The organism is Candidatus Hinthialibacter antarcticus, from assembly GCA_030765645.1.
Taxonomy (GTDB): domain Bacteria; phylum Hinthialibacterota; class Hinthialibacteria; order Hinthialibacterales; family Hinthialibacteraceae; genus Hinthialibacter; species Hinthialibacter antarcticus.
Genome location: JAVCCE010000057.1, coordinates 115,344 through 173,014, shown reverse-complemented (window position 1 = coordinate 173,014; position 57,671 = coordinate 115,344). Strand labels below are relative to the sequence as shown.

At 53.4% G+C, this 57,671-nt stretch carries 49 protein-coding genes (2 of these 49 cut by a window edge); 17 read left to right on the top strand and 32 right to left on the bottom strand.

Annotated features, from left to right (window positions below):
* The 3 genes in view from P9L94_13650 to P9L94_13640 are tightly spaced (at most 8 nt apart) and all read right to left on the bottom strand, a layout consistent with a single transcriptional unit that may run on beyond the window.
* Positions 1–386: the 5' end (the start) of a glycosyltransferase family 4 protein gene (locus P9L94_13650; GenBank protein ID MDP8245123.1), read on the bottom strand. The gene continues 793 nt to the left of window position 1, outside the view; only the first 386 of its 1,179 coding nucleotides appear in the window; the start codon lies at positions 384–386; the stop codon falls past the left edge of the window.
* A complete protein-coding gene (locus P9L94_13645; GenBank protein MDP8245122.1) occupies positions 386–1,624 on the bottom strand; it encodes an O-antigen ligase family protein in 1,239 nt (412 codons plus the stop codon). Before P9L94_13645 ends, P9L94_13650 begins: the two co-directional genes overlap by 1 nt.
* An 8-nt stretch (positions 1,625–1,632) precedes the next feature.
* Positions 1,633–2,802: an iron-containing alcohol dehydrogenase gene (locus P9L94_13640; protein MDP8245121.1), complete on the bottom strand. Its 1,170-nt coding sequence runs from the start codon at positions 2,800–2,802 to the stop codon at positions 1,633–1,635.
* A 220-nt stretch (positions 2,803–3,022) separates the two neighbouring features.
* On the opposite strand from P9L94_13640, the gene larC reads away from it, so the two are divergent.
* From larC to P9L94_13625, 3 genes are read left to right on the top strand one after another with little or no spacing between them, the layout of a single operon-like run.
* Positions 3,023–4,210 (top strand): nickel pincer cofactor biosynthesis protein LarC, encoded by a 1,188-nt coding sequence (gene larC / locus P9L94_13635; protein ID MDP8245120.1) that lies wholly within the window; start codon positions 3,023–3,025, stop codon positions 4,208–4,210.
* A complete protein-coding gene (locus P9L94_13630) occupies positions 4,211–5,263 on the top strand; it encodes a lysylphosphatidylglycerol synthase transmembrane domain-containing protein (GenBank protein MDP8245119.1) in 1,053 nt (350 codons plus the stop codon).
* A 4-nt stretch (positions 5,264–5,267) separates the two neighbouring features.
* On the top strand, positions 5,268–5,726 hold the full coding sequence (locus P9L94_13625; GenBank protein MDP8245118.1) for a hypothetical protein: 459 nt from the start codon (positions 5,268–5,270) through the stop codon (positions 5,724–5,726).
* 373 nt (positions 5,727–6,099) lie between these two features.
* On the opposite strand, the gene P9L94_13620 is transcribed toward P9L94_13625, so the two are convergent.
* From P9L94_13620 to pheT, 7 genes are all read right to left on the bottom strand, one after another.
* The gene (locus P9L94_13620) at positions 6,100–7,188 is read right to left on the bottom strand and encodes a CNNM domain-containing protein (protein ID MDP8245117.1); all 1,089 of its coding nucleotides are present in this window, start codon (positions 7,186–7,188) and stop codon (positions 6,100–6,102) included.
* A gap of 186 nt (positions 7,189–7,374) precedes the next feature.
* Complete coding sequence (locus tag P9L94_13615; protein ID MDP8245116.1) at positions 7,375–8,976, bottom strand: glycosyltransferase family 39 protein; 1,602 nt, start codon at positions 8,974–8,976, stop codon at positions 7,375–7,377.
* The gene (locus tag P9L94_13610; GenBank protein MDP8245115.1) at positions 8,969–9,694 is read right to left on the bottom strand and encodes a class I SAM-dependent methyltransferase; all 726 of its coding nucleotides are present in this window, start codon (positions 9,692–9,694) and stop codon (positions 8,969–8,971) included. The genes P9L94_13615 and P9L94_13610 overlap by 8 nt, the downstream gene beginning before the upstream one ends.
* Positions 9,691–10,827, bottom strand: a complete 1,137-nt coding sequence (locus P9L94_13605; protein ID MDP8245114.1) for a glycosyltransferase — start codon at positions 10,825–10,827, stop codon at positions 9,691–9,693. Before P9L94_13605 ends, P9L94_13610 begins: the two co-directional genes overlap by 4 nt.
* A 20-nt stretch (positions 10,828–10,847) precedes the next feature.
* Complete coding sequence (locus P9L94_13600; GenBank protein ID MDP8245113.1) at positions 10,848–11,135, bottom strand: cell division protein ZapA; 288 nt, start codon at positions 11,133–11,135, stop codon at positions 10,848–10,850.
* Positions 11,136–11,159: 24 nt separating this feature from the next.
* Positions 11,160–11,396 (bottom strand): hypothetical protein, encoded by a 237-nt coding sequence (locus tag P9L94_13595; protein MDP8245112.1) that lies wholly within the window; start codon positions 11,394–11,396, stop codon positions 11,160–11,162.
* A gap of 35 nt (positions 11,397–11,431) precedes the next feature.
* Positions 11,432–13,849, bottom strand: coding sequence for a phenylalanine--tRNA ligase subunit beta (gene pheT, locus P9L94_13590; protein ID MDP8245111.1), 2,418 nt, complete (start codon positions 13,847–13,849; stop codon positions 11,432–11,434).
* Between the two features lie 676 nt (positions 13,850–14,525).
* Between pheT and recA the strand changes: the two genes are divergently transcribed.
* Positions 14,526–15,620: a recombinase RecA gene (recA, locus tag P9L94_13585; protein ID MDP8245110.1), complete on the top strand. Its 1,095-nt coding sequence runs from the start codon at positions 14,526–14,528 to the stop codon at positions 15,618–15,620.
* 299 nt (positions 15,621–15,919) lie between these two features.
* On the opposite strand, the gene P9L94_13580 is transcribed toward recA, so the two are convergent.
* Both P9L94_13580 and P9L94_13575 read right to left on the bottom strand, forming a co-directional pair.
* Positions 15,920–17,041: a glycosyltransferase family 4 protein gene (locus P9L94_13580; GenBank protein MDP8245109.1), complete on the bottom strand. Its 1,122-nt coding sequence runs from the start codon at positions 17,039–17,041 to the stop codon at positions 15,920–15,922.
* Between the two features lie 151 nt (positions 17,042–17,192).
* Positions 17,193–17,771 carry a hypothetical protein gene (locus P9L94_13575; GenBank protein ID MDP8245108.1) on the bottom strand — a complete coding sequence of 193 codons (579 nt, stop codon included), beginning with the start codon at positions 17,769–17,771 and terminating at the stop codon, positions 17,193–17,195.
* A gap of 94 nt (positions 17,772–17,865) precedes the next feature.
* Here P9L94_13575 and P9L94_13570 point away from each other — a divergent pair, with 94 nt between their 5' ends.
* Complete coding sequence (locus P9L94_13570; protein ID MDP8245107.1) at positions 17,866–19,488, top strand: DUF4038 domain-containing protein; 1,623 nt, start codon at positions 17,866–17,868, stop codon at positions 19,486–19,488.
* Positions 19,489–19,673: 185 nt separating this feature from the next.
* Positions 19,674–20,453, top strand: coding sequence for a hypothetical protein (locus P9L94_13565; protein ID MDP8245106.1), 780 nt, complete (start codon positions 19,674–19,676; stop codon positions 20,451–20,453).
* Between the two features lie 97 nt (positions 20,454–20,550).
* Here the strand turns inward: P9L94_13565 and P9L94_13560 are convergent, their stop codons facing one another.
* Both P9L94_13560 and P9L94_13555 read right to left on the bottom strand, forming a co-directional pair.
* On the bottom strand, positions 20,551–21,849 hold the full coding sequence (locus P9L94_13560) for a DUF1080 domain-containing protein (GenBank protein MDP8245105.1): 1,299 nt from the start codon (positions 21,847–21,849) through the stop codon (positions 20,551–20,553).
* A 52-nt stretch (positions 21,850–21,901) separates the two neighbouring features.
* Positions 21,902–24,949, bottom strand: a complete 3,048-nt coding sequence (locus P9L94_13555) for an SMC family ATPase (protein ID MDP8245104.1) — start codon at positions 24,947–24,949, stop codon at positions 21,902–21,904.
* Between the two features lie 82 nt (positions 24,950–25,031).
* Between P9L94_13555 and P9L94_13550 the strand changes: the two genes are divergently transcribed.
* Genes P9L94_13550 through P9L94_13535 form a run of 4 tightly spaced genes read left to right on the top strand, consistent with a single transcriptional unit; the run spans position 25,032 to position 27,904 of the window.
* Positions 25,032–25,769, top strand: coding sequence for a 2-phosphosulfolactate phosphatase (locus tag P9L94_13550; GenBank protein MDP8245103.1), 738 nt, complete (start codon positions 25,032–25,034; stop codon positions 25,767–25,769).
* A 31-nt stretch (positions 25,770–25,800) separates the two neighbouring features.
* Positions 25,801–26,253, top strand: coding sequence for a FliG C-terminal domain-containing protein (locus P9L94_13545; protein MDP8245102.1), 453 nt, complete (start codon positions 25,801–25,803; stop codon positions 26,251–26,253).
* Between the two features lie 37 nt (positions 26,254–26,290).
* Positions 26,291–27,349, top strand: a complete 1,059-nt coding sequence (locus P9L94_13540) for a hypothetical protein (protein ID MDP8245101.1) — start codon at positions 26,291–26,293, stop codon at positions 27,347–27,349.
* A 15-nt stretch (positions 27,350–27,364) separates the two neighbouring features.
* Complete coding sequence (locus tag P9L94_13535; protein ID MDP8245100.1) at positions 27,365–27,904, top strand: metal-dependent transcriptional regulator; 540 nt, start codon at positions 27,365–27,367, stop codon at positions 27,902–27,904.
* A 106-nt stretch (positions 27,905–28,010) separates the two neighbouring features.
* On the opposite strand, the gene sucC is transcribed toward P9L94_13535, so the two are convergent.
* A complete protein-coding gene (sucC, locus tag P9L94_13530; protein MDP8245099.1) occupies positions 28,011–29,174 on the bottom strand; it encodes an ADP-forming succinate--CoA ligase subunit beta in 1,164 nt (387 codons plus the stop codon).
* Positions 29,175–29,200: 26 nt separating this feature from the next.
* Positions 29,201–31,840: a M1 family aminopeptidase gene (locus P9L94_13525; GenBank protein MDP8245098.1), complete on the bottom strand. Its 2,640-nt coding sequence runs from the start codon at positions 31,838–31,840 to the stop codon at positions 29,201–29,203.
* Between the two features lie 137 nt (positions 31,841–31,977).
* Here P9L94_13525 and P9L94_13520 point away from each other — a divergent pair, with 137 nt between their 5' ends.
* Positions 31,978–33,093 (top strand): aldose 1-epimerase family protein, encoded by a 1,116-nt coding sequence (locus P9L94_13520; GenBank protein ID MDP8245097.1) that lies wholly within the window; start codon positions 31,978–31,980, stop codon positions 33,091–33,093.
* A 200-nt stretch (positions 33,094–33,293) separates the two neighbouring features.
* On the top strand, positions 33,294–33,944 hold the full coding sequence (locus P9L94_13515) for a hypothetical protein (GenBank protein ID MDP8245096.1): 651 nt from the start codon (positions 33,294–33,296) through the stop codon (positions 33,942–33,944).
* A 32-nt stretch (positions 33,945–33,976) separates the two neighbouring features.
* Here the strand turns inward: P9L94_13515 and P9L94_13510 are convergent, their stop codons facing one another.
* Positions 33,977–34,315: a hypothetical protein gene (locus tag P9L94_13510; GenBank protein MDP8245095.1), complete on the bottom strand. Its 339-nt coding sequence runs from the start codon at positions 34,313–34,315 to the stop codon at positions 33,977–33,979.
* A 46-nt stretch (positions 34,316–34,361) separates the two neighbouring features.
* On the opposite strand from P9L94_13510, the gene P9L94_13505 reads away from it, so the two are divergent.
* The gene (locus P9L94_13505) at positions 34,362–34,886 is read left to right on the top strand and encodes a methylated-DNA--[protein]-cysteine S-methyltransferase (GenBank protein ID MDP8245094.1); all 525 of its coding nucleotides are present in this window, start codon (positions 34,362–34,364) and stop codon (positions 34,884–34,886) included.
* A gap of 3 nt (positions 34,887–34,889) precedes the next feature.
* On the opposite strand, the gene P9L94_13500 is transcribed toward P9L94_13505, so the two are convergent.
* Together P9L94_13500 and P9L94_13495 are read right to left on the bottom strand one after the other, a co-directional pair.
* Positions 34,890–35,933: an SMP-30/gluconolactonase/LRE family protein gene (locus P9L94_13500; GenBank protein MDP8245093.1), complete on the bottom strand. Its 1,044-nt coding sequence runs from the start codon at positions 35,931–35,933 to the stop codon at positions 34,890–34,892.
* A 21-nt stretch (positions 35,934–35,954) separates the two neighbouring features.
* A complete protein-coding gene (locus P9L94_13495) occupies positions 35,955–36,140 on the bottom strand; it encodes a hypothetical protein (GenBank protein MDP8245092.1) in 186 nt (61 codons plus the stop codon).
* Positions 36,141–36,189: 49 nt separating this feature from the next.
* Here P9L94_13495 and P9L94_13490 point away from each other — a divergent pair, with 49 nt between their 5' ends.
* Both P9L94_13490 and P9L94_13485 read left to right on the top strand, forming a co-directional pair.
* Positions 36,190–39,948, top strand: coding sequence for a PSD1 and planctomycete cytochrome C domain-containing protein (locus P9L94_13490; GenBank protein ID MDP8245091.1), 3,759 nt, complete (start codon positions 36,190–36,192; stop codon positions 39,946–39,948).
* 90 nt (positions 39,949–40,038) lie between these two features.
* Positions 40,039–41,472, top strand: a complete 1,434-nt coding sequence (locus P9L94_13485) for a DUF1501 domain-containing protein (protein MDP8245090.1) — start codon at positions 40,039–40,041, stop codon at positions 41,470–41,472.
* Between the two features lie 233 nt (positions 41,473–41,705).
* Here P9L94_13485 and hcp read toward each other — a convergent pair whose 3' ends face one another.
* From hcp to P9L94_13455, 6 genes are all read right to left on the bottom strand, one after another.
* Positions 41,706–43,358: a hydroxylamine reductase gene (hcp, locus tag P9L94_13480; protein ID MDP8245089.1), complete on the bottom strand. Its 1,653-nt coding sequence runs from the start codon at positions 43,356–43,358 to the stop codon at positions 41,706–41,708.
* Between the two features lie 45 nt (positions 43,359–43,403).
* Positions 43,404–43,829 (bottom strand): Rrf2 family transcriptional regulator, encoded by a 426-nt coding sequence (locus P9L94_13475; GenBank protein MDP8245088.1) that lies wholly within the window; start codon positions 43,827–43,829, stop codon positions 43,404–43,406.
* A 149-nt stretch (positions 43,830–43,978) separates the two neighbouring features.
* A complete protein-coding gene (locus P9L94_13470) occupies positions 43,979–44,164 on the bottom strand; it encodes a hypothetical protein (GenBank protein ID MDP8245087.1) in 186 nt (61 codons plus the stop codon).
* 5 nt (positions 44,165–44,169) lie between these two features.
* A complete protein-coding gene (locus tag P9L94_13465) occupies positions 44,170–45,579 on the bottom strand; it encodes an ammonia-forming cytochrome c nitrite reductase subunit c552 (GenBank protein MDP8245086.1) in 1,410 nt (469 codons plus the stop codon).
* A 30-nt stretch (positions 45,580–45,609) separates the two neighbouring features.
* The gene (gene nrfH, locus P9L94_13460; protein ID MDP8245085.1) at positions 45,610–46,116 is read right to left on the bottom strand and encodes a cytochrome c nitrite reductase small subunit; all 507 of its coding nucleotides are present in this window, start codon (positions 46,114–46,116) and stop codon (positions 45,610–45,612) included.
* Positions 46,117–46,127: 11 nt separating this feature from the next.
* Complete coding sequence (locus P9L94_13455; GenBank protein MDP8245084.1) at positions 46,128–47,426, bottom strand: alginate export family protein; 1,299 nt, start codon at positions 47,424–47,426, stop codon at positions 46,128–46,130.
* Between the two features lie 209 nt (positions 47,427–47,635).
* Between P9L94_13455 and P9L94_13450 the strand changes: the two genes are divergently transcribed.
* Positions 47,636–48,079: an Rrf2 family transcriptional regulator gene (locus tag P9L94_13450; protein ID MDP8245083.1), complete on the top strand. Its 444-nt coding sequence runs from the start codon at positions 47,636–47,638 to the stop codon at positions 48,077–48,079.
* 177 nt (positions 48,080–48,256) lie between these two features.
* Here the strand turns inward: P9L94_13450 and P9L94_13445 are convergent, their stop codons facing one another.
* From P9L94_13445 to P9L94_13435, 3 genes are read right to left on the bottom strand one after another with little or no spacing between them, the layout of a single operon-like run.
* Complete coding sequence (locus P9L94_13445; protein MDP8245082.1) at positions 48,257–49,054, bottom strand: hypothetical protein; 798 nt, start codon at positions 49,052–49,054, stop codon at positions 48,257–48,259.
* A 20-nt stretch (positions 49,055–49,074) separates the two neighbouring features.
* The gene (locus P9L94_13440; GenBank protein MDP8245081.1) at positions 49,075–50,184 is read right to left on the bottom strand and encodes a hypothetical protein; all 1,110 of its coding nucleotides are present in this window, start codon (positions 50,182–50,184) and stop codon (positions 49,075–49,077) included.
* A 24-nt stretch (positions 50,185–50,208) separates the two neighbouring features.
* Positions 50,209–51,615 (bottom strand): hypothetical protein, encoded by a 1,407-nt coding sequence (locus P9L94_13435; protein ID MDP8245080.1) that lies wholly within the window; start codon positions 51,613–51,615, stop codon positions 50,209–50,211.
* Positions 51,616–52,030: 415 nt separating this feature from the next.
* Here P9L94_13435 and P9L94_13430 point away from each other — a divergent pair, with 415 nt between their 5' ends.
* Positions 52,031–53,731: a DEAD/DEAH box helicase gene (locus P9L94_13430; GenBank protein ID MDP8245079.1), complete on the top strand. Its 1,701-nt coding sequence runs from the start codon at positions 52,031–52,033 to the stop codon at positions 53,729–53,731.
* Here P9L94_13430 and P9L94_13425 read toward each other — a convergent pair.
* The 4 genes from P9L94_13425 to bshB1 all read right to left on the bottom strand — a co-directional run.
* A complete protein-coding gene (locus P9L94_13425; protein MDP8245078.1) occupies positions 53,728–55,656 on the bottom strand; it encodes a GDSL-type esterase/lipase family protein in 1,929 nt (642 codons plus the stop codon). The genes P9L94_13430 and P9L94_13425 overlap by 4 nt on opposite strands.
* 111 nt (positions 55,657–55,767) lie before the next feature.
* Positions 55,768–56,508, bottom strand: a complete 741-nt coding sequence (locus P9L94_13420; protein ID MDP8245077.1) for a DUF1080 domain-containing protein — start codon at positions 56,506–56,508, stop codon at positions 55,768–55,770.
* 29 nt (positions 56,509–56,537) lie between these two features.
* Positions 56,538–57,554: a class I SAM-dependent methyltransferase gene (locus tag P9L94_13415; protein MDP8245076.1), complete on the bottom strand. Its 1,017-nt coding sequence runs from the start codon at positions 57,552–57,554 to the stop codon at positions 56,538–56,540.
* An 89-nt stretch (positions 57,555–57,643) separates the two neighbouring features.
* Positions 57,644–57,671, bottom strand: the 3' end of a protein-coding gene (bshB1, locus tag P9L94_13410) for a bacillithiol biosynthesis deacetylase BshB1 (GenBank protein MDP8245075.1). 692 nt of this gene lie beyond the right edge of the window; the window shows 28 of its 720 coding nt (coding positions 693–720); the start codon falls outside the window, past its right edge — the gene reads right to left on this strand; it ends in the stop codon at positions 57,644–57,646.

The window sequence follows — 57,671 nt, the reverse complement described above, 5'->3', positions numbered from 1 at the left end:
TTGGGGTCGGAATGAAACGCGAGAACATTGCGTCGTCCCTGAATACGGCCCATCGCCAACGGCTCGGGGCGATGATAGATACACAGCGCGTCATTCATTTCAAAACGAACACTTCGCAGCGCCCAGGCGAAGCGAAACGAAAGCGGGACGCGCTTTCGCCGGTTGGCGTCGCCTTCATGAAATAAGCCGTAAAATGAAATCGGGCGCCCGTTCCAATCCAGCGCCAGCCATCGCTCGCAAGGCCGCGCGGATACATCTTCACTGACGCCGATAACGGAGACGTTCGCGTTTTGAGGCGCATGGGCCAGCATCAGCCGAACCAGCGTCTCGACGCCGCCCGCCTTTTCGCCCCAGGGGTCGAACGGATGGACGATAGCAATGTCCATCACTCAGCCTCGCGTGGTTCTGAAAACAGGGCAAAGATAGCCCAAAGAATATATTGATACGACGTTGCGGTAATCAAATTGTCGTTCAGGCCGCCAACCGCCCAGGCGGCGAACAGCGCAAGGGCAATCAAGGCGCCGCGCCGTTGCGGCGGCGCATTTGCGCGACGCAGCGCGTTCCATAACACCCGCCCCGTCCACACCAGAAACGCCAGCCACAGCACGAGACCGACGGCGCCGGTTTCAACTAAATAACGAACGTAATCATTGTGCGGATCATGCCCCACCCCGCCGCCGAGTACGTTAATGTTCGGATTCACCATGGGCGAGCTGGCAAGCCCATAGCCGAGAATTGGCTGCTGTTTCCATTCGCGATAGAGATAGCGCCAGTTGAGCAGACGCCATGTATGCGAGCCGGTCTCGCGTTGCGTACGTTCAATTTCATCAAGATCGTCCCATTGCGCCAATCCAGCCAGGCGGGCGCGTCCGGTGTCGGTCGCGAGTACGCCCGCAACCAGAATGCACCCCAGCGCGATCACGCCCAGGCGCGCGGCGCGGCCCTCAAACCACGCGACGACGGCCAGCCAGACGGCGAACATCACAAAGCCGGTTAAACTAAACGTCGCGAGCAGCAAAACCAGAGCAGCGAAAATGAAGCCGCTCCAGAACCACGGTTTGACGGCGCATCGCCATTGCCAATAGGCGACGGCAATGACGCAGATCAGATAAAACGAATAGGGGTTGGGGTGAACAAACGTCCCGTGGATACGGTGAAAGCCTTGAATGGACGCGCCGGACTGCGCGACCAATTGATAGGCCCCGAACAACGCAGGCAGCGCAAACGAAAACAAGATCGCGCGAATTCCCCATGCTGTTTTTGATTGACCGGAGAGCGAAATTGCCAGCACAATGACGGGAACCGTACTGGCGAGGCGCAACCACTCGCGAACGCCCGCCGCTCCACCGGGGCCGCCGGACACATAGGGCAAGAACACCCACGGTACCAACAGCAACAACCACCACACCGTAAAGCCTTGAAGCAGTTTGCTTCGCAAGACGGCGCGGCGCGAGTCTAACGACGCGACGGCAAACCACATTGCGCCCAGCGCGAGCATAACTAACCCCGTCAGCGCAGCGGGGTTCACCTTCCACACGCCGCCCAACGAGACGCCCGTAAACACGTCGAGTGCAGGGCGAACCATGAGCACGACCAGCATCGCCCATTCAACTATGCGTCGCATGACAATCTTCATCGCATTGATTTTAACAAGACTTCTGCGATTGATTCCGTCACCGGGCTGGGGTTGCCGCCCATGCTGTTGCCCATCGACTTACGCGCCAATACCGGGAGGTCAGCGTCCGATATTTTCCATTCAGCAAAATTGGTTGGGATACCGAACGCCTTGTTCATTTCTTCAATTTCCGCCAATGCACGGTCAACAATTTCGTTCGGCGGCAGGCCCTTTTCGGGAACAATGCGCTCAGCCACCGCCACCATCTTCGGGAAACAAGCGCAGCGGTTAAACCGAATCGCCAGCGGCAGCAGAATCGCGCAGATTTTGCCATGCGGCGCGTCATAGACAGCGCCCATGCCAGACGCAAACCCATGCGCGATCCCCAGCCCTGCATTCGCCAGACAAACGCCGCTCAGCGTACTGGCGAGCAGCATGTCTTCACGCGCAGCGAGGTCGCCGCCGTCTTTCACCACACGCCGAATCGCGCCAATGGCTTTTTCGAGGCCAAACAACGCCAGCGCGTCAGTGATCGGGTTCGAACGCCGGGTGAGGATGGATTCAACCAATTGAGTAATCGCATCCATGCCGCTATACGCGGTCGCCTGCGGCGGCAACGAGACCGTCAGTTCTGCATCAAGAATCGCAATTTTGGGGTATAGCGTCGGGCTGCGAAAGCTTTTTTTAAATTGCTCTTCTTTGCTGGATATCACCGCGTTGCGGGTCACTTCCGCGCCTGTCCCCGCCGTCGTCGGGACGGCGACTTGAGGCAGCGCATCATTGCCGGGAGTTCGCCCGTCGCCCACGCCTTCGAGGTAATCTTTCACGCTGCCGCTGTTGGTTGCCAGCCCGGCGACGGCTTTGCCCAGGTCAATGACTGATCCGCCGCCGATAGAGACCACCATGTCGCATTTCGCCTTGCGGGCGATATTGGCCGCCGCGTCGGTCATTGCCACCGACGGTTCGCCAGCGGGCTTAATATGAACTTCTGTTTGCACCGAATTGGCTTTCAGCGACTCGACGGCGCGTTCAACCAGCCCCTGCTGTTTGCCTGAGGCCGAACCGACTACAAACGCGCGTTTGCCCAGCCCCGAAGCGAGATCTCCGAGTTCACCAAAACGTCCCTGACCAACAATCAAACGGGTTGGCGTGAAAAATTGATAATTCAATAGATTGTCCTTATTCATTTCCCTCTCACTTTTATTCCCATGTGAACACAAGCCGGATAACGGTAAAGCGACCCGCGCCGACACTCTGCTTTGCACTGGACGGCGAGAAATCAGGCCGATAAGATCAACCGTTCCAGCGTATCAACATCGTATCATATTGACGTAGAATAGGTTTGCTGAATCGTCGTTAAAATTTCATATCCAGATTAACAAGCGGCGTACGCAAAAAGTAACGACTATGAAAACTCTTTATTTCGACGTATTCGCCGGCGTCAGCGGCGATATGTGCATCGGCGCCTTCATTGATGCGGGCTGCCCGGTTGATGAACTACGCGCCCTACTTTCACAATTAGAACTGCCCGGGTTCGATCTCCAGAGCGAGACGGTGCGTCGCGGGGCCTTGTCGGGAACCAAAGCGCACGTCATCGTCGAAGAAGAACATCACGTCCACCGCTCACTCGGCGACGTTCTGACTATTGTTGACAAAATAGCGTGGCCCGGCAATGTCCGCCAACGCATTGAAGACACTTTCACCGCATTGGCCAAAGCCGAAGGTAAAATCCACGATAAACCCTACGACCAGATCCATTTCCACGAAGTCGGCTCGTATGACGCCATTCTCGACATCAGCGGCGCCCTGTTGGCGCTGCATATCCTCGGCGTCGAAGCCTGCGCCTGCTCCAAGGTACATGTCGGCGAAGGGCTTCTGACGGGAACGCGGCACGGAACCATCCCGCTGCCGCCACCCGCGTCGGCGGATTTATTGCAGGGGTTTGAACTCTTTTCAACTGGACGCAACATCGAGATGGTGACGCCGACTGGCGCAGCGCTTTTGAAAACGCTGGCGGGCGGTTCGTCGCCCATGCCGGGCATGAAGATCGACGCCATCGGCTATGGCGCCGGCAGCCGCGACCCCAAAGACTTGCCGGGGCTGTTGCGCGTCTTCATCGGCGAGACCGCGCCCGGCGGCGCTGACCGCGTCGCTGTGATCGAAGCCAATATCGACGACATGAACCCCGAGTTTTTCGAGCCGTTGTTCGAGTCACTATTCAAACAAGGCGCGCTTGACGTCGCGTTGTCGCCTGTCCAAATGAAAAAGAACCGCCCCGGCGTGACGATTTCCGTCATTGCTCCAATTCCAAACAAAGAAGCAATCGCTCACGTTCTGCTGCGCGAAAGTTCTTCCATCGGCGTACGTATGCACGAGTGTGAGCGCCGCACGCTCGAGCGCAAAACTTGCGTGGTTGAAACGCAATGGGGGCCGGTCAAAGGCAAGGTATGTTGGGGGCATGGGGTGGAACCGCGCTTCAGCCCTGAATATGACAGCGCAAAACAAATCCACGATGAGCACGACATCCCCATGAGCCGGATCTATCAAGAAGCCGCCCGCGTTTATGGCGCCAAATCAACAAGCAAGGACGACTAAGTGAAATCTCGCTGGCTGCAGTTCCTCATCGCAATCATCATTGGAGGCGTTTGTCTCTTTTTGTTCGCGCGCAGCGTTCCCAACTGGGGCGAAGTGTGGAGCGCCATACTCAAAGCCAATTACGGCCTGCTGGCGATAGCGGTATTGTTAGGGCTATCCACCATCTATATCCGCGCCTGGCGTTGGCGCTCATTTTTGGGCGAGCCGAAAGTTTCTTCGTGGAAATTGTTTCTCATCGGCGGCGTCGGCTTCATGGCCAACGGCGTTTTGCCCGCGCGCATGGGCGAACTGATTCGCCCTTTTCTGGTCAGCCGCATGACGCCGCACAAATTCGCCGCCGCGCTGGCAACGATTGTGGTCGAGCGCGTTTTTGACTTATTGGTGATCTTGTCGCTGCTGGCGTATTCGCTCTGGATGTTCCCTCTCGAAAACACCGCTGCGGATGGAAGCGCCCCCGCATTCTCCGTCAATGATTTAGGGCAGGTCGGCGCCGGGGTATTAGTGATCTTGGCGACCGCCGTCGCCGTCATGAGTTACGCGCCGCACTGGACGATTGGAATTATCCGCTTCTTCGGCAAGTTTCTGCCGCACGGCCTGGTCGACAAACTCATTCAGATCGTCCACTCGTTTGAAAAAGGCTCCTCGACCTTTCGCCGCCCGCGTTCGTTTTTATATTGCACCGCAATCAGTTTGTTGTTATGGCTAGTGATCGCCTTTAGTGAATTATTGGTGATCTGGGCGTTCGGCATTACCCACGTTGATATGAACGGCGCCTTGCTATTTATGTCGGCGTTGTGTTTTGCGGTGATGTTTCCCCAGGCGCCGGGCTATCTCGGCCCCTACCAGATCGTCGCCGCGATGGTGTTGACGCATTCTTTCGGCGTTGAACCATCAACCGCCGGGGCGATCGCCATCACCATGTGGTTTACGCAAGTGCCGCCCGTCATCGCAATGGGCCTGCCCTGCATGGCGGCGCTGAACGTCTCGTTCCATGACCTGACCCACACCGGCGAGCAAATCCCCCAGACGGAACTCGACGCCCAGGCGGACTAATCCCATGCGCAGCGCTTACCTGCCTTTTGACCGCGATCTGGTCAATCCCGAAGGCCTGTTGCAGTGGATCAAAGAACTCGGCATCGAAGTCGAGTTTAGTGATTCAGACCAATACCCGCGCCGTCCGGTTATGTTTTCCGCCTACCAGATGGAGCCGCCGCGCATCCGCATTTACCGTTACTCGACCGTCGAGGAACAATTCAACCTCATCAGCCAGCAACAGGCGGGGTATTACGGCCCCTGGTATTGCCTGCATCTTGCCTTTCGGCTCTATTTTCATTTGGAAATTAATGGAATGTATGAGACGCCGCGTTCGTGGCGGCACAAGTTGTTCGGCGGAATGGAAAGCCTGGAAGAACGCGCCTACGCCTTCGCGCATGAACTATTGGGATGCCGCTATAACCCCGCCCGCTTTGATTACTACATCGACAAAGCCTTAGAACCCGGCGGGACGCTGAGCTAGTTAAAGCGGTTGCCACAAAAATATTAGTATTGATTTTCGGCGCAATCGACAAGAATTGGTAATCAGTAAAACCCTCATCCTACCCTTCTCCCAGAGGGAGAAGGGACTACGTATTCGCGCCGAATCGCAAACGATTTCTTCACTCACACATCCGGTCGGATGGCAACAGTAAGTTCGGGGGCGGCTCTGTGAGCGCCTGTGCAACAAGGGCGGTAAGCCCGCACCGAAGCGAAGAGAGACGTACCCAAACTTGCTGTCCTTAATTTACGTTTGGATTAACGGACTTTCGGGCGCAGCGCACTGCGCCCCTACTAAGATCAATGGATGCTTTATGCGCGTGTGGACACGCGCACTCCAGACCGCTTGCCCTGCTTTATGAATCGGTGGGTTTGGATTGGGATGCGCGAATGTCTTCAGAATTCTTAAAGCGCTTTTTCCAATCACGCCGCGCCAGCGCCTGCATATTTACGTTTTTGTCTGTCTCATCAACGATTTCAAGGCCCAACAATGTCTCAATGACGTCTTCCATAGAAACGACCCCGGTCATACTGCCGAATTCATCGACGACCAAGGCGATGTGTTCACGCTTCTGAACAAAATCGTTGAACAATTGAAATATGTTGTAGGTCTCCATCACGCATACGATATCACGTTTGAGCGTTTTCAGCGGCTTGCCTTCTTCGCCTTCGACCAGATGTTCCAGCACCTCGTCTTTCAAGATATATCCACTGATATGCTCTTTGTCGTCCGCTCGATACAGGGGAATGCGCGAAAAGATGAGTTCGTCTTGCTTATCATAAAATTCGCGAAACGGCATCTCTTCCGACGCAACAACGACCACCGTGCGCGGGGTCATTATCTGGCGGGTTTGATAGTGCTTCAGGTTGATGATGTTATGAATAAACTGGGTTTCGACTGGATTGAGTTCTCCCTCTTGCGAGCCGAGTTGCGCCATCGCAAGAAAGTCAGAGCGGGTGAACGCGCTGCGCCCTTTGCCTGAATAGAACAGCGCCGTAAACACCTGGCACATCCACACCAGCGGCGCCAACACCACCAACAACACCGCCAGCGAGTGCACCGTAAACGGGGCCAGCGCGCGCCAGTTGGTGGCGCCCATTGTCTTGGGAATAATCTCAGAAATAATCAGAATCGCTGCGGTCATTAGAACAGGCACGGCGACGCCCGTGATTAGTGGATTGCTTTCCGCCCAAATTTTTGTCGCTTCCTGGCCGACGCCGATGGCGCCGACAGTATGGGCAATGGTGTTGAGGCTTAAAATCGCCGCCAAGGGTTTATCGATGTTTTGTTTGAACTGCTGCAGTCGGGGGCCGATGGCGCCGCCTTCATTCAGTTTCACCTGCATATAGGAGGGAGTTATGCTCAAAAGCACGGCTTCCCACAGCGAACACAAGAACGAAAAAATAATTGATACGGCAAAAAAAACAAACAACAGTGAATACATGAATGGCCCCTTTAAGAATTCAACGACGGGAAGAAGAACCCGCACCCCGGCGATTGTTCCCGTACATCATTATATTTTTGGTTTGCAGTTTGTTCTATGGCGACTTATTGGGATTTTATCTTGTAAAATAACGCAGGCAGCCAGCGGTGCGAAACTCACCTTAGGAAAGAAATCAGGATTGTGCGATCACATCTTCCCATACAGCGCGAAGAGGCGGACGCCGTCGATCTCAATCGCGGCGAGAGGCTTGCGGCGAAAATACAGCGTCGCCTCCGCCTGGGTAAACATGCCCTGGCGCGATTGCAGCAGATGGAAATCATAGGGCGGGTCGGCCACGTGAACGATATCGTCGCGCAGCCAGCCCCGCTGCTTATAATAATCAATCACCTCGAAGGGCATCGAGAGCGGACGCATCGTTGCGCCCGGCGGCGCGGTTGCATTGATCGCCTCGAGCATGTCGCGGGTCAGCGAGTCGCACCAGTAGGTGCTTTCCATGCCCATTTCATTGGCGCCGCTGACGCCGCCCGCCAGTGAATTGTAATAGGCCAAATAGTGTGGGTGAATCTGGTAGGCCGTCATCGCAAACGGTCCCGCCAGCAGCGTCCAAAACACGCATTGCACAACAACGGCGGGCAGGCGCCGGGTCCAGTCGAACAGCCGTTGCGCACCCCACCCCGCCAGACACGCCGCGAAGGGAAAGCACGGCAAAAACAATCGGCAACCGTCGTATGCCTGCGCCAGCGGCAGGATCACCAGCGACAACGGCGTTAAAAAATGCAGCAGCAAAAACAACCTCACGCCGCTCGGGTCGTTCCAGGCGAAGCGCTTTTCGCTACGCGTCCATGAGAACAAACCGACAAACGCGCAAACCAAAATCGTCGCGGGCAGCGTCAGCAACAACATCACCAGCGGATAATGCCAGGGCGAGTCGCCGTGATAGATGGTTCCTAAATAAAACAGCGCGATGGGCCGCGCAGTCGATTTATCTGCATAATCAATAAAGCGTTCGATGATGCGCGGCAGGGTGTCATGCCACAGCCAAGGCTGCAAACCTACATAAAGAATCGGCGTCAACGCCGCCGCCCAGCCGATGGCTTGCACCAGCCGCACCAATGATTCGCGGCGGTCTTGGCGGTTCAAAAAAATATGCACAAGCGCCCACAGCAACAACGGGAACGGCAAAAAGACCGAATGCAACTTCGTCGTGAACGCAATCGCATAGGCAACGCCGAACAACCACGGCGGCCAACGGCGCTCGATCACGTTGAAGCCGATCACGCCCGCCCAAAACCACCACGCCATGATGGGGACGTCCAGGCTGAACAAGTGCAGATGCCCAAACACGCGCGGCATAAACAACAGCGAAAGCGCCCCCGCCAATGCGCCCGCGCGGGAAAGCATGGGGCGCAAGAACAAAAAGATCGACGCCGCTAACAAGCCGCCGATCAACGCCGACGGCGCCCGCAACGCGACCAGTTCATCCACCCAACCCATCAGCAACAGGCGCGAAACCGCAGCGATAGTACGCGGCAGCGATGGATGGTCGGAGGTCGTCGTCCAATAGGCGTCGATGGTTTCTTTTGAAAAAGGCGCGTCAAGCGAAAACAGGCCGTTGATCCATTCGCCCTGTTTTTGCGCGGCGGGAATATTGGGCGCGGCTTCGTCCCAGGTCACCCCCGGCGCACCCAACTGCGGCAACAGCAATGCCCACGCAACCACCGCAATCAGCGCGGCGATTTTCCAATCCGTACGGTCTTTTGCAGGAGATTGATCCGGCGCGTCAGTCATGCGGCGCCCCTGGCTTACGCGCAACCGCGACGTAATTCAACGCAAACAATTTGCGCGGCTCCAAATAGGCGTCAATATAAGATATCGCTCGTGAATACCACGCATTGAACGCGTACACGGTCCAATTCAAACCAGGGACAGGCTTCGCAACGGACTTGGCAATCACTGACGGGATATGCCCCAGAAATGAGAGCAATCCGCCTGCGGGTTGGATTGTAATTTCGACGAACCCCGCGCGTTCTAACAACACGCGCAATCCGTGTTTGGTATAGCGAAAGTAGTCATGCGGTTCGTTGTGAAGGTAGGCCAAGTGAGGTACGCTCAGCGCCAACGCGCCGCCCGGCTTCATGCAGCGAAAGAACTCATGCAGCGCCGCCTGGGGATCGTCAACGTGCTCCAACACCTGCGAACAAAACACGCCGTCGAACGCCTCATCGCGCAACGGCAATTGCATCACCGAACCGACCGCATCGAGGCGCGGGTTCGATTGAATATCGACCGCGACGTAGTCTTCAACGCTTTCTTTCAGGGCTGGCGCATACGCCGTCATGCCCGCGCCCGCATCAAGTATGCGCCCGCGCAGCACTTGCCGCGCCGCAGGCAGGAGCACCCGCGTCAGGCTAACGCGCGTGGGCGACAACGAAAAATAGGCGTCGCGCCCGGCGTGTTCACGAGCGATTTCGCGGTCGCGTTGTTTGACTTGGTCGTACAGGCTCATTTTTCTTTCTGTGAATCCAATACTTGGAGATAGAGGTCGCGATACATTTGCGCGGCGGCGTTCCATGAAAAATGCTGCGCCCGCTCGCGCGAACGGCGGCCCATCTGCTCCAACAGGTTGGGTGCGCTCAGCCAGTTTCGCAAGTGCTCCGCCAGGGCGCCGACCTCGCCGCATGGAACGATGGCGCCGTTGCCGTCGATGAGTTCACGGCTGCCGCCCACATCGGTCAACAGCAGGGGCAAACCGCAGGCCATCGCTTCTAACGCGGCGTTGGCCATACCTTCCGCATACGACGGCAATACAAACGCATGACACCTCGGCAATAGCGCCGCGATCTGTTCACGCGTTAATCCGCCATGAAATATTACGCGGTCGCTGACGCCAAGTTCATCCGCAAGCGTTTTCAAATTTGCTTCTTCCGGCCCATCGCCGACGAGATGGCTTTGAAAGGGAATTTTGTCTTGATGAAGAACCGCACACGCCCGCAGCAGCACGTCAAACCCTTTGCGTGGAATCATTCGTCCAACGCTAATGAGCGACAACGGCCCGTCCCACTCGCGCTCCACGGGATGAAAAGCATCCATGTCAATACCATTGGGGATGACGCTCGCGCTTAAATGCGGAAACGCATTCTCATACAAATGCTTCAACCCGTCGCTGTTGGCGACCACCGCCGCCGCGTTGGAATAAATGCGCTGCAGCAGCGGTTTCAACACAATGTAATCAAGCCCGAAGCGCTGGTTATATCCCGGCACGTCCGACCCACGCACCGAAACGATGTAGGGCGTATCGCCGCAAAGCCGATAGGCCAGCAACCCGGTTGGAAAGCCAAAAAAAGCGTGGATCAAATCATAGGAATGCTCGCGCAGGTGAGCGCGAACCAATTGATGAAAGCGCCAGAGAAAACGCAAGACCTCGCCCCGCCGCCAATAGCGCATATCCCGCTTGGGGAACGCATATAGCAATAGCCGCGCACGTTCGCTCAAATCGACCGTTTGCGTCTCGACCGAGGGAGCAATCAGCGTCAGTTCAACATCGTCCATCGCCGCCCACTCTTGAATCAGGTTGCGATGGGCGGAACCGCCGCCGCCGCCGATAGGGGGGAATTCGTAATTGAGCGCCAGAATGCGCATCACGGCTTCCTCAGTCGCCCTTATTTCGAAGAGTTGGAGACTTTGTCAAGAATGCGGTTCGCCCGGCTGACCGCTTCGTCCATCTCGCTGCCGTCGCGGGCGTTCTGCATCAATTCATCAGCGAGATTAATCGCAACCAACAGCACAACCTTTAGCGACGGCGCGGTCGGAGCCTGGGCGACCAGCTCATCAATTCTCTCTTTCACCAGAGCGCCCGCTTCACGCACCGCATCGGGGTCATCGCCCCCGCGCAGTTGGAGATGGGTCCCCATAATTTCGAGTTGGATGATGTCTGGGTGTTGCGACATGGCCGCCTCTTCCCGCCGCTGATGTTACCCTTCCAGCGCCTCGATTTTTTCGAGGATGGAGGTAACTCGCGTGCGAATTTCTTCTTTGCCGGCGTCGGTCGAAGACAATTTCTTTTGTATGTCTTCGTTTTCCATTTTCGCCAGTTCTAAATCTTCTTTTAAACTGTCGCGCTCTTTTTTCACGGTACGCAACTGCCCAATCAGGTTATCCACCCGTTGGTCTAACGCTTTCAATACATCTAACAAAGATTCTGTGCTCATTGATATACCTCAACCTTAACAAAAATCATTATATGCTAAGAACGCAACTGTACGTTTAGCTTTTTTTGCAACTCGTCCAAAATCGAACGGCAAACGCCGTCGACGGTTTCTTCTTTCAAGGTTTCGCTGGGCGAGCGGAAGGTCAAACGAAACGCCACGCTGGCGAAGCCTTCCGCCACCTGTTTGCCGCGATAGTGGTCAAACAACGCAACGCTCTCTAATAACGCGCCGCCCTGTTTCTGTACGACTTTTTCGACTGCTTGCGCGGTCACGCCGTCCGGCAAGAGAAACGCCAGGTCGCGTTCGACGGCGGGGTAAATCGAAAACGGTTTATACAACGCCAGCGGCTTGCGAAACGCCTGGCTCATCGGCGCCAGTTCAAACTCAAACACGCACACCCGACCGCTCAGGTCATCTTTTTCCGCCAGGCTGGGATGCAGTTCGCCAAAATAGCCGAAGGGCTGCTTGCCCGCCTGCACCCAGACGCCGCGATGGGGATGCAAACAATTGGGGCCGGGAATCAAACGATAGCGCGTCAACTTCGCCGTCTGCAAGAGGCCGTCAACCAGCCCTTTGAGATCGAAAAAGTCGAATTCGGTTTTATGGTTGCGCCAATCACCGATCAACGGGCCGACAATGGCCCCGGCGATGGTTTTCTTTTCGTGAACATGGCCTTCGTGCGGCGTGTAGGTGCGGGCAATTTCAAACAGGCCAAAATTGGTATTGCCGCGCGATACATTGCGCTTCACCGCTTGTAACAGCGACGGGACCATCGAGGTGCGCATGGTGCATTCGCTTGAATTGATCGCGTTCAGGATAGTGCAAGCGTCGTTTTCTAAACTGACGTCTGCGGGTGGAAACGGTTCCAAAAATGTTTCATTGGTAAAACTATAGGTCACCGCTTCGTCCAGCCCGGCGCCGTTGAGATATTCTTTTATCTTTTGAATTAACTGACGGTCGATCTCTTGCGGTTCCGGCGTCTTGAGCGGGACCAAAGGCAAGGTAGGCGCAAATTTGTTATAGCCGTGGCAACGCGCCACTTCTTCGACCAGATCGGCCTGCCGCTGGATGTCTTTGCGATAGGTCGGGATGCGCACCGTAATCTGTTCGGCGTCGCGGCTTTCTTTTTTTAGATTGAGGCTATCGAAGATGGATTCAATCTCAGTGGGGTCAATCGGCGTTCCCAGCAACTTGTCGCAATAGGCGAACTTCAACGACAGCGTACGCTCGCGCAACGGTTCGAGCAGTTCATCATTCTGCGTATCGGCGACCGTTATCTCTCCGGCGACCTTGCCGCCCGCTAGTTCGGCGATGAGATGAGCGCAACGCCACGCGGCGGGAACCACCATGTCAAAATCAACGCCGCGTTCAAAACGATAGGAGGCTTCCGACGACAGCCCCAGCGTCTTGCTGGTGCGGCGGATCGACGGGGGATGAAAATAGGCGCTTTCAATCAGAATGTCCGTCGATTGTTCCGTCACTTCGCTATCGAAGCCGCCCATCACGCCGGCAACGGCGGAAGGGGTCTCCGCATCGGCAATGACGAGCATCTCTTCGCTGAGTTTGCGTTCTGCTTCGTCTAACGTCTTGATGATTTCATTCGGCTTGGCGCGGCGAACAACGATTTTTTCGCCTTTGAGTTTTTTAAGATCAAACGCATGAAGCGGCTGGCCGAGTTCCAACAAAACCAGGTTGGTCGCATCTACCACCGCGTTAATGCTGCGCACGCCGCAGGCTTCCAGACGCGCTTTTAGCCATTCGGGCGAAGGGCCGATTTTTATGCCGCGCATTACGATTCCAGTATAGCGCGGGCAGAGGTCTTCATCTTCAAGCGTAATGCTGGGTCTATAGTCAGCGTCAACGTCCGCCGCGATGGGCGAGACATCAGGCATCTTCAACGATTTTCCACAGGCGGCGGCGACTTCGCGCGCCATGCCGACCGCGCTCAACACATCGGGCCGGTTGGGGGTGATGCCGAGATCATAGATAACGTCATTCATCCCCATATATTCGATCAGCGGCTGGCCTAACGGCGCGTCCGACGGCAGGATCAAGATTCCCGCGTGATCGTCGCCGAGGCCAAGTTCGCGCTTGGAGCACATCATGCCAGCGGATTTTTGTCCGCGAATTTTGCGCTTTTCAATCTTAAAATCGCCGGGCAGCACAGTCCCCACCCGCGCCAAGGCAACGCAATCGCCGGGCTTCATGTTTTTCGCGCCGCAGACGATATCGTGCGTCACAGAGCCGTCATCGACTTTGCACAGCGTCAGTTTGTCGGCGTCGGGATGCGGCGCCGTCTCGAGCAGTTTGGCCACCACAACGTCGCGAATCGCAGCGCCGGGCGATGTCATCTCTTCGACTTCAAAGCCGCGAAGCGTCAATACGTCAGCGAGTTCATCGGGCGTCGGTAGGCCTTCGACCAGTTCAGCAAGCCAGGAATAGGGCAGTTTCATGATGTGTGAATACGTAAATCCTTACAGGGGAATCACTAAGATAGTGCGAATCGTATCCAGCGCTACGGCATGGGTCAAGGTGAAGCAGAACCGCATCGCGTGAGATTGTCGTATTTTTCGGTTCATCCGGTAAATGGGTACCTACATTGATGGATGTATTGATGGATGACCGTGATTTTGGTTCCCAAAACGTATTCCGGCCTGTCAAAAACTGACAAACCAAATCAGGCATGGGTGCAACTCTGGGAGCGCCTGTGCATAAGGGCCTGAAAGCCCGCACTGAAACGAACAGAGTTATACCCATGCCACATATTGATGGATGTATTGATGGATGACCGTGATTTTGATTCCCAAAACGTATTTCGGCCTGTCAAAAACTGACAAACCAAATCAGGCATGGGTGCAACTCTGGGAGCGCCTGTGCATAAGGGCTCGAAAGCCCGCACTGAAGCGAGCAGAGTTGCACCCATGCCTGATACAGCGAAATCTCAATTCAATTTATTAAAATAAAGTATCCAAAATTTATGGAAGAACCTATTTTTCATTGACCTCGATATTACATCAACTATAATTTCAATACGATTTTTTTGAAAATTGTTCTTGATTCTATGAACCGCCTGTCGTATTATACAAATGTTCATTAAATAAATTTCATCCACGCGAAGGAGACGCAGCCGTGTCTGTAGACGCCAAAGACCGCCAAAAAGCGATAGACCTAGCCATTAACCAGATTGAGAAACAATTCGGGCGCGGTTCGATTATGAAAATGGGCGATGCGCCCCGCCAAGCGGTCAGCGTCATCCCCACTGGCTCGCTCACGCTCGACGACGCGTTAGGCGTTGGCGGCGTTCCCCGGGGCCGCGTCATTGAAATATACGGGCCGGAATCGTCCGGCAAGACGACGCTGGCGCAGCACATCGTCGCTGAATGCCAGAAACTGGGCGGCACCGCCGCGTTTATTGACGCCGAACACGCGATCGACATTGAATATTCCGCCAAACTCGGCGTTGACGTCGACAACCTGCTGGTTTCACAGCCTGACACCGGCGAACAGGCGCTCGACATCGTTGAAATGCTGGTTCGCAGCGGCGCAGTCGATATTATCGTGGTTGACTCGGTGGCGGCCTTGGTGCCGCGCGCGGAAATCGACGGCGAAATGGGCGACACCCAGGTCGGCCTGCAAGCGCGGCTGATGTCGAAAGCGCTGCGCAAACTGACCGCGATTCTTAACAAATCACACTGCTGCGCGATTTTTATTAACCAGATTCGCGAAAAAATCGGCGTCATGTTCGGCAACCCCGAAACCACCAGCGGCGGACGCGCACTTAAATTTTATTCTTCTATCCGCCTTGATATTCGCCGTACCGGCACCATCAAAGAAAAAGGCGTAGCCGTCGCCAACCGCGTAAAAGTGAAGGTTGTCAAGAATAAAATCGCGCCGCCGTTCCGTGAAGCCGAGTTCGACCTGACCTTCGGCGAAGGCATATCGCGCACCGGCGAATTGCTCGACATCGGCGTTGAACATGACATTGTCGACAAAAGCGGCGCCTGGTATATGTATAAAGAAGAAAAACTGGGCCAAGGCCGCGAAAACGCAAAAAATACGCTCAAAGAAAATCCCGAAATATTTGACGAAATTCATTCCCGAATTCGTATCGCCCTCGGCATCGACAAAGACCCAAACGCTGAAGTCCCCCCTGTTGATGCTCCTGAAACCGTGGATGCGACGAGCGATGACGCAAAACCCGCGAAAGAAGAAAAAAAGAAATAAACGTAGCGACTGTTTTAAAATTCATGGTCAGTGTCATTGCGGGTGATAGTAGGTTTCCCTCTTGGTGGAGTAGGTATTTTGACTGGCTTTAAAGAATTATCCAACTTATATCCGGTGGGCTGCTTCGCTTCGCTCGCGAGCCCACCCTACCCTTCTGCGTAGTCCCTTCTCCCTCTGGGAGAAGGCGGAGGATGAGGGTTATAAAAAATCGGTGGGTTAAGTATTAAAGAACCCACCCTACAAAAAATATGGGAGGGCGAGGCTCCCGCCGAGCCTTCGGGTGCAGTACGCTGCAACCCTCACTTAGTCACGGGTTCTTTTGCGCACATCACCAGTAACTTGAGGTAGCGCTGATAGATGTCTTTTGCATCTAAGTGTTGGGCCGCGTACGCGCCTGCCGCATGGCTAAAACGCGCCCAATGTTTAGGCATGGTCAGAAGCGATTCGGTTTCTTGCGCCAAATGCACTTCCGATCCTTGCGCAAAAATCCCCAGTTGGTGCTGTCCAATCGCGCCGTCCGGGTCAACATGCAGGCTCGCAAGCGGCACGCCCGCCGTCAGCGCTTGCGCCGACGCATACGGCCAGCCCTCGAAGCGCGATGTGTTCACAAGCAATTTCGCGTTTGAAATAAAACGCCCCAATTCAGAATACGGCACCGAATTTTGAAACGCCAAATTGGGCAGATGGCGCGTCTTTTCTACCAGCGATTCCAGATACTCTTGCTTGCGCGGTCGACCAAACAATGTAAATGAAATGTTCGGCAACGTCGCCGCAAGACGCATAAAATACTCAGGCTGCTTCCAATCCACCAACTCGCCCACCCAGATCACGCCGCCGCTGCGCATCTCCGGCGCCGGCAGCGCAACCGCGACAGGCGGAAGCGCATAGGCTTTGATTTTTTCCGCCCGCAGCAACATGCGCGCCTGCTCTTTGGTTTGACAGGTCACCGCCCGCGCAAGATGAAGCGCCTGGCGAAATCTTGCGCCGTCTTCTCCCGCGCCGTGCACGTACGTCCCGTCGCAATCCCGAGGGTGGGCCGCGAAAAATACAAACGCGCGTTTGCGTTTTTTGCAAAATCGGGCAATCGACAACGCCAACGGCGACGCTCCACTTAAGCAATACACTTGCGCGTCGATTTCTTCTATCTGGCGTTCAAAGGCGCCTTTTCGACGCCACCACTTCTTCCAGCCTTGTTCTTCGCCTTGCCTCATGCGATAGACCAACGCGCCCGAAAAATATTCTACGTCGTCTTGCTGGTGGTCGCCCACGATCACGCTCAAATCAATTCGCGCATCATTGCCTAGCCGCCGCGCAAGTTCAAACAACGCAATGTCCGCGTCGCTATAAGCCCCACGGACGAGCGGATTAAAAAGCGGGTAGACCTCAGAAGAAATCAAACAAATTTTATAGGGAGCATCCATAAGCGAGAGCGTATCTCGAAACTGTTGTTCCTCAAATCAGCATCGAATACAACAGCATGAAATCGGATTCAACATGACGTGTTTATTTGTACATATTCGACCAATCGAGCACAAAACTCCCCCCCCCCATAAAAAAGAGGGCTTTGTATTTTTATTTGCCGATGGCTTTTTGAAAACAAAAATCAAACAACAACTGCCATTCGATTTGTTGAATTTTTTGGCACACTCGCTCGGCGCCCGTCCCTCGACGGTAGGCTGAGTCGCACGCATCGACAAAAGCGAACGCATCCCACTCCGCACCTTGAACCAGATACGCCAATTCACTGACTTCCGGTTGTTGGCTCAACAATGAGGTGGCTTGCTGCAACAAGGGCGCGAATGCCTCGTGCCGCCCGACCTTTCGGAACCAATACTTCGAGTTGGAGGCATCCGGTTCGCGGCGATGCATGATGCCATGCCAATAGCTGCCGTCGGTTGTTGGGATCGACTGACTGATGGTGTGCGACTCGTCCAAATAATCGTGGTAGAGCCACAAGCCAGACAAACAACATTGCGCCGCCATCAGATCATGGACCGCCTTGCCATCAAAAATCACCTCGGCGCTTAGCGAAGATAACATCGGCCCCGCCGCCGCGTTCGGCCGCCCCGGCCCGAGTTCATTCAATCGACCTTCACCAATGGCCTCGGCGACCCGCGTTCCATATTGTTTTGGATCAAAGACAAACTCCATCGTTCCCTCCATCAAAAATCTACAGCATTCGGCTCGACAAGGTTGCACGTATTTCGGTACTATACCATTTAGATTGGTTTGAGGGAGAATTGCGATGATTTCAACCACACGATTCACAGCGATACTAATAACAGCGCTGACCGTATTTTCACTCGCGGCGGCAAATGCAGACGTTCACCAATGGGGACGCTTTGAAACCAACTTTTCAGCAGAAAAAACCGTCAGCAACCCCATTCAAGAGATTCGCCTCGAAGTGGATTTCACCGCGCCAGACGGCTCCATTCAAACCCGGCTCGGTTTTTGGGATGGAGAAAAAACCTGGAAGGTACGTTTTTCGCCAACACAAACCGGCGAATGGAAGTATTCGACGCGATGCGTAAAAGGCAGCGACAAAGGATTAAACAATCAAAGCGGCAAATTCACCTGCACCGCCTACTCCGGCGAAAACCCGCTCTACCAGCACGGCGAACTCCAGTTGTCTAAAAATCGCCGCTACATTCAATACGCCGATGAGACCCCCTATTTCTTTCTGGCGGACACGGTCTGGAACGGCCCGTTATTTTCGGACATCGCGGGTTGGGTCAAATTTTTAACATTACGCCAGCAGCAAAATTTCAACGCCATTCAATTCGTCACCACGCAATGGCGCGCCGCCGAAGGCGACGCCAACGGAAACCCGGCGTTTAGCGGCGTTGAAAAAATATCCATCAACGAAAAATTCTACCAGCGCATGGATGATTACTTTGACGCCATCAACCAACACGGCATGGTTGCCGTCCCGGTATTGTTGTGGGCAATCAACGGCAAGCAGAATCCCGGCAACTTTCTACCCGAAGACCAGCGCATTCTCTTAGCGGAATATCAGGTTGCGCGTTACGGCGCACACCAGACGATATGGTTTTTGGCGGGCGACGGCGAATACCGCAAAGAAAAAGCCGGACCCTGGCGCCGCATTGGCCGCGCCGTGTTCGGCGACAACCACCACCGCCTCGCCACCATGCACCCAGCCGGTTCGCATTGGGTCGCGGACGAGTTTCGCAACGAAAAGTGGTTTTCGTTTTTAGGCTACCAGAGTGGACACGGCGACAGCGATGGCAACTACAAATGGACGTTCGCAGGGCCAGCATCTAAAGAATGGAAGAACCAACCGCCGCGACCCATCATCAACATCGAACCGAATTACGAAGGCATCTTGGCGTATCAATCCAAAAAGCCCCACCCTGCGCTGCATGTTCGCCGCGCCTCGTATTGGAGCCTGCTTTGTGCGCCGCCCGCTGGCATTACGTATGGCGCTCACGGGATATGGGGTTGGCATTTTGAGCGCGGCCCCGCCATCGGGCACAACGGCAACGGCGACGGCGACCCGTGGCACATCGCCATGAACTTGCCCGGCGCCAATCACATGGCGCATCTGTATGATTTTTTCACATCAATCAATTGGTGGGAACTGCACCCCGATCAATCGCTGGTCGCCAATCAACAACAAGCCGCCAAAGATTTCATCGTTGCGGCGCGAAGCAAACAGGGCGACTTGGCGGTTCTCTATGCCCCCGGCGGCGGCGCAATTCGGGTAAACGCAGCCTCGCTCAAACTCCCCATGCAGGCAAAATGGTTTAATCCCCGCAGCGGAAGTTGGACCGACGAAGGGCCTGTCAAAGAAAAAGTCCAACATTTCACTGCACCCAACAACGAAGACTGGATTCTATATCTTCAATAAATAAAGCGACATAGAACGAACGCGGGGCTGTTATTGTCTAAACGGCCCCGCATCAAATTTCTCTGCGGCCCATCTCCCCCGTTTACCAATCCAAGAATAAATTTCATTTTCACTCAATAAACGTTTTTTGTCGCGCGTTTGTATAGGAACAGCCTTATTATTTTGAATGCTCGAGGAGAATACGAATGAAGACAGCACTCAGTTCCTTATTCATCGCAGTGCTCATCGCTGTGGGCGCAGTTGAATACGCCGCAGCGCAACCCGGCCCCGGCGGCATGAGAGGCCCAGGAGGGCCTGGCATGTTTGGCGACCAGGGCGGCGTAATTAGCGACGCTCTTGTGTTAAAAGCCGACCGCGCCGAAAAAATTACCGCAGTGTTTGAAGCCCAACGCGAAACCATGCGCGAACGTTTTACCAGCGGCGACCGGCCTGATTTTCAAAACATGAGCCAAGAAGAGCGCATGGAGTTTTTCCAAAAAATGCGCGCGGATTCGTTGGCGGATACCGTCGAACGTCTTTCGAAAGTTCTCAGCAAAGACGAAGTCGAATTTGTGAAACCGCTGATTGAAATGCGCGGCGCCCGCCCTGACGCGCAAATTCGCGCCCTGCGTATGATCGACATCAGCGATGCGACCCGCGAAAAATTGCAAACGCTCGCTCTAATCTATTTCAACACAGTCGCATCCGTCCAGCCCGAATTCGCGCCTGGCCCCCCGCAAGGCGGTCAAGGACGTGGACGCGGACAACGCGGCGGTTTTTCAGATGAAGACCGCAAAACCATCGAAACCGCGCGCGAGTCGATGATCGCTGATGCGACCAAGACGCTCACCGATGAAGAAATCAAAGCGTGGGAGAAAAAAACATCTGAAGTCGAAAAAGAAATGGAAAGTCAACGCCAGCAACGTGGACAAGGTCGCCAAGGCCGTGGACAAGGCGGAGCCGGCGGTCAAGGCAGAGGCCAATAAATACGAACGCGCCAAGTCGCCGTCAGATCAATTCACTGATATCAAAAGAGGCCGCGAATATTCGCGGCCTCTTGTTGTTTCGATGAAAACAAACGGTTTAGAGTTCTTTGATGCGAATGTTCTTCCACTGCACCCATGCAGGCGTTTCGCCATTGAAACTATGGACTTGCAATCCAATAAACCCTTCTTTGGTCATCGAATCGTTTACGTGTTCCAGCGGGACGCCATTGATCCAGGTTTGAATCAAATCGCCCTTGCACACAACGCGGTAATGGTTCCACTCGCCGTCGTGAAACGCGTCCATCGCTTTCTTACGATCGGTGTTCTCATTGATAAATTTGCTGCGGCGGGCTTCGTCATACACATAACCCGGCAGGCCGTTCACCGCAATTTCAACCTGATAGCCGTGTACGCGCCCGTTTTGATAATCGCTCTTGCTTTCGCTGCGAACCTGGACGCCGGAATTCAAGCGCGTATCGACTTTGACTTCAAATTCCAACGCAAAGTCGCCGTAGTTGCGCGTCGTGCATAAGAACGAATTGGGGCTGCCTTCCACCGTCCAACCGATGATGGTTTGATCCTTCACGCTATATTTCGCCGTCCCGTTGACTTGCTTCCAACCGTCGAGCGTCTTACCGTCGAACAGCGAAACCCAGCCGTTATCTGAAGCGCCGTGGTCAGCCCAAGCGATAGCGTTTGAGATCAACCGCCGGTAACTTTCATTTTGAAACGCATGTTTATCGTGACCCAGTTGAATGTACGCAGCCCGCCCCGGCGCGTGGTCAATGGCCCAGGCCAGTTGCGGCGTACTGGTCGGCTCATCGGTTGTCAACAAAACATGCGAGTCAGGATGCACATACACATCTTTGTAGGTTTCATCAAAAATAGTGAAGTCGCTAAGCCCTTGCGTGATGGGGTGGTTTTTGTCGGCGATTTTCACGGGGACATGCACTTCATGCTTATACGCAGAGGGGGCCAGCGTTTTGCCGTGCCGTTTGATTGGCTGCAAAACATACATGCCGCCGATCAAATCAACGAACCCCGTCCACTCGGGGTACGACGCCGCGCAGTGGTGGGTCGCGACGATTCCCTTGCCCGCGCGCAGAAATTCCAAGTAGCCTTCTTTTTGCGCATCTGTAATTTTGGGCCACATATCGTACAAGACCGCCACGTCATATTTCATCGCCTCGCCGGAAGCAAACATCTCGTTGGCGCCGGGCTGGGCGACGTGGCGATAGACGATGTCCGGCGTGAGGCTGAACACTTCAAAAAATTCTTTTTCGTCAAACTCATGTCCGCCGGTAATCAATAACACTTTGACGGGTTCCGCTTGTGTGGACAACACAAAACAGCAAACCATTAGACTCAATATTGATAAAACGATATTCCGAACCATGCGTCTTCCTCCCAAAATAGATGATGAGAATTTAGTCTACTATATTCTGACCCTAAAATGTATGGATAACTTGATAGCGCGAGCCGACCCCCGGCTCCTTCATCACTTCGATGCGCACCATGAATTTTTCCTTTAATTCTTCCAGGTGAGTGACGACCAGGATTTTCTCGAACTCGTCTTGAATTTCATCAATCGCCTGGACGATCTGGCTCAGGCCGTCTTCATCCTGCGTACCGAAGCCTTCGTCGATCACCAGCAATTGCAGACGGCTGCCTGCGCGGCGGCACAACAACTGCGAGAGCGCGATGCGCAGCGCCAGGTCGGTGCGAAACGCTTCGCCGCCGCTGAACATTTCATAGTCGCGAGTGCCGAGTTCGTCGCTGATTTTGATATCGAGCGTCTCCGCCACGCCGCCCGATTTGCGCTCGCGTTGCGACTCCAATTTCACCGAGCAGGCGCCATTGGTCAGTCGGTGAAGAAGCCGGTTGGCGTCGTTTTCGAGCTCCGGCAGGGCGCGTTCGACAATCAGCGCCGGGATGCCGTCGCGACTGAAGGCGCCGCGCAGAATGTCATACAACTTCACGTCGCGCTGCAAATCCGCCCGTTTGGATTTCGCGTCTTTGCGTTCTTGTTTGCGTTGTTCCAACCGTTGCCGTTTTTCCTGGACCGCGCCCAGATTGCGCTGCAACCCGTTCCGCCCGGTTTCTTGATTGCGGATTTCCTGCTGGATGTCTTCCAGGCGCTTTTCATCTTGCGCAAGCGTTTTTAATTGCGGCGCAACCGCTTGCATGTCGTCTTCTAGCGCCCGCAAACGCACGTGCAATTCTTGTGATTCTGCATTGCGCTTCTCGACGTCGCGCTCAAGTTCTGGTAGGCGTTCTTTCGCGGCTTGCAAACGGTTCCAATCGGTCAGCGCATTGCGCAATTGTTGTTGTTCTTCGTGCAATGTTTTTCGCGCCGACAGCGCTTCTTGCAGCGGCGCCATTTCTTCCATCGTTTGTCGCAGCGCCTGGCGGGCTTCGGCGGCGAACGCCTCCGCGTTTAGTACGCCTTCGGCCTCCTCGATGGATTTCAAAACCACTTCCATACGCGCCGTCCGCTGCTGGCTCCGCCGGGTCTCTTCTTGCAAGCGGTTCCATTGCAGATAATCATCTTGTCGCGCTTGAATTTGCGTTTGAATTTCCGCGTGCGCCGCTGCATCATACCCCAGTCGCTGCATCTCCTGTTGGATGCGATCAACGCGGGTGCGGGCGTCGAGCGCAAACTGCGCATCGCGAACCGAAGCCTCAATCTCATTGGCTTCTTTGAGCAATGCCTGCTTTTCGTCCCACTCTTGTTGCAAGCGCGTTTGTTGGTCGGCCCGCATCTTCAATTGCGAAAGTCGGGTTTCGGCCTGCTCGCGTTTGGCCTTGGCGTCTTTATAGGCGTTGCGCAAATCGAGCACGTTCTTTTTATCGCGCCCAATTTGTTTTTTAAATTTCTGGATATTCGATTGCGCTTGCTTGATCTCTTGTTGCAGATGCGATTCGAGATCGTGCTGCGAGTGGGCGTCCAGCGATTGACGGCACAAGGGGCACTCCTGAGTTTCTCCCTTGCCCAGCAGATCGAGTTTCTCATTCGTTTCGTGAATTTGCGCCTCCAAGCGTTCGGTCTCTTTTTCGGCGGCGTCAACCGAAGAACTTGCGCGGCGGCCTTGTTCGACCACGTCCTCTTCCTGCGCCTTATATTGCGTCACATCCTCTTCGGTTTGAGGGAGCTGCGCCGCAGCGGCTTTCGCTCCCTCCAACTGTTTGGCCAGGGCGCTGAGATCATTCACCCGCCCCCGCAACTCAGCCAAGCGATTGTTGAGGCGTTGTTTTTCTTGTTCCACTTCGGATTCGCATTTTTGTTTTTCCGCCGCCAGCGCGTCAAACGGCGGGCGTTGCGCACTGCACTGCTGGTCTCGTTGTTGCAATGCCTGATAGGCTTGATAGTTCCGTTCTATTTCTTCTTTACGGCCCAACAAGCGCCCGGCTTCACGCACCGCCTCTTCGATCTGCGTCTGTTCGCTTTTGGATGAAGCCAGCGCTTCGCGCAGCCGTGCGCGTTCTTGTTCGACAGCGCGTTCCTGCTCCCGGCGGGACGCTTCCATTTTCTGCAACTGCCCATCAAGTTCAAGCAGTCGGTTCAATTCATTCGCAACTTGTTCGCCGCGTTCTTTTCGCCGTTGAATATCCACTTCGTTCGAGACCAAGTCCGTCAGCGTTTTTTGTTCTTGCTGCAAGCGCTTCATCTGAGCATCCGCGTCCACAATCCGTTTCTGAATCTCTTTAAACGCGGCTTCGGTTTGCTGGAGTTGTTGCTGTTTGATTTTGAGTTGGGTCAACCGGTCTTGTTCGGCGCGTTCTTGTTTGCGCAACGCTTCGAGTTTCGCTTCGAGCGCTTTCAACGCTTCGCCGAGTTCCGTCTCTTGGGATTTCACTTCGTCCTCGTCCGCGAGTTCATCTTCAATGGCGGCGACCGACTCATCCAGCGCCTTTAACTGCGCTTTTGTCTGGCTCAAGCGTTGCTTGGTTTCTTCCAGCAGTCGGTCGTAATAGGCCAGCCCTAGAATGTTACCCAAAATTTCCTTGCGTTCCTGCGGCGACTGCCGGGTAAACGCGTCGGCTTTGCCCTGTTGTAAAAACGATGAATTGACAAAGGTGCGGTAGTCGAGGCGCAAGGTTTCGATGATGCGCTTTTGGGTTTCTTTTTTGCTGGAACCCGTCAACAAACTAAACGCCTCTTCGCTCTTGTCGCGTACGCGAAATTCTAAGCGCCCCGAGCGTTTGTTGCGGCGGTGTTCGCGATAGACCTGATAAATGCGCTCGCTGAGTTCAAAAGTATATTCCACCGACATCTCATCGGCGCTCAACCGCAACAGGTCGCCGTCGGGCGTTCGGCTATAGTTCGCCTTACGCGCCTCGCCCCACAGCGCCCAGGTGATAGCGTCGAGCAACGCCGACTTACCGTGGCCGTTGCGCCCGGTCAGACAGGCCATGCTAAAACTGGTGAAGTCAAGCGGCTCAACGTCTTCGCCGTACGATAAAAAATTTCGCAGGGCCAATGTTCGTGGAATCATACGCGCCTTTGCATCTGGTGATTTCGTCTGGCTTGAAGGTATACTGCAAATACCCGTTTGCTCAAGAGAAGGAGACGCACCCTTGAAGATTGACCTCCTGTTCACCTGGCATGAACTACAACCCCGGTCGCTGGAAAACAGCATCGTCGTGGTCGCCGACGTCTTGCGCGCCACCACCGTTATGATGCGCGCCCTGCAAAACGGCGCCCGCGCGATCATGCCTCAAGATAGTGAACAATCGGCGCAAGATATGTACACCCTATTGCAGGAGCAAGGCCTGCCCGTTTTGCTCTGCGGCGAAAAAGAAGGCGTCAAGCGAGAAGGCTATCACCTGGGCAACTCGCCCTCGGAATTTACGCCCGCAGCCGTCAACGACAAAATCATGGTGCAATTGACCACCAATGGAACCAAAGCGCTCTCGGCGGCGCGTACCGCGCAAAAAACTTTCATCGCAGCCTTTAGCAATATGACCGCCGCCGCCAACCGCCTGCGCCTTTACAAAGACGACGCCGAAGAATGCCTGTTCGTCGTTTCAGGCCGCGAAGGGCGCTATTGCCTCGAAGACGCCGTCTGCCTGGGCGGCATCATCGCCCTGTTGATTGAGCCGCCCGGCGTGTTCACCGAAGTCTCCGACGCGGCCCGTTCCTCCGTTGACCTGTTTCATCTCTATCAAGACGACCTGCTCAACATGCTGCACACCTGTTACCATGGCCGCTATTTGCAGGAAATCGGCCTGGGCGACGACCTGGAAGAATGCGCGCAAGTCAACACCACGCCGATCACGCCGGAGATGAAAGGCAATCGCATTTCTATCGCGTAAGGCAATTGAGTTTGAAGAGAGGAACGCCAACATGAGCGACCAGACCGCGCGAATCAAAGAAATGTTGTCGGCGCTTTCAAAACAAAAAAACAAGTCGAAGAAAGGCTTGCAAACCCTCATCGGCATGTTAGGCCAGATGGACCGCCAGACCGAACAAACCATCATGCGCACACTCGACCAGCAGTATCCCGACTTGGCGCAATCGCTGCGCGAACAATATTTCACCTTTGAAGATTTGGTCTCAATGGAAGACGCTGTTTTAAAACGCGCTTTCGAAGAAGTCCACCGCTCGACGCTGGCGGCGTCGCTCAAAGGCCAACCGCAGCCGGTTCGCGACAAAGTGTTAATCAACCTTTCGCCGCGCGCCGCCGCCATGCTCGAAGACGACATGGACGCCATGGGGCCGCAGCCGCGACACATCGTCGAAGAAGCGCAACGCGAAGTGACCGAGGCGCTCAAACGCTGGAGAAACGTCATACTATAAGCCGACTACGACACGCGACCGGAGGCAATGCGTCAACATGGAAACCGTTCTGCAAACCATCGCCAAACAGGCCAACCTCGACCGCATTCTCTTCACGCCTGCGTTGAAAAAAATCTATTTCGACATGGCGGTCGGCTCCGGCGGCGCCACCCAGTTCAAACACGCCGATACCATCCGTAACGGCCTCACATTCGCCGCCGACAAAGCCCGCGACAAAAAACACGTCCTGCTGTTTTGCGCCGTGCATGAGCTGGTTCATAGTTACGACATGCTGCTAAAAACCGCTCATGAGCTCACCCCGGTCGTCGTGCTCGCCGTCAATGAAAACGCCCCCGGCTCCCTACGCGACGCCGGATCCTTTTTGCCCTATAGCAACAACGGCTGGCTGCAATTTCACACGCACACGCTGCAAGAACTCTATGACCACTTGGCGCTGGCCTACCATCTCATCCACGATCAAAAAGAACACCCGCCTTTTTTGATCTTTCATAGCGCCGTGAATCATGACGATTTGGGTGAATTCGCCCCGCGTGAAGACATTGACATGGGCAATCCGCTCACCGGGCTGCAAACCAGCGCCAAGACCGATGAAGACCCCTTCGCCGCCGCGATGGCCGCCGTCGAAAATAAAACCAAAGAAAAGATCACTCTACGCGGCTTGCTTCAGAAAACAATCGGCAATCTCCGCGAGGGGTATACCGAGTTTGGTTATGACCTGCCCGGCTCTGGCTTTCCCATCGTCGGCGAAATCACCAAAGGGAATTGGGCTGTGATTACTTGCCTTCCGCCCGCCGGGGCGCCCGACGATTACGTCCGTCCGTTGTGCCGCCGCCCCTTTATACCGGATGGATTGGCTGAATATTTGAAAAAGAAAAAAGTGATCGCCGTCGTCGAACCGCTGGCCGCGCCGGGATGCACCGTCCCTCCGTTTTTTGCGGAACTCGCGGCGTCGCTTGGCGCCCAGATGAAAGCGCGTTTTCTTTCCATTCAAGCGCCGCCGAATTGTGGCATACTATATAACAGCGATCAGCGCAAAATTGAGGGTCTCATAGAAGAAGCGGCTTCAGACGCTGAAACCGTCTATCACACCCTGTAAAACAAGGAGGGCGTCATGTCGACGCCTGGAATTCCCGCTTCCCCTGAAGTCACACACAGCATGGGCCATTATCTGATGGCGGTGCGCGATCAGTTAAAAGAGATGGGCTATGCGCGGGTGACGGATATCGCCTCGCGCCTGAATATCTCGCGCAGCAGCGTTTCGGTCGCGCTGGCTTCGCTTCGCGATAAAGGCTACCTCTCAGAAGACAACAATCACTTCTTCAAACTGACCCATGAAGGCAAAAACCTTGCCGCGCAAATCTATGCGAACCACCTCTTGCTCGAAACCTTTTTTGAAAAAATCCTGGGCGTTTCCGAAGACACCGCGCTGGTCGATTCCTGCCAGATTGAGCACCTGTTAAGCGCCGAAACCAGCCGCAAGTTATACTGCCTGGTCCACTACTTTCTCGACAACCAAAACCAGATCAAAACCTTGCACGACAATATCGAAAGTTACCGCCTTAGCTGCCCGCATCGAGAAGAATGCGACCTCTGCAAAAACGAACAGAGTTGCCCCTTCATGGAAATTGAGAGCTACGCAAAAGACGAGTAATTAGATGGGTGGCGTCCGCCTCTCTATGAGCGCCTGTTATACAAAAAAACGCCGCAGCGATGATTCAACCGCTGCGGCGTTCATTTATTTTAATGGGAAATTACCGTTAGCCTTTTAACGCCTCGACGACTTTGTCCGCCACTTCGGCGAGTCCATCAGCGACCAGAAAATTAAAGTCCGATTCTTCGAGCATCTTGCGCGCTTCTTCGGAGTTGGTGCCGCGCAAGCGAATCACTACCGGGACATTCACCTCGACTTGCTTCATCGCTTCAATCACGCCGCCCGCGACCCGGTCGCAACGCACGATGCCGCCGAAGATGTTAATCAACACCGCTTTGACGTTTTGGTCAGACATCAAAATACGAAACGCCGCCGCGACGCGCTCGACGCTGGCGGTGCCGCCCACATCGAGAAAATTCGCGGGCATAGAGCCAGCCAGTTTGACAAGGTCCATGGTCGCCATCGCCAGACCGGCGCCGTTGACCATACAGCCCACTTCGCCGTCGAGTTTGATGTAATTCAAGTCGTGTTTGGAGGCTTCAACTTCGAGCGGGTCTTCTTCGCTCACGTCGCGCAGTTCGACAAAATCGGGGTGACGATACAACGCGTTGTCGTCAAAGTTGACTTTGGCGTCCAGCGCGATAATGCGCCCGTCTTCGGTCACGACCAGCGGATTAATTTCTGCGAGAGAGGCGTCGGTCGCCTCGAAGGCTTTGTAGAGTTTCATCAAAAACGCTGCGCACGACAGCGCTTCTTTGCCGTTGAGGCCGATGCCAAAAGCCAACGCCCGCGCTTGATATCCCGTCAACCCGACCGACGGATCAATAAACGCTTTCAGGATTTTCTCGGGCGACTTTTCGGCGACTTCTTCGATCTCGACGCCGCCCTCATTTGACGCCATCACGACAACCGATTCCGACGCGCGGTCAATCACCACGCCGATGTACAGTTCCTGTTTGATCGGCAGGCCTTCTTCGACCAGCACCTTCAACACTTCCTTGCCTTCCGGCCCGGTTTGGTGGGTGACCAGGTTCATGCCGAGAATCTCGCCCGCCAGTTTTTTGGCTTCGTCGGGCGACTTGGCGAGTTTGACGCCGCCGCCTTTGCCGCGGCCCCCTGCGTGAATCTGCGCTTTGACGACGACAACATCACTGCCGAGTTCTTTGGCGAAGCCTACAATCTGAGAAGGATTGTCTGCCACAAAACCGCGCGGAACAGGCACGTTGAACTTGCGCAGTATTTCTTTGGCTTGATATTCATGAATCTTCATTGCATGGCTCCTAACCTTGAGTCCGATTATTTGTCTTCGTCGTCGCTGGTTTCAGAAAGTTGCTTAACCGTCTCTTCAAGTTCATTGATTCGTTTTTCAAAGTCTTTTTGTTCGTCGCCCACTGTATCAAGCCGTTCCGCATTTTTGGCTGACAAGTCGCTCGACTGGTCTTTGCGAATCGTCTTAATCGCGTTGCGGGCGCGTTCACGCAACCCTTCGTTGCGCCCGCCGACAGTTGGGCCTGCGTCGGCGTATTCCTGCAAGTAGGGGACCGCGTCTTCATGGCGTAAGTTTTGCAGCCCGGTGATGGCCGCGCCCTGGATGCGATGCGAGGTGGATTGCAGTTGTTTCACCAGGAAATCCAACGCATCCTCTTCATGCGATTCTAATTCGCGCGCCCAGGTTCCCAAGTTTGTCATGGCATGAATGCGCAGGTCGCGATGATACGGGTCATTGGCGTATTTATAAAGCGTAGCGTATAACTTTTTGTCTTTGAAATCGACCAGCGCACCAATCACAGCCCGGCGAATATATTCACGGAACGATTCGCGGTCTAACTTTGAGCGTAAAACGGGTACGGCTTTTTCGGCCTTGATGCGAGACAATGAACGCGCCGCCGCCGCAACAACGCGGACGCTGGCGTCATTTTTAAACACGCCGATCAACGCGTCCGCAACCTGTTCGTTTTTATAAAACCCGCCAAGCGTCGTAACAACATTGCGGCGAACGTGGGGATCATCTACTGCGATGAATTCTAACAGCGCCTCGCGGGCGGCGTCGGTCTTAATCGAACCCAGCGCGCCGACGGCGTTTTCTCGAACCCGGCGGAAGTTGTTTTCATCTTTCACCGCCGCCGCCAACGCATCGACGATCCGGTCGGCGGTTTCATCTTTTAACGCATCAATAGCGCGAATCTTCACGATGACGGAGGAGCCGTCTTTCAGATCGCGCAACAACATGTCAGTTGATTTTTTGTGTTCCAACTCCATCAACACCATCAGTTGCGGATCAATCACCACCGATTGCGGCGCCTTGTCGCAATCGACGAACACGCTTTCATCTTTTTTCGTAATCTCGACGGTCTTAACGAACGAACCGTCGTCGGTCACGATCTCGACGTCCAGCGGGAAAGTAAACGCCAAGCGGCCTTCTTCCATCTCCTGAGTTTGCTGAACGCGCACTTTGACCTGCTTGCGCTCCGGCATCCACTCATGCGTCACTTTGACCTTAGGATGGCCAGGGCTGTACACCCATTGCTCAAAGAAGCGGTCCATCGGACGTCCGGTCACTTTTTCGACGGCTTCCATCAGGTCATCGGTATCAACCAAGCCGGGGCCGGTTTCTAAATACGTCTTCAATGTTTTGCGAAACAGTTCTTCTCCCAATTGACGATGCAGCATCGACAAAACAAATCCGCCCTTAGGGTATGAATGGGCGTCGAACATCTCGCGCGGGTTGGGGTATTTATTGGTGACAATGGCGCGCTGATAACTGCGCGAAGCGCCAATGTAGCCATTCATGTCATCGAGAATTTTGACGAGATAATAATCCTGCCCGGATTCATGGCGGCGCCAGAGACATTCGAGATAGGTCGCGAAACTTTCGTTCAACCACAGGTGGTCCCACTTTTCGCAGGTAAGCCAATCGCCGAACCACTGATGAATCATTTCATGTGAAATCAGATCGTCATATTCAACGTCAAGCCGCGCTTCTTCATCTATGGTCAGCCACTCAAACATGGTGGTCGCAGTGGTGTGTTCCATGCCGCCCGCGTTGAAATAACGCACCATCGACTGCGCGTATTTTTCATACGGATACGGAAAATCCAGCCAATTACTGAAAAACTCCAACATGGCGGGCGTCTTGCTCAGGCTAGGAATCGCGTCGTCTGCGCGTCCGGCTTCGACGTAATATTCAACCGGGATACCGCGCCAGTCTTCATCGCGCACAATATCAAAATCGCCGACAACCAATGAGACCAAATAGGTGGTATGCGGCGTTTCCTGCTTCCAATGGTCGGTACGCCAACCGCCTTGTTCTTTGGAACCGACGAGCAAACCATTCGAAAGCGTGACGAACTTCTTCGGGACCGTCGCGATCAGTTCGGTTTGGATGCGGTCATTGGGATAATCAAAATTGGGGAACCACATCGCCGCGCCGAACGGTTCATTCAACGTATAGAGTTGATCGGGATGTTTCGGCGGGATGGAGTCGGGCGCCGAAAAATACATGCCTTCTTGCGGCCAGGCTCTATAGCCAATCGAAATCGAAAGTTGGCGGCCCATCGGCAAGGCTTTTGGAAATTCAATATAAATCTGATTGTCCAGATATTGCCAATCAAATTCCAATCCATCAAATGAAACGCTTTGAATCTCCATATCGACCGCATCAAAGCGCATGGCGGTTACTTCGTCATGGATGGGGCGAAAGAAATAGACCACGTTGCCCTTCACCGCTTTGTCATCCATCTCAATGGTGACATCCAAAATCATGCGTTCAAAATCAACGGTGCGGTCTTGACGGTAGTGGCGCGGGTATTCGCCGTCGACCAGTTTCGGCGGGAACAATCCATGCGCACAGGTAAAGTCTTCTTCAGCCATTGAAGGAAATGAAAACGCCAGACAGATTGTAACAAATACAGAGAACATAGAAATATGTTTCATCATGATTGCCTTTCGCAGGGGATTGAGTTTCTCATTATAAACCGACGCATTCACGAAACTAGACCATGCAGGCGCCTCTTGCGCTTCTCAATTGGGCCGGTTTTTGTAACAATACCCCAACCATAGCGGGAGGGAACAACATGCCGAATTTATATGGAAAAAGTTGGACGCGCAAACAGATCCAAAAATACGCGGGCGCCTCGTGGCAAACCGGCGCCGTCCGCAAGTTACGTTTCGCCGAAGGGCCGGAAGACGGCACCGAAGTATTTCAATTCGACGCGGGCAACGGCTTGCAGTTTAACGTGTTGCCCCATCGCGCACTCGATATCGCCGGAGCGTCGTTCTGCGGGGCGTCGTTGTGTTATCACTCTCACACCGGCGAAGCCCACCCGGCCTACTACGACCCACAGGGGATCGGGTTTCTCAAAACATTCAACGCGGGCCTGCTCACCACTTGCGGGTTAAGTTGGGCGGGTGCGCCATGCGAAGACGAAGGCCAACCGCTCGGCCTGCATGGCCGCATATCGCATATCCCCGCGCGGCAGCTAAAGTACGGCGAAGAATGGGTCGGCAATACCAAGCGCCTGTTTGTCTCCGGCGAAGTGCGCGAGAGCCACCTCTTCGGCCCCAATCTGGTGCTGAGCCGCACCATCTCTACCGAAGTCGGCTCGCATACCATCCGCATCGAAGACAAAGTGCGCAATGAAAACTTTGAGAAATCGCCGCACATGATGCTCTACCACATCAACCTCGGCTTTCCGGTGTTGAGTGAAAATTCCGAACTGGCGATCAACTCAAACGTATGGGCGCGCGATCCGTTTTCGGCGTCCGGCTTAGACGACCATCGTCGCTTTACGACGCCCGCGCCCAACATTGCCGAACAGGTTTTTTATCACGACGTAAAGGCCGATTCAAAAGGCTTCGCCAGCGCCGCGCTGCTCAACCCGTCCTTCAACCAGGGGCAAGGCTTGGGCGTGCAGGTGCGCTATCGCAAAAAAGAACTGTTCCGCTTCGCCCAATGGAAAAACCAACGCGCTGGGATGTTCGTCTGCGGGCTGGAACCATGCAACTGCCGCGTTCAAGGCCGCGATCTTGAACGCCAGGAAGGCACACTCGAATTTTTGAAACCCGGCGAAGAACGAAGCTATTTGGTCGAAATTCGCGTCTTACCTGATAACAACGCGATCGAAGAAGTCCGTTCAACGATTGTCGCGAAACGCCCTACGCCGAAAAAGCGGGTGCGCCGAAAAAAGTAACCCTCCAGGTTTGAGGTAGTTACATGTTCCTTATTGAAAATATCAGACTTTAATGCAACACTATTTTACACAAAACCAAACAAATAGCGCCAATTCGCAAATATTTATTGCATTTCTGTAAAATATATGTTATAGTATGAACATCGAATGAGCACCCTGCGAATTACATGCGAATGCTTTAAATAAGCGAGTTGGCGCCAATGAATGCAAAACCGGGGAAATTCGTAGAGTTTTTAAAATCACAGCGAAGACACGTCCGCTGCGTGATGTGCGGTCATGGCCTCACCTCTGAATACGAACCGCAAATTGACGCTTTCCCCATCTTTCACACGGCAAAAACCGGACGCCCGTTTTGCGAGGTCGATTTTTATTCGACGCTCATTCGCATTTACTTGCATATTCACCATCAGGGCAATAGCGTATCCATTAGCGCCTTGATCCATGATATGGACTGGGTCGAACCGATTCAGATGAAAAAAGAATTAGTCACTTGGTGTTTAGGGCGAGGATATCTGGCAATGGATTCGCTCAAGCGAATCGAGGTGCCGCCGCCCGTTTCCGAAGCCTGCCTGGAAATGTTCGAGATGCGGCAACTACAAAGTTTTGACGGGCGCGCACACGCTGTCGAGATATTGTCCGCTGCGTTGAAATGTACGAAATCAGAATTACAACCCGTCGCGCAGGAAGACATGCCGCTCAAATATGACACCCCTGACCACGGCAGCATTTCAGAACTTCCGTTAGAAGTGGAAGAAGAACCCGGAATGCACACCACCGAACAAACTGGCGCCAGCGATTACAACAAGCGCACCAGCAGCGTTCAGCAATCAATTGAACAATTTCGCGGTTAGATCTACTTTCAGAGAACAGGCAATGGCCTAGTTCAACCTTCAATCTCTTCTTCACAATCATCGTCGCCCTCGCCGTCATCGCCGCGCTCTAACATGCCGTATACTTTCTTACGGCACGGCGCACAAAGGTCGAGTTCAAACGCAAAGTGAACTTCGTCGCTTAACTCTTTCTCGCTTCTCTGTTCAGCGAGTTCGATTAAGCGCTCCATCTCTTGCTGAACGTCTTTTTTGCGTCCGCTGGCGGATTCATCAAACACGCCTCCATCGTAGGCGCAAAACAACTCGCCTTTCATCACGAACCGCGGGCGGCCAATTTCAATTAAACAACCGCATAGGTCGCAAACAAACTTGATTCCACGCTGATTATCCATCACCATCCCCCTAAGACATTATCACCCACGACAAAGGGGAAAGACAATGGGAGCGAACACGCAAACCGCCGCATGTGTTATTCAAATCGACAGCCCGTTAGGGCCGGTTACCATTGCGGCAAACCAAAAAAGCCTGTTGAGCGTGTGCCTTGGAGAAGACGGCGCAGCAAAAACCCACGAGCGCCTCGAACATTGGAACATCCCCATCACGGATAAAGCGACCCCCGCCGCCAAGAAAACCGAGCGCGAACTCAAGCAATATTTCGCTGGAAAGAACAAACGCTTCACCGTCCCGGTTGAGTTTCATGGCCCGGCGTTTCATCAGGAAGTATGGACGGCGTTGAAAGAGGTGCCCTTCGGCGAAGTGCTTTCGTATGGGGAGTTGGCCGAACTCGCGGGGCGCCCCTTCGCCGCGCGCGCCGTCGGACAGGCGATGGCGAACAACAACATCCCGATTGTGGTTCCCTGCCATCGCGTGATCGGCTCATCGGGCAAACTACACGGCTTCACCGGCGGCCTGCACATCAAAGAACACCTGCTCAAACACGAAGGGGTGGAAGTAAAACGATAACGATCAATACCCCATTCCAGTTGTTGACAGGCGAATGCGCAGCAGCGCTTCATCCGCCGTGATGTAGAGCGTCTTACCGTCGTCGCCGAAGGCGCAGTTCGCCGTGGCGCGTTCGGTTTTGATCGTACCAAGATATTTGCCCTTGGAGTCAATCACCAACACGCCGCCCGGCCCGGTCGCGAATACATTGCCTTTCGCATCCACTTTCATCCCGTCGCCGCCGCCTTTGCGGCCGATCCAACGCGCATCAAAAAACACCCGCCCATTTCCTGTCGATCCGTCATCGTCAACATCAAACGCCATCCAGACAGGATTACCTCCATCAGAATTCGCGACATACAGCGTTTTGTAATCAGGCGAAAATGCGATCCCGTTTGGACGTGACATCTCATCGGTCACGATATGCAAACCGCCTTTTGCGTCCAGCCGATAGACGCCTTGAAAGTCCAACTCTTTTAACGGGTCGTCCATATTTTTTTCTAACCCATAGGGCGGATCGGTAAAATAGAGGTCGCCGTTTTTATGGTAGACTGCGTCATTGGGACTATTCAACTTTTTGCCTTTGTAAGCCCCCGCCAAGGTAACAAACGACGCCTTGGGCGATTTGACAGGCGCGTCCATCCGCGCCATGCGGCGGTCGCCATGCTGGCACATCACCAAGCGCCCCAGCGAATCGAGCAGCAATCCATTCGAGCCGGGCTCGCCGCCGCGCGGGGTTGATCCGGTATAACCCGACGGCGTTAAGTAGACGGACAACCCGTCTTTCTCGCTCCAACGATAGATGCGGTTCGGCGGGATATCGCAGAAGAGCAGGTACTTACCGTCACGCACCCACAACGGGCCTTCAGACCAATCAAACCCCTTGGCGACCATCTCCAGGCTGGAGGTCTTCGGGACAAGCGCGTCCATTTCTTTCTCGGCGTATTCAACCGACCCAACCATGGGATACGGTTTATCAATGCCCTTCGGCTCCTGAGCAGCCGCATTTTGAAAAACGCTTAGTAAGCAGAAGAGACCGAAAATGCAATTCTTCATGGATAGATTCATCAAACACGCTCCTGAATGCTTCTATTCAATTTGAAGATGTAAGTCCAAGGATGGAGAAACAAAAATGGATCCACGCAATCCTTTCATATATACAGATAAGAAGTCAAGCAGAATTCGCGAGGCTGCATCAGCCTGACGCATTGATTTCTTCAATAAAAATTGCGAGAATGAAAGTTCCACAATGCTTCCGCATAATGAATCATCCATCTGAGGTTTTCCACAACATTTTTTTTGCTTTGTATGAATGGGACAGATTTTGGGAACACGTTACCGTCAAATATTTGTTGGCGCGTATGCGCTATTTGCTCTATGCAGCGTTGCGCCTCTCGCTTTCTCGAATGATGATGGCGTCGAGTTTTTCGAAAAGCGGGTTCGCCCGGTATTGGCGAAGAACTGCTATCTCTGTCACGGCAGCCAATTGCAGCAAGCCAAACTCTCGCTCAACTCACCCGCTGCGATTCTGGCGGGCGGCGACAGCGGCCCCGCCGTTGTCGCGGGCGATCCGACACGCAGCCCGTTAGTTCGCGCGATCCGTCATGAAGACGGCTTTGCCAACATGCCCCCCAGCGGCAAGTTGACGGACGAACAAATCGCCGACATCGTTGCATGGGTCGAAAACGGCGCTGTGATGCCGGACGCAAGCCAAGCGGTGCAATCCACTCAACCGGGAATCGATTTTGAAGCCGGGCGCCAACACTGGGCGTTTCAGCCTCTGCAAACCATTGAGCCGCCCAGCCTCGAAAACGAATGGGCCAAGACGCCAATAGACGCTTTTCTATTATCTAAAATGCAAGATCATGGGTTAACACCCGCTGCGCCTGCTGAAAAACAGACCTTACTGCGCCGCGTCACTTATGACCTGACCGGGCTGCCGCCCACGTCCGACGAACTCGAAGCCTTTTTGTCTGACGATTCGCCGCGCGCTTTTGAAACCGTCGTCGACCGCTTGCTCGGTTCGCCGCATTATGGCGAACGCTGGGGACGCCATTGGCTCGATCTGGTGCGCTACGCCGAAACCGACGGTCACGAATTCGACAAAGACAAACCCAACGCATGGCGTTATCGCGACTACGTCATCCGCGCGTTTAATGATGACGTTCCCTACGAGCGTTTTGTGAAAGAACACATCGCTGGCGACCAAATGGACGACCCGCGCATTGATCCGAAAACCGGATACGCCGAGTCGCCTGTCGCCACCGGTTTCTACTGGATGGGCGACGTGGTCAACAGCCCGGTTGATCCATTCAAAGCCCACGCCGACCGCCTCGAAAATCAGGTGGATGTATTCGGCAAATCGTTTCTGGGGCTAACCCTTGCTTGTGCGCGTTGCCACGACCACAAATTCGACCCTGTCTCGGATGAAGACTACTACGCAATCGCGGGCATCTTCCAAAGTTCACGCGTCCGCTCGTCTGTCATCGACTCGCCGAAAACCCAAACGCAACACGCCGAAATTATTGACAAGATCAAAACCATCGACCGCGCCATTGCCGAAACAACGGTCAAATCGGTCTTCGCAAAAACCAAAGACGCGTTGCTCGCGGCGCGCTCTATTCATCAAAACAAACAAAGCAAGCCTGACATTTTGTTTGACGATTTTGAAAGCGGTTCTTATGACAATTGGCGCATCGAAGGCGAAGCCTTCCATGATTCGCCGCCTCACGCCCGCGACATTTATCGCGAACGCCCCGTCGAAAACTGGCGTGGGCGTTTTATAGCCGACTCGCTTCACAATAGTTCCGATGAATATACCGGATCGCTTCAATCGAACTCGTTTTCCATTCAACGAAACTACATAGAGTTTCTCATCGGCGGCGGCGATCACAAAAACAAAACCTGCGTCAATCTGGTGATCGATGGCGAAACCGTACTCACCGCAACGGGTCGCAACTCTGACCGCTTCTCAGAAGTGCAATGGGACGTCCGTCCCTATTGGAACCAAGAAGCGCGTTTAGAAATCGTCGACCACGCGAAAGGCGCATGGGGCCACATCATCGTCGACCACATTCGCTTGACCGACGCAGGCGAGCCGTCGTTTGAGCAAGTCGCCGATGTCGCGAGCGACAACGGAATGTCTCCGATGCAACTGCAAGGCTGGCTGCGGGCCGTCGCACAGTCGAAAGACGGTCCGGCGGCGCTGCTCTATCCCTGGGCGCAGTTGATGAATGAAAACGAGCGTTTTAGAGAGCGTCTTGATGATGTCAGCAGCGGCCTCGTTCAAAAAGAAAACAACATTCGTCGGATCAATTACGACGTTGTGTATGAAGATTTCTTACGACAATCCCAACAAGAATGGATCGCCACCGGCGACGCCTTCAACGACGCGCTGCAATGGAACCCCAGCAGCCCCTATCAAATGTTGAAAGGCGACCGTCTCGCCCGCCAGCCGGGCGCGGGGTTTATTCATAGCGGCCTCATTTCACCGCAATTCGTCGGCGCAATGATTTCACCGATTTTCATTACCGAAAAACGCTTCGTCCATGTTCGCATGGCGGGCAATGGCTATACCAACGTGGTCTCGGACGAGTTCCGCGCCCGCAATCAGAAGGCGTCGAGTTACGATGAATTTCGCTGGTACACTCACGATCTGATGATGTATGAAAACAAGCGCAATTACATTGAAATCGTCGATCATGACCCGGAAGGCTACGTCGTCGTTGATCAAATTTTGTTCTCTGACGAGCGCAAGCCGCCCAGCGGACCGCTGCCGACTCAAACCGATGCGCCGCATCCGGCGATCATTCAATTGCTCGAACAAACGCCGGACAATATACAACAACTCGCAGCCGCCTATCAGAACATATTCACCGATGCGTTAGTCAAATGGAACCTGGGAGTCAACGAACCGGCGCAAGCGAACTTGGTTGACCTCATGCTCAGTTGGCAAGGCCCTTGTAGCGATTGGCAGGCGACGCAAACCACGCTGGGCGTTCCCGACCAACAGCGGCTTCAATCCTTAATGCAAATTCGCGAAGAATATGAAAAGCAAATTAACGAAACCGCGTTTGCGCTCACCATGACCGATGACGACCCGCGTGACATGCGGCTGCATATTCGCGGCAATCACCTCACCCTGAGCGATCCTGTACCGCGCGGATTCCTGACCGTCCTTGCGGGAGAAAACCAACCGCCAATTCGCAACGGCAGCGGGCGCAAACAACTCGCGCAACGCATGTTTCAGACCGCGCCCCCCCTGCTGGCGCGGGTAATGGTCAACCGTATCTGGCAGCACCATTTCGTCAATGCGCTGGTGCGAACGCCCGACAACTTCGGCCTCAACGGCGCACGACCGACTCACCCCAAGTTGCTTGATTTTCTTGCGGCCCAATTCATCCAAAACAGATGGTCGGTCAAAGCCATGCACCGCTTGATGCTCTTGACAAACGCCTATCAAATGTCAAATTTGGCTTCGCCCTCTGCGTTGGACGCCGACCCGCTCAACCAGTACGTCCATCACATCCCGGTGCGACGGTTGGAAGCCGAAAGCATACGCGACGCCATGTTGGCGGTGTCTGGTCGCCTGGAACCAGAACTCTTCGGCCCAAGCGTGGCGCCCCACCTGACGCCTTACATGGACGGACGCGGGCGCCCCGGCGAGTCCGGCCCGCTCGACGGCGACGGACGCCGCAGTATCTACATCAACGTGCGCCGTAATTTCATGACGCCCCTATTCGTTGCGTTTGATTATCCGCCTCCCATTTCCGCTATCGGCAAGCGCGGCTCATCGACCGTGCCCGCGCAAGCGCTAACGCTGCTCAATAACGAGTTTGTCTATCAGCAGGCTGAAACCTGGGCGCAGCGCATTCTCGCCGACGGGCCGCGCGACCCGCGCAAACGTATTCAACAAATGTACCTCGATGCGTTTTCACGACTGCCCGAACCGAATGAAACGCAAGCGCTGATGGAATTTATTGAACAGCAGTCAAAACGCTACGACGACAAAGACGACATCCAACTCTGGCGCGACGTTTGTCATGCGCTGTTTAATGTCATGGAATTTATTTTTGTGAATTAGAGTTTGGTATCTAAATCGTGTGTCATCGCGAGATTGCTTCTGTCGTATACACGCCCTCGTAATGACATAAAAGAACAAGGCGGCGGAAACATGGTTTGCGACAATCGCGCATCATCACTCTCGCGCAGAGACTTCTTATCCAAAAGCGCGTTGGGCTTCGGCTCATTGGCGCTGACCGCACTGATGCACGACCCGGCGTACGCGTCGATCTATGAAGACCCCAGCCGCATCAAACAACCGATGGCGCCGCTGCCGCCGCAATTTTCGCCCAAAGTAAAAAACGTCATTTTTCTCTTTATGGAAGGCGGCCCCTCGCAAGTCGACACCTTCGATTACAAGCCGCGCCTCGAAAAAGAAAAAGGCCAACCCATCAAGATGGACGTCCCCATGACTCAGTTTAACAACGTCGGGACGGTCTTACCCTCGCCCTGGGAATTTAAACAACGCGGCGAAAGCGGCATGTGGGTCAGCGAATTGTTTCCCCACGTCGCCAAGTGCGCCGACGACCTCGCCGTCATTCATTCGATGACGTCAAAGTTTTCCGAACACACCTCAGCCAATTACTTCGTCCACTCCGGTTTCGGTCAACAGGGCCGCCCCAGCATGGGCTCGTGGGTCACCTACGGTCTGGGTAGTGAATCGCACAACTTCCCGGGCTTTATTGTGCTCGACAGCGGGTTGATTCCACCCGGCGGGATGGAAATATTCGGTAGTGGCTTCTTGCCCGCCGCCTATCAAGGTTCGTTGTTTCGCAACAAAGAACAGCCGGTCGCCGACATCGTCCCAAAAGAAGAGACCCCGCAATTGCAGAAAGAAAAACTCACCCTGCTGCAATCGTTAAATCAAATCGTGTTGGAACGCATGGGCGGCGACGACAAACTCGAAGCGACGATCTCGAATTATGAACTTGCGTTTCGCATGCAATCCGCCGTGCCGGAACTGACCAACCTACAGGAAGAAAGCAAAGCCACCCGCGACTCATACGGCATCGGCAAGGAACCCACCGACCGCTTCGGGCGCCAATGTCTGACGGCGCGGCGCCTGATTGAGCGCGGAGTGCGTTTCATTGAGTTGCTCCCGCCCAGTATGCCGGGGCATGACCGCTGGGACCAGCACAGCCGCTTGTTTGAAGGGCACCGCGACAACTCCGCTGCGGTCGACCAACCCATCGCAGCGCTGTTACAAGACCTCAAGGCGCACGGCCTGTTTGATTCAACGCTAGTGATCTGGGGCGGCGAGTTTGGACGCACCCCGATGGCGCAAGGCAGCAACGGGCGCGACCACAACCCCTACGGCTTCACCATGTGGATGGCGGGCGGCGGCGTCAAAGGCGGGACCGTCTACGGCTCAACCGATGACTATGGCTACTACGCCGTCGAGAACGTCACCGAAATTCACGACCTCCACGCCACCATGCTTCACCTGCTCGGCATCGACCACGAAAAATTGACCTACTTCTACGGCGGACGGGGTATGCGCCTCACCGACGTACACGGCAAACTCATCGAAGGCGTGTTGGTATAAATAATTTTAAGATGGCATCAGGAGCGGGTGCATCTCTCTTCGCTTCGGTGCGGGCTTTACGCCCTCTATGCACAGGCGCTCACAGAGTTGCACCCGCTCCTTTTCATACCGTTTAAGATTCTTGGCAGGGTGGCAAGGGCGCGAAGCGGACATCTCTTGAATCAATAAAACGAAACAGGCCGCTTCGGTTTCGAAGCGGCCTGCATGTATGCTTTGAATTAGACGTTATATTATTACGCGTTTGTTTCCTGCATGTGCTTCAAGTCGGCTTCGACTTCGCCAATCGGCATCACGCCAAATTTCTCGACGAGTACGTTCAACACCGCCGGCGTAACGAAGGCAGGCAACTTCGGCCCAAGGCGAACATTCTTCACGCCCAGGTGAAGCAGCGCCAGCAAGACGCAAACGGCTTTTTGTTCATACCACGAAACCACCAGCGACAACGGCAGACTGTTGATGTCCGTTTCGAACGCGTCCGCCAACGCCATCGCGACGCGCACCGCTGAGTACGCATCGTTGCACTGCCCCATGTCGAGCAGACGTGGGATGCCGCCAATGTCGCCCATGTCGCAATCAACCACGCGGAACTTGCCGCAGCCCAGCGTCAACACAACCCAGTCTTTAGGCATGGTCTCAGCCATCTCTGTGTAGTAGTTGCGTCCCGGCTCAGCGCCGTCGCAACCGCCGATCAACACGAAGCGCTTAATGGCGCCCTGCTTGACCGCATCGATGACTTTGTCAGCAAGGCCTAACACCGCGTGATGGCCAAAACCGACATTGTGGAACTTTTCGGGGCTATCGTCAGTAAAGCCCGGCGCTGCTTCAGCCGCCGCAATCACGCCGGAGAAGTCGCCATTGGTAATATGGGGAATGTCCTTCCAACCCACCACGCCGCTGGTGAAGAGTTGGTTTTTGTATTCCGGCTGCGGTTCCATGATGCAATTGGTGGTCATCAGAATCGCGCCGGGGAACTGCTTAAATTCTTGTTTCTGGCGCATCCAGGCGCCGCCAAAATGTCCAACCAGGTGCGAATATTTTTTCAGTTCGGGGTAACCGTGAGCAGGCAGCATCTCGCCGTGCGTATAAATATTGATTCCCTTGCCTTCGGTTTGCTTGAGCAGTTCTTCCAGGTCTTTGAGGTCATGGCCTGAGACGAGAATGGCCTTGCCTTTTTTGTGTCCCATCAAGACCGGGGTCGGCGTCGGGTTGCCGTAGGTGCCGGTATTGGCTGAATCAAGCAGCGCCAGTACGCTCACCGACATCTCGCCGCAACGAAGGTTCATGCCCAGCAGTTCATCGACTGTGGGGTTTGGCTTCGTCGTAAAGTCCATTGCTTCATGGGTGAATGCAAACAACGCGGGGTCGCTCTTACCAAGAACGAGGGCGTGAGTTCCATACGCCGCGAGGCCTTTGAGACCATAGATCAAGAGTTCCTGCAAGCCGACCAAATCGTCGCCGATTGACTCAACCCGCGAGCGGATCGAAACCAGTTCACCTTGGCGCACGAGTTCGTCGAATTGATCGACGTATCGCCAAGCCGCAGGCCCGGCCAACGTCTCGGGTTGCTGTCCGGCTTTTTGACAAGCGCTCTCATACAAGCCTTTGGCTTTCTCGCGCATGTCGGCGGCGTCTTTCACCCATTGGGCGATGCGCTGCGCATCAAAGTTCACGTTCGTCACTGTCACGAACAGTGCACGGAACACAAAAACATCGACGTCTTCATCGCGAACGCCCAATTGAGCAGCGCGGTTCGCATACATCGAAACGCCTTTAGTCACATACACTAGTAAATCCTGCATCGCAGCGGTTTGCGGATCTTTACCGCAAACGCCCCGTTCGACGCAGCCTGTTCCATGAGCCGTTTGTTCACATTGGTAGCAAAACATATTCTTCCTCCTGATGCGTTATATCCGTATGAACGGGATTGATTGTTAAAGTAATGTCCAATTTACGTCTTTTTTTTGAATGACTTGATCAAATGTTAATGTATTGAGAACTTTCTCAATTTTAGGTCGTTGTTTGCCCCAGAATTCATGGACCGGGCAGGGTTTGTTGCATGAGCAGGTCGGCAATCCCAACAAACATTTCGAGCGCCATTCCGTTCCTTCAATCGCGTCAACAACATCCATCATCGTGATGCTTTTCGCGTCCGAGGCGAATATGATTCCGCCTTTGTAACCCCGCTTGCCTTTCAAGATTCCCGCCTGGCTCAATTTGTGAATCAATTTCGAGAGATACGGTTTGCTGATGCCGGTTTTGTCGGCGATGGATTGTTCTTGAATGAATTCCTCGCCGTTCGGGTCCAGGCAACTCAGCGCCATGATGGCGTATCCAGCAGTTTGAGACAGGGTCAACACGCTCTTTTTCTCCACCGTTTTTTATAGCATACCATTAATAACCCCAATGTCAACTATTAAAATTACCCACAGGTGATTTGTTGTTTATTTTGGAGAAAAAAAGGAGGATGCCTTAAACAGCATCCCCCTTTAAGTAAGACGCGTTACACTTATTTCGAATAACGGGCTTGGAATTCTTTCTGGCGCTTTTCCCGCTCCGCGATCTCTTCCGGCGTCTGTTTATTCAGGAACCAACGATGGTTATCATCGTTCAGAATTTCTTCCAAACGCGTCTGCAATTTCTGCGCCGCTGCGACTTTCTCCTGATCGGAAGAATGCAGCCCTTTTTCGATCACTTCTTCTAATTCTGAATTTGTGTGGCGGCCACTTGGCCTTGCCGGGCGTAATCAATGGCTTCACCCAAAATTCGCGCGGCCTCTTGGGGCGCGTGAAAGCCCATCGAATTTTCCGCCGCGATATAATCCAGGCGCCATTGGGCTTTGCGCTGTAGCTCCAGCGCCTCTTTTAATTGTTCATCGGTCGCGTTGTTGTCTTTCGCGGCTTGGATGGCGTCTAGCTGGCCCATCAACGCATCGCCCGCTCTTTGAAGCAGGTTGAAGTTTTTCTCTTGAATCGAGTCAACCCGCGCCAACAGTTCGTCTTCACTCAGATGGTGGCAGGTCTGGCAAGCGCGGTTGACATTGAGCAGAGGACTACGCACCCAGTGGTCTGACACCTTGGTGGCGCCGTCTCGTTGATATGGCATGTGGCAGTCAGCGCAAGAGACGCCGGAGCGTGAATGGATGCCTTGCGACCACAACTCAAATTCGGGGTGTTGCACCTTTAAGATTTCAGCGCCGCTCTCTTTGTGTTTGTAGTCGAAGAAGCGTCCGCCGTCGGGCATCGTGGTTTCGTTCCAGTGGGCTTCCAAGTTTTCCATCTTAAGGCCTTTACTCCAGGGGAACTCCAATGGAAAGGCGCTGGAGCAGTAGTATTCGACGTGGCACTGGCCGCAAACAAACGAGCGCATTTCCGTTCGCGTCGCGAGCATGTTTGGGTCGTAATCTTCGCTTTGGCTGCCTTCTCTCCATCTTCCGATAGAAGGCAGCTGCGGCAGTGGGTAGTCAGATTTCGCCAAGGCTTGGATGCCCAATATGAAGCCGGGCCGCGTCACCCTTAACTTCATGTTGTCGGGATCGTGACAATCCACACAAGAAACCGGGTGGGAGTGACCGCTATCGTGAAGCATTTTGCTCATGTCTTGATATGACAATTTGTGGGTTTGTTTGAAGCCGGCGATCGCATCGCCGTCGCCCAACTCGCGGTAGAGCGGCATGACCGAAGCGTGGCAATGGAGGCATGAACCAGTCTGAGGCTTGGTTACGCGCAATGTGTTTTTTTGGTCTTCTAGCATAAACGCGTGGCCGCGGCGGTCGCGGTAATCAATGGAGAACGCATAACCCAAAAACATGCGCTTCAGCCAGGGGTCGCGCTCAATCTTCTGTTCCGGCAGCGCTTCGCTTCCGCCGTGCCCGCCAAAGCGGGTGCGCGTCGATTGGGCGGTCAACAGATATGACTCATATTGTTTCGGCCAGTTCACGCCCCACTTGGCAGGGTCAGTATCGTCTTCGGTGACATCGACCAGCTCGATATAGCGTTTCGCCGCTTCGTTTTTGCGTTCCAAAATGTTCATCAACAAGGCTGTGACTAACACGCTGGCGATGCATGTGACCACGATAATGACAATGTATCCTTTGGATGATATAGACATAGTTAAACCCCAATCTGTTATGAATAAAAATTACTTTCCTGCTGGTTCAAATTTCCCTAGCCCGACAGTCTCGCCATGGCCAACCGAGCGGTGGCAATGCAGGCAATTGATTCCGGTCTCATCTGATACGAGACCGGGCAAAATTTCATGCACCATTCCCTCATGGCAATGCAGGCAATTTTCGTGCAGCACTTTCAGGTTCTTTTCCCGGATAAAAATCGGTTCGGGAAAGTCTTGAAAGGTGAATCCCTTTGAATGCCAATAGCCGTTTTCAGCTTTGGCGATCCATTTACCAACAAAATCATGGGGCAGATGGCAGTCGACGCAATTGGCAACAGTGTGATGGCTGGCTTTCTGCCATGAATCAAACTGCGGCTGCATGATGTGGCAATTCACGCAGGCGGCGGGGTCTTTGCTGAAATACGAAAATCCTTCGCCATAGATAAACGTGTATCCACTCAAGCCCAAAAACGCGCCGATTACAATGGCTGATACGACACGCCATTTAGTGTTTTTTATGGCTGAACCTTCGCTCATCAATTCGCCCCTTAGAACGTTACGGTTGCTTGGATGTATCCCCAGTCGGCGTCGTCATCATCGCCGGTATCGTCAATAAAGGCTCCAGCGAAGAAGTGTGAATAGCCGCCGCCGACGGCAAAGTTATCGCAAACCTGATAACTCAGGCTCAAGTCAAATTCGGTACCGATGTATGAATCAGCCCCAGGCGCGCCCGCGCGAATCACGCCGCCTCCCGCGTTGTACCAGGCGTCGTCTTCCGACTCATCCAGAATAAAGAAATGAACTTCGCTGACCACTTTGAGTTTTTCAAGCGGCTTAACTGACGCTTCTAACTCAATGTCGTGACCGTTTCGCCATGAGTTACGGTCCATCTGACCATAATGAAGGTGGTTGGTTGGGTACAAATTATCAAACGTGCCGTGGTCGCCGTCGCCAGCGTCGTCGTCGCCAGTCGCGTAATTATGGGCGATGGCGAAGCGCGGGCTCCAAGCCATTTCGGGGCTATACCCTAGCTCAACGTGAGACGCAAAAGCGGAATGGTCTAAGCCGCGAAAGTCGCCCAATTGCCCGACGATTTCGATTTCCCAATCAATATTGCTGTCATACTTGCGACCCAAGCGAGAACCAATGGAGTGAACTTCATCATCCACATCGTCATTCACGCGCAACAGATAGTACGCCTCGAGAAAATCAACAAACTCGACTTCACTCCAGGTTGAATAGACGCCATAGAGTTGATTGGAGTTGTCTAACACATCGTTGAAGTTTCCCCAATCATGGGTGACAGGTTCGCCAGCGAACACGTCAATGCTGCCGCCGTAAAAATCAGGCAGATCGACCGTCACTTTGACCGCGTCAAATGACCGCGCGACATTGCTCCATAAGAACCCGCCCACCAGGCGTTGTTTGCCATACGACAGAATCTGGCGCCCGACGCGCAGCGAAACCGGAGAATCCATGATGTGATATAAATCGAAATAGCCTTGAAATAGGTCGAGGTCATCCTCAAAACCGTTGGGGACGGCGCGCCGGTTGGCGAAATCCGACTCGAACTGACGCGAGTCTTGCAACTCGACATAAACCCGCCACAACTCGCTGGGGTGAACGTCTAAGTGTAATTTGCTGCGCAATAAAAAGAACTCGTCATCACGCGCAGACAACCCATCCGCTGTATAGAAATTGTTCGAGAACTCGCCGCGCCCCCGCACCTCGCCGCCAATACTGACGCTGTCGTCCCAGAAGCTAATAGTATCTTCAGCACAGACGACCGAAGGCGTCAGCCCGAAGCATCCAACGATGATTGCGATTAGCGCGAGTTTCCGGCCCATTTCCACTCTCCCATATTCAATGTAAAAAAAGAGACTTGACAAATTGCTTCCATATTTGGTAATCTGGTATCAGAATACCACTATAGGCGAATTTCTGTCAAGACGCTTTTTACTTTTTTATGCTTTTTTTCCTGAATTACAACTAAAAAATACAGAAGCGGCGAATCAGCGGTTCGTATTTATACTTTTTTATACTTTGAGGTCATTCCATGCAAACTCTGTTGAAACTATCAGACGCTCTTGCGCTTGCGCTGCACACGGCAGGCGTTTTAGCCGCTCACGAAGACAAAATCATCCAAACGCAAGACATCGCAAAGAACCTGGATGTATCCGAACACCACTTACAGAAAGTTCATCAGCGTCTGACAAAAAGCGGCTTATTGCGCGCTTTTCGCGGCCCCAAAGGAGGGTTTCAGCTCAGCCGTCCCTCCAATGAAATTTTGTTGAGGGAAATTTACGAAGCCATCGAAGGCCCGTTATGTCCCAACCAATGCGTGTTGGGACGCGAAAAATGCCTGACTCAAGATTGCGTCGTCGGTAAGATGATGGACACGTTGAACGCCCTAGTAGTTGAATTCTTAAACAACACCACAGTTAGCCAACTAGCGCACAGCGGTTTTAAAGACATGCCAATCGGCGAGGCAGGCAAATAGAAGCCGTCTAAAGGCGACCAGCAGACTGCTCGCCGTCACCGCCGGGCTGCCTTTATGTGAGAGCACGAAGGGGTCGAGGTAAAGCGGTAGAATAGGTTAGTACTTACTCAGAATACAAACTCCCCAGAGTACTAATTACTACTCTGGGGATGCAAATCAAACTTCATCCAAAATTTACTACTTACTTAGTTCATCCTTTATGATATTGGCATACCTTTTAAACTCAGAAGTTTCAAGTGTACTCACATCAACTTCAAACGGTTCTGATACTTTATTGGGGAATAAATCTTCATAGTGCCCAACATCACATATTGTGATCATTATAAAGAAGTAATTATCTTTTAGTTTTTCTGTTGGCGAGAAACAAATCCTCATTTTAGAGAAAGCATTAATAGACCAATCAACATAAGCGATATATTCCTCAGAACCAGAAGCAGGCAATACTCTCAGCAGCACTTCCGACTTTTCCGGGCTACCATATTTATCAGCATAGTAACGTAATAGTTGATCTAATGACAAATAATATAATTCAAAATTTGTAACATTCCTTTTAGAGTACAATACACTCTTTTGTCTAAGAAAATCACCACGATTACCATAAGATGCCTTATACTGATCAAGATTCTGAAAAAAAACTTGCTTATTCTTTGGAATCAATAGTTTTTCTCCAAAAAAATAATTAACTGAGATAGATGAAAATAAACTATTTCCATCTAATTTTTGAGTATAATTTTTTGAACCCGGAAGATTTTTTTTGAGACCTTTGAGTTCTGTTTTACTTTGCAGAAATTCAGATTCTTTTTGGTCAAGTCTGATAGCCTTTACTCCACTTCCTCCATCAAACTTAAATTCCATTATATCCGGTAAGATGCTATCAAATTCAAGAAATTTAGATTCTATTGAATGCGATGATGGAGTTGATAGAATAAATACAATTATGAAAGAAAAGTATGAAGTTATCTTAAAAAGATTCATTATTAGTCTCCTGTTGTTAGTTAGCACCCGGGAGTAAGTCTAAGATCTCCATTTTCAACTGCATTAGTTACTCTTGTTTGAATTGTACCTGTTTCATACTCTAATGCCCTACCTATACTATTATTATATAGGTCTTTATATGTTTCGCCACATTGATTGAGTTCCTCAACTTCCCAAGCATCTCCTATTAATTTGGCAGAATCATGAGCAACTCCCCCCGTTTCCACCATATACAGATGCCACGCAGCATGCTGAAAAGCATTTCTCTTTGCATCATCATGAGGATAAACTTGATGCGCTAAATCAGTTGCCCAACCTGATGCAAGATATCCTGCAGCACATTCAAAGTCTGTTGGAGGCCCAGTCAAACAAAGGCTTGTTGTTGAAGAGTACGTTTCTACCCAATTAAGATCGTCTCTCGCTTTCTGACAACAATCTGGAGTTGGAGTTGGCGATGGCGTATTCGTCGGTGTTGGTGTTGGCGTTGGAATTGTGACGGAAACGGAATCGCTTCCTCCCGGCGCTGATGTGTAAGGTGTACTGCAATTTCCATAAATCGGGTCGCAGCCGCTCCACCCGCTATGCGTGGCAGTCACTGTGTAATTCCCTCCATTATAAAATGTGATTTCCGCCCAATCATAACTGCTTGAAAGAATCGCATAATCAACGCCTGACGTACCACCAGACACTATCCAGGTAATTGATGCACAGGAACTAGGGAAATTACATCTTGGCGTGTCTCCATTATAATCCCAATACAATTGAAACAGGTGAGTAGTATTTGGTTGAAACGTTACCGATGAGGGATTTATTTCAGAATCCACGTCTAATTCCCAATTATTGGCCTTGCGACATGGATTGCATACATACGGGTTTGGATCTTCATCATCACTGTAACCATCACTATCACTGTCGCACTCGCTCAGAGCGGTACACGACGGAGTTGGATTAACGCCAGACGCGATGTAGACGGGCGTAGGCGTTGGCGACGCCAGAGAATTGATATCATTTTGCGCGAAATAATTCGGCGTGGGAGTCGGCGTCAGATTGGGTCGCTCTGCACTAAATGTATTGATACTTAAGAGAGAAATAATAGTCAATATAAATAATGAGAAGGCAGTTTTTTTCATTTTGACATCTCCTGATGAGTGCGCTTAGTTCGCCAAAATTTTGGTCTGCAACTTGATCGCGGCGTCGAGGCAGTCCTGCTGTGGGCCGCCATCATTGATCAGGCTGGCTTCAATGGCTTCGTGCAGGTGGCTTATCGCCTGGAAGCGGTGCCCCAACTTGATTGCGTTCTCGGCTTGCAAAAGCCTCACCCAAGGCACGATCTCAACAAACGGCGCCTTCTCAATAATCAGGTCGAGAATGTCTTTGACCGCGTCGGGATTGCCCCCGTCTTTCCAGCCCAGGTAGACCGCCAGGTTCATGGCGCAATTGGCGGAAGGTAGGTTGTCGGGAAAATATTCGCTAAACACATAGCGGCAGATTTCGGCGGATTCGTCGAACTGGCCGCTCCAGGCCAACCCCATCTGGTGAAGGTCGAGCAGGTGGGCGATGTCATATTCAGAGAACGTCGCCATCACCGCCGGGTCTTTCATGATTGGACTCTCGACCAGCAGGCTGGTAACCTCATCCATCTTGGCCTTATTCAGTTGAGGTGATTTCTCCAACGAGCGGGCGAAGCGTACGCCGCCGGAATAAATCAACTTGTAATTGTCACCGTGGGCATCCATAAAATTGCGAAATTCCGCTTGCGCCCCGGCAATGTCGACGCCCTCGTCTAACAACACCATCGCCTTATAGAGTGGGATGTTCTTCCAATCTTCAGACTCGCCCAGCACTTCACGCACCGTTTCGGCGTCGGCAATCGCCTGTTTGGCTTCGGCGAAGCGCCCGTCCGCCGATAGGCACAGCGCCTTGGCCATCTCTTTCATCAACGGTTCTTTTTCGATCTCTCCAATGTTGGCGTAGACTGATTCCATCGCGGAAACGTCCGGCTGGTTGGCTTTCAAACGACTGAGGTAGAGTTTAAACAATCCCAGTTCTTCGATGCGGTCTTTGTAGGGCGGCGCTCCATAATCAAACCCAGGCTGACGGCTGGCGCGGCGGAACTCCGCTACGGCGGTTTTGTCGAAGTCGCTGGTTTCGAGTAGGCTGCGGCGGTATTCATAAAACGCGAGGCCCCATTCTTCCTCAAAGGCCTGTTTGAAAATTTGCTCGCCCTGTTTGTCGCCCAGTCGACGCAAGGTTTTGGCTTTGAGCAAGCGGGCGTTTTTACTTTCGTTTGAATCGGCTGGCAGTTTGGCGAGAGCCGCTTCGATATGCGTCAGCGCTGATCGATTTTCTTCGTCAGAAACGGAGAACTTTAATAGATCGTCGAGCGCAATCACCAGCGTGTCAGAATCGGTTTCGTTCTGGATGGTCTCAACGATAAAAGGAACACGCTCAGCGAGTTTAAGTTGGTCGCGCTGGCCTTCATAATCTTGGCGGGCTGTGCTTTGTGCAAAGGAGATCAGGGGAAGAAGAAATAATAGCGAGGCGATTATATGTCTTTTCATGTTGTCGACTCCACGAAGACGTTGTCGTGATGATGTTCTTTACAATAGAAAAAAAAAAAATCAAACGTCAAGTAAAAATAACAATTATTGCTAAAAATATTACTTTATAAATAACCTTGTTTATATTATCCTATTACTTGGCGTTTTCATGGTACTATTGTGATTGGATTTTGGTGGATTTAGGAGATGTTTCTGAGACAGAGAAAATGGTAAGCCGTATAGCCCTCAGTGAGGCGGCTCAAACCGAATTTCTAATCCCGTTAAAATGCTGCTAGATTAATTACAATCTGCAGTTATACTTAATAGTTCGCGTAATAAACGCGCCTGAAATCCTGTTCGGCCCTGTTCACCCGAACCCGCCTTTAGCGTCCAACGCGATAACTTTCCCGACCGATTTTTAGTTATAGGAGACTGAATGTCTAATCCAGATACGCCGCAACTCCGTTTTGAAGACTTGAACCTGAGCACACCCGTCCTCAAAGCAGTCAAAGATATTGGCTATGAAATCCCCACCCCCATCCAGGCTGAAACCATCCCGTATATCATGGAAGGCCGTGACGTGTTGGGGCAGGCCCAAACCGGAACGGGCAAAACCGCCGCATTCGCGTTGCCCTTATTGTCCAAAATTGATTTAAAGGTGAAGAACCCGCAAGTGATGGTGCTCACGCCAACCCGCGAACTTGCCATCCAAGTCGCAGAGGCGTTTCACCGCTATGCGGCTAATTTAAAAAATTTCCATATCCTGCCAGTATACGGCGGACAAGACTACAGCATTCAGTTGCGCCAATTAAAGCGCGGCGTTCATATCGTGGTTGGAACCCCGGGCCGGGTGATGGACCACATGCGGCGCAATACCCTTTCGCTGGACGATTTAAAATGCCTGGTGTTGGACGAAGCCGACGAAATGCTGCGCATGGGCTTTATCGACGACGTCGAGTGGGTGCTTGAACAAACACCGTCCGAACGCCAAATCGCCCTATTCTCGGCGACCATGCCGCGCACCATTCAGCGCATCGTCAAACAGCATTTGCATAATCCCAAAGAAATTACCATCAAAGTCAAAACCCGCACCGCCGACACCATCAACCAACGCTATTGGATGGTCAGCGGTCTACATAAACTCGACGCGCTGACGCGCATTCTCGAAGGCGAACCGTTTGACGGCATGATCTGCTTTGTGCGCACAAAAACCGCGACCGAAGAACTCGCCGAAAAACTGGAAGCGCGCGGCTACTCGGCGGCGCCGCTCAACGGCGACATCCCTCAAAAGCGGCGTGAGCGCACCATTGATGGGCTTAAGTCAGGCAAGTTCGACATTCTGGTCGCGACCGACGTCGCCGCCCGCGGTCTCGACGTAGACCGCATCAGCCACGTCATCAACTACGACATACCCTACGACGCCGAAGCCTATATCCACCGCATTGGCCGCACCGGACGCGCAGGCCGCACCGGCGAAGCCGTCTTGTTCGTTTCCCCGCGTGAACGGCGCATGTTGCACTCCATCGAACAAGCCACCAAACAGCGCATTGAACTGATGAGTCTGCCGTCGACGGAAATCATTAACGACAAGCGCATCGCCCGCTTCAAAGATAAAATCACCGATACGCTGGCGCTCAACCAACTTGGCTTTTTCTATCAATTGGTCGAAGACTACCGCCAGGAGCACAACATCCCCGCGATCGAAATCGCCGCCGCATTGGCCAAGATACTTCAAGGCGACAAGCCGCTTTTGTTGGAACACAAACCCATCCCCAAAGCAGAATTTGAAAAAGAGCGACCACGCAAAGGCAAGCCCGCCCATCAACGAGGGCGCTCGTCTAGCGGGCCGGAAAGAGGCATGGGGCGTTTTCGCATTGAAGTAGGCGAAGTAGACAACATTAAGCCGGGAAACATCGTCGGCGCCATAGCCAACGAAGCGGACATCGACAGCAAGTACATTGGTCGCATTCACATCTACGACAATTACAGCACCGTCGATTTGCCTGATGATTTGCCTGTTGAAACTCTGCGTAAACTCAAAAAAGTGCGCGTCGCGAAAAAACAAATGCAAATGTCGAAATTCAACGAAGCGCCGCCGTTCAAAAGCGCCAAGAAAAAGAAAAAACGCACACCCTAAGGCGCTTCACTCACTAAGAAATACCGAACCCGGACCGCATTCCCCTTGCTGTTCGGGTTCTTCTTTTCAACCACTTTGACTCGGAGCGTATGCCGTCCCGGCGCCAGTTCCGAATCCAACACATACGCCCAGGGCAGATGCAACTGTCCGCTCCATTGGGTGAATAAATCCAGCGTCTGCGCTGCGCCGCCGTCAATTTGATATTCAATCATTCCCGCATCCGGCCCGGCGGCGACAAAGACGCCAACCCCGGTTCCTTCAAACGAAAATCGCAGTTCGGCTCCAGCCTCAGTCGCAACCAACATCGGCTCGTTGACAAAACCCGCGCGGGTCCCGGCGCCATCAGTAGGCTTCCACGTATTAACAATTTCCCATTTCGCGTCGACTTCAGCGTTCGCGATATCGACCAATCGACCTTGGCTGTAACTATATGTATCCAGCGGTTTTTCGGGAAACGAATACGCGCCCGCTTGCTTCTGCCTCCAGGCGTCGTCCAGCAGGGCGTTGATGCTGCGCGCATAGAGCCGCTGCCCAAACGGCGAGGGATGCAAATTCTTAAAATCGTCTTCCCAGGTAAACTCGTTGGCGTCCAGCCGTTGCGTCATTTCTTTCGCAAGATTCAGCGACGGGACGCGGTAATAGTCGGCAACCTGTTCATGCAGTTCAATCACGCGCGGCGTTTTTCCTGCGCGGAATTCTTCAATCTTGCCGGGATCCACGAAGTGCATCATCACGATGTCGAGATCAGGCTGCACCCGACGCGCATGGCGAATGACGCCTTCCATGCCGCGCAATGGCTCCTGATGAATGCGCCCGTTGACCGAGTCATTCACCGCCGCCTCAACAAACAACAAATCGACAGGGCCGTCTGCAAACACATCGCGCATCAACCGAAACGCGCCCGGCGTCGATCCCATCGAAGGGATGCCCGCGTTGATAAATGAAAACGCCGTATCAGGAAACCGCTCTTGCAGCGCGGCGCAAACATGGTCGCGCCACCCGCCGTTATGGGTAATCGAGCCGCCGAGAAAAACCACCCTGCCCTGTTTTTGTTGATGAAATTTTTGAGAAGAAAAACGCAGCCCGTCGCGCAAATCATAAATAGGCTGACTATTCGACAGCGCATACGGCAATATGAAATCCACAATCGGCGCGGGGTCTTTCAACGAGTGGGGATGATGCCCAACGCCTTTCTTGGTGATTACGCGAATGAGACCGCCCAGTTTTTTGTAGCGCTCTTGCAGGATATTGGTGTTCTCATCCATCGGTACGCCGACATCGGCGTCGCCGCACACATGCAGCACCGGGACGACCGCTTTCGCCAGCGGCTCTAAATTGTCGATAGGATTTTTGTCATACGCCATCATTTCGGTTTCGGTCAGACCGTAGGCTTCGAGGCACCGTTGCCAGTCATCGGGGCTGCCGGCGCTTTTGCCTTTGCCGCCCGGCCAACTTTTCACGTCGCACACCGGCGCGTCGCCGTAGATGCACGCGACCCGCTGCGGGTTGGCCGCCGCCCAGTTATAAATAATCAAACCGCCGCGGCTCATCCCTTCGAGAACGCAACGCTGCGACAATCCTTTATCCGTTAGAAAATTATAAAAGTGGTTCCACAGTTCAACCGCTTTGGGTGCGCCATAGAGATTGGCGACATCCATATAGACGACATGAAATCCACGCTCTAATAATGCAACATCGAGTTGCGGCTCGTGTCCCCAAAAGCGCGCGCGCCAAATCCACGGGCTGCCTTGGGCGGCGTCATGGGGCGCGACAACCTTGCAACCGCGGCCTTGCAGTTGAAAGTCATAACAATCAAAGCCCTTCCAATCGCTCGTTTCGCCAGGCCACTGCGCTTGCGCATTCGCGATAGAGGCAGCAAGGATCAACAAAGTGAATAAACAAATGGAGGATGATATTGTTTTCATTATCTCTCTCTTAACCGAAGTTCTATTCGCGTCCTCTTAAAACAATACTAAAAATAAAAAGGGGACGCAATTGCGCCCCCTTCGTGATTCAAATGAAAAGCCGGCCCGCTTTTACGGCAGTTCACGGACGCGCAGGTTTTTAAACTCAATCGGCGAGCCTTCCGACTCCAGACAAATGTGCCCCGTGCTGGGTACCGCATTGTTACCGCCCGACACCTCTTCGCCGTTCACCCACAAACGCACTTCGCCGTTAATGGCGCGGACATAATAGTGGTTCCATTCGCCAACTCCCTTGCTCAGGTTCTTGCTGGGAAAGCTGCGAGCGCCGTTCGGCGACAGCGGCGGGAACGGATTCAACTTTGATTTGCCGACGGGAAACACATCGCCGTTGGTGCTAAACCAATCGCCCTTTTTGCCGGAACTCTTTTCATAATTCACCGTGTAACCATGATCGAGAATCTGCACTTCGATGCCTGAATTCGGCAACGTATCCGGCTTGATATCCGTCAGCGCTTCAATCGGCGCCCAAATAAACACACCTGAATTCCCGGCGGACTTTAAGTGCTTCCATTGCACGACCAATTCAAAATTTGTGAACGCTTTTTTGGTGCGCACCACGCCGACGGGCTTTCCGGTGCAATACAAAATACCGTCGTCTTTCCATGTCCAAGTGTCGGGAAAGCAGTTCACATGAGTAAAATCGTCTTCGCCAAGCGCAACCCATCCGTCGCCCAAGCCGTTAATCATCGCGCCGGGCAGCGTCTTGGGTTCATCGGCTTGCGTCGTAGTTAGCGCAATCGCGATCAATCCGACCGCTGCAATAAGCATAAAAACTGTTTGAGATCGTTTCATGTTAAATCTCCTTCTATACAAGAATCAGATTAATCCGCAATCTTTTTACTCATCAGGCGCATCAACCGCCGAAACGCGCGAAAAGCCCAGCGCTCTTCAAGCGCATTGCGCCAGGCGTAGGCGTCCGTCAGTTCATTGAGCGTTGTTTGGTATGACGTTTCCCATGACCGCACCGCATCTTCCATGCGGCGGATATAATCCGTCTGGTCGTCGCTGGCGACGGCGCCGTCGTTAATCAGCGCTCTCGCCTGGCGTCTCTCCAACACGCCCGTCTCAAGCCACGCATGTACAATTTCTGCGAGTTTGCATTGTACAACGCTTTCATCTTCGCGGGGCGTGTCGATCATATCCAAATCAAGCGGCTGTTCGGCGGAAAAGAGATGCAGCACGACCTTACGGTAGGAAGGCGATTTAAAATCATGAGCAAACAGTTCGTCGCGATAGAGCGCGTCAATCTGGCTGGCCGCATCAATGGCGCTGGCGTCCTCGAGCAGCAGCCCCAGCAATTGCAATTGCATCCAGCGTTCAATCGCGCCCAGGTTGAAGACCACGCCATGCCCGCCGATTTCGCTGAGTTGAGCGGCAATGGCGCTTGCGTCCGGCAATTCAAACAACGCGTGTTCCGCCAGCCAGGGGTGAGGTTTTTCAAACAAGCGTTCATAGCCCCCGCGCACGGCGTCTTCGGCGGCGATGACGCTGGGGTGGTTATGGGGAAACGTCAACAGCACCCCGGTCTTGCTAACCCGCGCCATCTCGGCGACGGCGGCTTCGCGCAGCGCCTCGGGGATATGTTCCATCACATCCAGACACACGGCGAAATCAAACGCCCCGTCATGGAACGGCAACGCTTCCGCCCCGCCCTGCAATTGGTCGCCGGGCGCATCCACCAATGGATCGCACAACACCCAATCATAGTCGGGCGCATATTGCCGCATCCGGCCCGGGTGCCCGCCCACGTCAAGAATGCGCGCGCCCGTCTCAGGCAACGCCCATTGAATTAGATGTTTGGCAGTCTCACACCGCTGCCATGCGTCAAACTCCAGCAAGGCCGTTTCTCCTTTGACTCATTGCCAAAATCCGGTATGGATTTCGTATCGCAATCACTCGACAACCTCATTGAATTGTTATGAAAAATTTACGCGCATTCCGTCGGTAAAGATAGA

Coding starts and splice junctions, on each gene's coding strand:
- P9L94_13610 (MDP8245115.1), bottom strand. CDS start 9,694: ATGAGCCTGTACGACCAAGTCAAACAACGCGACCGCGAAATCGCTCGT.
- P9L94_13525 (MDP8245098.1), bottom strand. CDS start 31,840: ATGATGAAACATATTTCTATGTTCTCTGTATTTGTTACAATCTGTCTG.
- P9L94_13570 (MDP8245107.1), top strand. CDS start 17,866: ATGATTTCAACCACACGATTCACAGCGATACTAATAACAGCGCTGACC.
- P9L94_13445 (MDP8245082.1), bottom strand. CDS start 49,054: ATGAATCTTTTTAAGATAACTTCATACTTTTCTTTCATAATTGTATTT.
- P9L94_13600 (MDP8245113.1), bottom strand. CDS start 11,135: ATGTCGCAACACCCAGACATCATCCAACTCGAAATTATGGGGACCCAT.
- P9L94_13620 (MDP8245117.1), bottom strand. CDS start 7,188: ATGTATTCACTGTTGTTTGTTTTTTTTGCCGTATCAATTATTTTTTCG.
- P9L94_13640 (MDP8245121.1), bottom strand. CDS start 2,802: ATGAATAAGGACAATCTATTGAATTATCAATTTTTCACGCCAACCCGT.
- P9L94_13505 (MDP8245094.1), top strand. CDS start 34,362: ATGGGAGCGAACACGCAAACCGCCGCATGTGTTATTCAAATCGACAGC.
- P9L94_13440 (MDP8245081.1), bottom strand. CDS start 50,184: ATGAAAAAAACTGCCTTCTCATTATTTATATTGACTATTATTTCTCTC.
- P9L94_13430 (MDP8245079.1), top strand. CDS start 52,031: ATGTCTAATCCAGATACGCCGCAACTCCGTTTTGAAGACTTGAACCTG.
- nrfH (MDP8245085.1), bottom strand. CDS start 46,116: ATGAGCGAAGGTTCAGCCATAAAAAACACTAAATGGCGTGTCGTATCA.
- P9L94_13535 (MDP8245100.1), top strand. CDS start 27,365: ATGTCGACGCCTGGAATTCCCGCTTCCCCTGAAGTCACACACAGCATG.
- P9L94_13510 (MDP8245095.1), bottom strand. CDS start 34,315: ATGGATAATCAGCGTGGAATCAAGTTTGTTTGCGACCTATGCGGTTGT.
- pheT (MDP8245111.1), bottom strand. CDS start 13,849: ATGAAACTGCCCTATTCCTGGCTTGCTGAACTGGTCGAAGGCCTACCG.
- P9L94_13435 (MDP8245080.1), bottom strand. CDS start 51,615: ATGAAAAGACATATAATCGCCTCGCTATTATTTCTTCTTCCCCTGATC.
- P9L94_13520 (MDP8245097.1), top strand. CDS start 31,978: ATGCCGAATTTATATGGAAAAAGTTGGACGCGCAAACAGATCCAAAAA.
- P9L94_13575 (MDP8245108.1), bottom strand. CDS start 17,771: ATGGAGTTTGTCTTTGATCCAAAACAATATGGAACGCGGGTCGCCGAG.
- P9L94_13540 (MDP8245101.1), top strand. CDS start 26,291: ATGGAAACCGTTCTGCAAACCATCGCCAAACAGGCCAACCTCGACCGC.
- P9L94_13500 (MDP8245093.1), bottom strand. CDS start 35,933: ATGAATCTATCCATGAAGAATTGCATTTTCGGTCTCTTCTGCTTACTA.
- P9L94_13515 (MDP8245096.1), top strand. CDS start 33,294: ATGAATGCAAAACCGGGGAAATTCGTAGAGTTTTTAAAATCACAGCGA.
- P9L94_13605 (MDP8245114.1), bottom strand. CDS start 10,827: ATGCGCATTCTGGCGCTCAATTACGAATTCCCCCCTATCGGCGGCGGC.
- larC (MDP8245120.1), top strand. CDS start 3,023: ATGAAAACTCTTTATTTCGACGTATTCGCCGGCGTCAGCGGCGATATG.
- P9L94_13455 (MDP8245084.1), bottom strand. CDS start 47,426: ATGGGCCGGAAACTCGCGCTAATCGCAATCATCGTTGGATGCTTCGGG.
- P9L94_13625 (MDP8245118.1), top strand. CDS start 5,268: ATGCGCAGCGCTTACCTGCCTTTTGACCGCGATCTGGTCAATCCCGAA.
- P9L94_13595 (MDP8245112.1), bottom strand. CDS start 11,396: ATGAGCACAGAATCTTTGTTAGATGTATTGAAAGCGTTAGACCAACGG.
- P9L94_13425 (MDP8245078.1), bottom strand. CDS start 55,656: ATGAAAACAATATCATCCTCCATTTGTTTATTCACTTTGTTGATCCTT.
- P9L94_13555 (MDP8245104.1), bottom strand. CDS start 24,949: ATGATTCCACGAACATTGGCCCTGCGAAATTTTTTATCGTACGGCGAA.
- P9L94_13565 (MDP8245106.1), top strand. CDS start 19,674: ATGAAGACAGCACTCAGTTCCTTATTCATCGCAGTGCTCATCGCTGTG.
- sucC (MDP8245099.1), bottom strand. CDS start 29,174: ATGAAGATTCATGAATATCAAGCCAAAGAAATACTGCGCAAGTTCAAC.
- P9L94_13615 (MDP8245116.1), bottom strand. CDS start 8,976: ATGACTGACGCGCCGGATCAATCTCCTGCAAAAGACCGTACGGATTGG.
- P9L94_13450 (MDP8245083.1), top strand. CDS start 47,636: ATGCAAACTCTGTTGAAACTATCAGACGCTCTTGCGCTTGCGCTGCAC.
- P9L94_13420 (MDP8245077.1), bottom strand. CDS start 56,508: ATGAAACGATCTCAAACAGTTTTTATGCTTATTGCAGCGGTCGGATTG.
- P9L94_13580 (MDP8245109.1), bottom strand. CDS start 17,041: ATGGATGCTCCCTATAAAATTTGTTTGATTTCTTCTGAGGTCTACCCG.
- P9L94_13645 (MDP8245122.1), bottom strand. CDS start 1,624: ATGCGACGCATAGTTGAATGGGCGATGCTGGTCGTGCTCATGGTTCGC.
- P9L94_13545 (MDP8245102.1), top strand. CDS start 25,801: ATGAGCGACCAGACCGCGCGAATCAAAGAAATGTTGTCGGCGCTTTCA.
- P9L94_13465 (MDP8245086.1), bottom strand. CDS start 45,579: ATGTCTATATCATCCAAAGGATACATTGTCATTATCGTGGTCACATGC.
- P9L94_13485 (MDP8245090.1), top strand. CDS start 40,039: ATGGTTTGCGACAATCGCGCATCATCACTCTCGCGCAGAGACTTCTTA.
- P9L94_13495 (MDP8245092.1), bottom strand. CDS start 36,140: ATGGATGATTCATTATGCGGAAGCATTGTGGAACTTTCATTCTCGCAA.
- P9L94_13560 (MDP8245105.1), bottom strand. CDS start 21,849: ATGGTTCGGAATATCGTTTTATCAATATTGAGTCTAATGGTTTGCTGT.
- hcp (MDP8245089.1), bottom strand. CDS start 43,358: ATGTTTTGCTACCAATGTGAACAAACGGCTCATGGAACAGGCTGCGTC.